At 54.8% G+C, this 57,671-nt stretch carries 50 protein-coding genes (1 of these 50 only partly in view); 13 read left to right on the forward strand and 37 right to left on the reverse strand.

Features of this window, described 5'->3' with window-relative positions; genetic code table 11:
• On the reverse strand, nucleotides 1–413 hold the beginning of the coding sequence (locus tag ACAF76_RS15825) for an NEW3 domain-containing protein (RefSeq protein ID WP_421616941.1). The gene continues 742 nt to the left of window position 1, outside the view; only the first 413 of its 1,155 coding nucleotides appear in the window; the start codon lies at nucleotides 411–413; its stop codon lies beyond the left edge, outside the window.
• A gap of 165 nt (nucleotides 414–578) precedes the next feature.
• On the opposite strand from ACAF76_RS15825, the gene ACAF76_RS15830 reads away from it, so the two are divergent.
• The 3 genes from ACAF76_RS15830 (at nucleotide 579) to ACAF76_RS15840 (ending at nucleotide 2,877) form a co-directional block, all read left to right on the forward strand.
• Nucleotides 579–1,172 carry an RNA polymerase sigma factor gene (locus tag ACAF76_RS15830; RefSeq protein ID WP_421616942.1) on the forward strand — a complete coding sequence of 198 codons (594 nt, stop codon included), beginning with the start codon at nucleotides 579–581 and terminating at the stop codon, nucleotides 1,170–1,172.
• Complete coding sequence (locus tag ACAF76_RS15835; RefSeq protein WP_421616943.1) at nucleotides 1,165–1,869, forward strand: anti-sigma factor domain-containing protein; 705 nt, start codon at nucleotides 1,165–1,167, stop codon at nucleotides 1,867–1,869. Before ACAF76_RS15830 ends, ACAF76_RS15835 begins: the two co-directional genes overlap by 8 nt.
• 96 nt (nucleotides 1,870–1,965) lie before the next feature.
• The gene (locus ACAF76_RS15840; protein ID WP_421616944.1) at nucleotides 1,966–2,877 is read left to right on the forward strand and encodes an SDR family oxidoreductase; all 912 of its coding nucleotides are present in this window, start codon (nucleotides 1,966–1,968) and stop codon (nucleotides 2,875–2,877) included.
• A gap of 96 nt (nucleotides 2,878–2,973) precedes the next feature.
• Here ACAF76_RS15840 and ACAF76_RS15845 read toward each other — a convergent pair whose 3' ends face one another.
• Nucleotides 2,974–5,562 (reverse strand): Ig-like domain-containing protein, encoded by a 2,589-nt coding sequence (locus ACAF76_RS15845; protein WP_421616945.1) that lies wholly within the window; start codon nucleotides 5,560–5,562, stop codon nucleotides 2,974–2,976.
• A gap of 204 nt (nucleotides 5,563–5,766) precedes the next feature.
• Between ACAF76_RS15845 and ACAF76_RS15850 the strand changes: the two genes are divergently transcribed.
• Nucleotides 5,767–6,372 carry a YdcF family protein gene (locus ACAF76_RS15850; RefSeq protein ID WP_421616946.1) on the forward strand — a complete coding sequence of 202 codons (606 nt, stop codon included), beginning with the start codon at nucleotides 5,767–5,769 and terminating at the stop codon, nucleotides 6,370–6,372.
• Here ACAF76_RS15850 and dnaI read toward each other — a convergent pair.
• From dnaI to nrdR, 3 genes are all read right to left on the reverse strand, one after another.
• Nucleotides 6,369–7,310 (reverse strand): primosomal protein DnaI, encoded by a 942-nt coding sequence (gene dnaI, locus ACAF76_RS15855; RefSeq protein WP_421616947.1) that lies wholly within the window; start codon nucleotides 7,308–7,310, stop codon nucleotides 6,369–6,371. The genes ACAF76_RS15850 and dnaI overlap by 4 nt on opposite strands.
• Before the next feature lie 5 nt (nucleotides 7,311–7,315).
• On the reverse strand, nucleotides 7,316–8,782 hold the full coding sequence (locus ACAF76_RS15860; RefSeq protein ID WP_421616948.1) for a replication initiation and membrane attachment family protein: 1,467 nt from the start codon (nucleotides 8,780–8,782) through the stop codon (nucleotides 7,316–7,318).
• A 135-nt stretch (nucleotides 8,783–8,917) separates the two neighbouring features.
• On the reverse strand, nucleotides 8,918–9,409 hold the full coding sequence (nrdR, locus tag ACAF76_RS15865) for a transcriptional regulator NrdR (protein ID WP_421616949.1): 492 nt from the start codon (nucleotides 9,407–9,409) through the stop codon (nucleotides 8,918–8,920).
• Nucleotides 9,410–9,544: 135 nt separating this feature from the next.
• Here nrdR and ACAF76_RS15870 point away from each other — a divergent pair, with 135 nt between their 5' ends.
• Complete coding sequence (locus tag ACAF76_RS15870; protein ID WP_421616950.1) at nucleotides 9,545–10,690, forward strand: HD-GYP domain-containing protein; 1,146 nt, start codon at nucleotides 9,545–9,547, stop codon at nucleotides 10,688–10,690.
• A 53-nt stretch (nucleotides 10,691–10,743) separates the two neighbouring features.
• Here the strand turns inward: ACAF76_RS15870 and ACAF76_RS15875 are convergent, their stop codons facing one another.
• The 6 genes from ACAF76_RS15875 to polA form a co-directional block, all read right to left on the reverse strand.
• Nucleotides 10,744–11,793, reverse strand: a complete 1,050-nt coding sequence (locus ACAF76_RS15875) for a glyceraldehyde-3-phosphate dehydrogenase (RefSeq protein ID WP_421616951.1) — start codon at nucleotides 11,791–11,793, stop codon at nucleotides 10,744–10,746.
• Nucleotides 11,794–11,974: 181 nt separating this feature from the next.
• On the reverse strand, nucleotides 11,975–12,466 hold the full coding sequence (locus ACAF76_RS15880; protein WP_421616952.1) for a small multi-drug export protein: 492 nt from the start codon (nucleotides 12,464–12,466) through the stop codon (nucleotides 11,975–11,977).
• 89 nt (nucleotides 12,467–12,555) lie between these two features.
• Complete coding sequence (locus ACAF76_RS15885) at nucleotides 12,556–13,119, reverse strand: lytic transglycosylase domain-containing protein (RefSeq protein ID WP_421616953.1); 564 nt, start codon at nucleotides 13,117–13,119, stop codon at nucleotides 12,556–12,558.
• The gene (gene coaE, locus ACAF76_RS15890; protein ID WP_421616954.1) at nucleotides 13,116–13,724 is read right to left on the reverse strand and encodes a dephospho-CoA kinase; all 609 of its coding nucleotides are present in this window, start codon (nucleotides 13,722–13,724) and stop codon (nucleotides 13,116–13,118) included. Before coaE ends, ACAF76_RS15885 begins: the two co-directional genes overlap by 4 nt.
• 19 nt (nucleotides 13,725–13,743) lie before the next feature.
• A complete protein-coding gene (gene mutM, locus ACAF76_RS15895; protein WP_421616955.1) occupies nucleotides 13,744–14,571 on the reverse strand; it encodes a DNA-formamidopyrimidine glycosylase in 828 nt (275 codons plus the stop codon).
• 48 nt (nucleotides 14,572–14,619) lie between these two features.
• Entirely contained in the window at nucleotides 14,620–17,271 is a 2,652-nt protein-coding gene (gene polA / locus ACAF76_RS15900) for a DNA polymerase I (protein WP_421616956.1), read from the reverse strand.
• A 148-nt stretch (nucleotides 17,272–17,419) separates the two neighbouring features.
• Between polA and ACAF76_RS15905 the strand changes: the two genes are divergently transcribed.
• On the forward strand, nucleotides 17,420–18,214 hold the full coding sequence (locus ACAF76_RS15905; protein ID WP_421616957.1) for a divergent polysaccharide deacetylase family protein: 795 nt from the start codon (nucleotides 17,420–17,422) through the stop codon (nucleotides 18,212–18,214).
• On the opposite strand, the gene ACAF76_RS15910 is transcribed toward ACAF76_RS15905, so the two are convergent.
• Nucleotides 18,185–18,931 carry an N-acetylmuramoyl-L-alanine amidase family protein gene (locus tag ACAF76_RS15910; protein ID WP_421616958.1) on the reverse strand — a complete coding sequence of 249 codons (747 nt, stop codon included), beginning with the start codon at nucleotides 18,929–18,931 and terminating at the stop codon, nucleotides 18,185–18,187. The two genes, ACAF76_RS15905 and ACAF76_RS15910, sit on opposite strands and share 30 nt — an antisense overlap.
• A gap of 120 nt (nucleotides 18,932–19,051) precedes the next feature.
• On the opposite strand from ACAF76_RS15910, the gene ACAF76_RS15915 reads away from it, so the two are divergent.
• Nucleotides 19,052–19,195 (forward strand): hypothetical protein, encoded by a 144-nt coding sequence (locus tag ACAF76_RS15915; protein ID WP_421616959.1) that lies wholly within the window; start codon nucleotides 19,052–19,054, stop codon nucleotides 19,193–19,195.
• Nucleotides 19,196–19,221: 26 nt separating this feature from the next.
• On the opposite strand, the gene ACAF76_RS15920 is transcribed toward ACAF76_RS15915, so the two are convergent.
• The 12 genes from ACAF76_RS15920 to citZ form a co-directional block, all read right to left on the reverse strand.
• Nucleotides 19,222–20,799: a DHA2 family efflux MFS transporter permease subunit gene (locus ACAF76_RS15920; RefSeq protein WP_421616960.1), complete on the reverse strand. Its 1,578-nt coding sequence runs from the start codon at nucleotides 20,797–20,799 to the stop codon at nucleotides 19,222–19,224.
• Nucleotides 20,800–20,812: 13 nt separating this feature from the next.
• A complete protein-coding gene (locus ACAF76_RS15925; protein WP_421616961.1) occupies nucleotides 20,813–22,036 on the reverse strand; it encodes an efflux RND transporter periplasmic adaptor subunit in 1,224 nt (407 codons plus the stop codon).
• A gap of 5 nt (nucleotides 22,037–22,041) precedes the next feature.
• On the reverse strand, nucleotides 22,042–22,701 hold the full coding sequence (locus tag ACAF76_RS15930) for an HlyD family secretion protein (protein WP_421616962.1): 660 nt from the start codon (nucleotides 22,699–22,701) through the stop codon (nucleotides 22,042–22,044).
• Nucleotides 22,698–23,141 (reverse strand): MarR family winged helix-turn-helix transcriptional regulator, encoded by a 444-nt coding sequence (locus tag ACAF76_RS15935; protein ID WP_421616963.1) that lies wholly within the window; start codon nucleotides 23,139–23,141, stop codon nucleotides 22,698–22,700. The genes ACAF76_RS15930 and ACAF76_RS15935 overlap by 4 nt, the downstream gene beginning before the upstream one ends.
• Nucleotides 23,142–23,311: 170 nt before the next feature.
• Nucleotides 23,312–24,757 carry an IS1182 family transposase gene (locus ACAF76_RS15940; protein ID WP_400162161.1) on the reverse strand — a complete coding sequence of 482 codons (1,446 nt, stop codon included), beginning with the start codon at nucleotides 24,755–24,757 and terminating at the stop codon, nucleotides 23,312–23,314.
• A 125-nt stretch (nucleotides 24,758–24,882) separates the two neighbouring features.
• Nucleotides 24,883–25,821, reverse strand: a complete 939-nt coding sequence (locus ACAF76_RS15945) for a VanW family protein (protein WP_400161846.1) — start codon at nucleotides 25,819–25,821, stop codon at nucleotides 24,883–24,885.
• 72 nt (nucleotides 25,822–25,893) lie between these two features.
• Nucleotides 25,894–26,550, reverse strand: coding sequence for a phosphate signaling complex protein PhoU (gene phoU, locus ACAF76_RS15950; protein WP_400161847.1), 657 nt, complete (start codon nucleotides 26,548–26,550; stop codon nucleotides 25,894–25,896).
• A gap of 87 nt (nucleotides 26,551–26,637) precedes the next feature.
• Nucleotides 26,638–28,401, reverse strand: coding sequence for a two-component system histidine kinase PnpS (gene pnpS, locus ACAF76_RS15955; protein ID WP_400161848.1), 1,764 nt, complete (start codon nucleotides 28,399–28,401; stop codon nucleotides 26,638–26,640).
• Nucleotides 28,402–28,421: 20 nt separating this feature from the next.
• Nucleotides 28,422–29,117, reverse strand: a complete 696-nt coding sequence (locus ACAF76_RS15960; RefSeq protein WP_400161849.1) for a response regulator — start codon at nucleotides 29,115–29,117, stop codon at nucleotides 28,422–28,424.
• 137 nt (nucleotides 29,118–29,254) lie between these two features.
• Nucleotides 29,255–30,193 (reverse strand): malate dehydrogenase, encoded by a 939-nt coding sequence (mdh, locus tag ACAF76_RS15965; RefSeq protein WP_400161851.1) that lies wholly within the window; start codon nucleotides 30,191–30,193, stop codon nucleotides 29,255–29,257.
• 62 nt (nucleotides 30,194–30,255) lie between these two features.
• Nucleotides 30,256–31,539 carry an NADP-dependent isocitrate dehydrogenase gene (gene icd, locus ACAF76_RS15970; protein ID WP_400161852.1) on the reverse strand — a complete coding sequence of 428 codons (1,284 nt, stop codon included), beginning with the start codon at nucleotides 31,537–31,539 and terminating at the stop codon, nucleotides 30,256–30,258.
• Between the two features lie 138 nt (nucleotides 31,540–31,677).
• Nucleotides 31,678–32,790, reverse strand: coding sequence for a citrate synthase (gene citZ / locus ACAF76_RS15975; protein WP_400161853.1), 1,113 nt, complete (start codon nucleotides 32,788–32,790; stop codon nucleotides 31,678–31,680).
• A 485-nt stretch (nucleotides 32,791–33,275) separates the two neighbouring features.
• On the opposite strand from citZ, the gene ytvI reads away from it, so the two are divergent.
• A complete protein-coding gene (ytvI, locus tag ACAF76_RS15980; RefSeq protein WP_400161854.1) occupies nucleotides 33,276–34,406 on the forward strand; it encodes a sporulation integral membrane protein YtvI in 1,131 nt (376 codons plus the stop codon).
• A gap of 85 nt (nucleotides 34,407–34,491) precedes the next feature.
• On the opposite strand, the gene ACAF76_RS15985 is transcribed toward ytvI, so the two are convergent.
• The 11 genes from ACAF76_RS15985 to ACAF76_RS16035 all read right to left on the reverse strand — a co-directional run bounded on the left by ACAF76_RS15985 (nucleotide 34,492) and on the right by ACAF76_RS16035 (nucleotide 48,910).
• Complete coding sequence (locus ACAF76_RS15985; RefSeq protein ID WP_400162074.1) at nucleotides 34,492–34,887, reverse strand: FxsA family protein; 396 nt, start codon at nucleotides 34,885–34,887, stop codon at nucleotides 34,492–34,494.
• Complete coding sequence (locus ACAF76_RS15990; protein WP_400161855.1) at nucleotides 34,887–35,324, reverse strand: acyl-CoA thioesterase; 438 nt, start codon at nucleotides 35,322–35,324, stop codon at nucleotides 34,887–34,889. Before ACAF76_RS15990 ends, ACAF76_RS15985 begins: the two co-directional genes overlap by 1 nt.
• 150 nt (nucleotides 35,325–35,474) lie before the next feature.
• The gene (gene nrdJ / locus ACAF76_RS15995) at nucleotides 35,475–37,736 is read right to left on the reverse strand and encodes a ribonucleoside-triphosphate reductase, adenosylcobalamin-dependent (protein ID WP_400161856.1); all 2,262 of its coding nucleotides are present in this window, start codon (nucleotides 37,734–37,736) and stop codon (nucleotides 35,475–35,477) included.
• A 353-nt stretch (nucleotides 37,737–38,089) separates the two neighbouring features.
• Nucleotides 38,090–39,844, reverse strand: a complete 1,755-nt coding sequence (pyk, locus tag ACAF76_RS16000; RefSeq protein ID WP_400161857.1) for a pyruvate kinase — start codon at nucleotides 39,842–39,844, stop codon at nucleotides 38,090–38,092.
• A 43-nt stretch (nucleotides 39,845–39,887) separates the two neighbouring features.
• Nucleotides 39,888–40,847 (reverse strand): 6-phosphofructokinase, encoded by a 960-nt coding sequence (gene pfkA, locus ACAF76_RS16005; RefSeq protein WP_400161858.1) that lies wholly within the window; start codon nucleotides 40,845–40,847, stop codon nucleotides 39,888–39,890.
• 216 nt (nucleotides 40,848–41,063) lie between these two features.
• Nucleotides 41,064–42,020 (reverse strand): acetyl-CoA carboxylase carboxyltransferase subunit alpha, encoded by a 957-nt coding sequence (locus ACAF76_RS16010; protein ID WP_400161859.1) that lies wholly within the window; start codon nucleotides 42,018–42,020, stop codon nucleotides 41,064–41,066.
• The gene (gene accD / locus ACAF76_RS16015) at nucleotides 41,987–42,931 is read right to left on the reverse strand and encodes an acetyl-CoA carboxylase, carboxyltransferase subunit beta (protein WP_400161860.1); all 945 of its coding nucleotides are present in this window, start codon (nucleotides 42,929–42,931) and stop codon (nucleotides 41,987–41,989) included. The genes ACAF76_RS16010 and accD overlap by 34 nt, the downstream gene beginning before the upstream one ends.
• 21 nt (nucleotides 42,932–42,952) lie before the next feature.
• Nucleotides 42,953–43,135 carry a glutamate decarboxylase gene (locus ACAF76_RS16020; RefSeq protein WP_400161861.1) on the reverse strand — a complete coding sequence of 61 codons (183 nt, stop codon included), beginning with the start codon at nucleotides 43,133–43,135 and terminating at the stop codon, nucleotides 42,953–42,955.
• A gap of 77 nt (nucleotides 43,136–43,212) precedes the next feature.
• Complete coding sequence (locus tag ACAF76_RS16025) at nucleotides 43,213–43,884, reverse strand: FadR/GntR family transcriptional regulator (protein WP_400161862.1); 672 nt, start codon at nucleotides 43,882–43,884, stop codon at nucleotides 43,213–43,215.
• 67 nt (nucleotides 43,885–43,951) lie between these two features.
• The gene (locus ACAF76_RS16030; RefSeq protein WP_400161863.1) at nucleotides 43,952–45,196 is read right to left on the reverse strand and encodes an NADP-dependent malic enzyme; all 1,245 of its coding nucleotides are present in this window, start codon (nucleotides 45,194–45,196) and stop codon (nucleotides 43,952–43,954) included.
• A 180-nt stretch (nucleotides 45,197–45,376) separates the two neighbouring features.
• Nucleotides 45,377–48,910 carry a DNA polymerase III subunit alpha gene (locus ACAF76_RS16035; protein ID WP_400161865.1) on the reverse strand — a complete coding sequence of 1,178 codons (3,534 nt, stop codon included), beginning with the start codon at nucleotides 48,908–48,910 and terminating at the stop codon, nucleotides 45,377–45,379.
• 184 nt (nucleotides 48,911–49,094) lie between these two features.
• On the opposite strand from ACAF76_RS16035, the gene ACAF76_RS16040 reads away from it, so the two are divergent.
• Nucleotides 49,095–49,406 (forward strand): YtpI family protein, encoded by a 312-nt coding sequence (locus ACAF76_RS16040; RefSeq protein ID WP_400162075.1) that lies wholly within the window; start codon nucleotides 49,095–49,097, stop codon nucleotides 49,404–49,406.
• 204 nt (nucleotides 49,407–49,610) lie between these two features.
• Here ACAF76_RS16040 and ACAF76_RS16045 read toward each other — a convergent pair whose 3' ends face one another.
• Both ACAF76_RS16045 and ACAF76_RS16050 read right to left on the reverse strand, forming a co-directional pair.
• Entirely contained in the window at nucleotides 49,611–50,921 is a 1,311-nt protein-coding gene (locus ACAF76_RS16045) for a DRTGG domain-containing protein (protein ID WP_400161866.1), read from the reverse strand.
• Nucleotides 50,922–51,132: 211 nt separating this feature from the next.
• Nucleotides 51,133–52,290, reverse strand: coding sequence for a DUF445 domain-containing protein (locus ACAF76_RS16050; RefSeq protein WP_400161867.1), 1,158 nt, complete (start codon nucleotides 52,288–52,290; stop codon nucleotides 51,133–51,135).
• Nucleotides 52,291–52,384: 94 nt separating this feature from the next.
• Here ACAF76_RS16050 and ACAF76_RS16055 point away from each other — a divergent pair, with 94 nt between their 5' ends.
• From ACAF76_RS16055 to ACAF76_RS16070, 4 genes are read left to right on the forward strand one after another with little or no spacing between them, the layout of a single operon-like run.
• Complete coding sequence (locus tag ACAF76_RS16055; protein ID WP_400161868.1) at nucleotides 52,385–53,803, forward strand: YheC/YheD family protein; 1,419 nt, start codon at nucleotides 52,385–52,387, stop codon at nucleotides 53,801–53,803.
• 7 nt (nucleotides 53,804–53,810) lie between these two features.
• Entirely contained in the window at nucleotides 53,811–54,902 is a 1,092-nt protein-coding gene (locus tag ACAF76_RS16060) for a YheC/YheD family protein (protein ID WP_400161869.1), read from the forward strand.
• Between the two features lie 2 nt (nucleotides 54,903–54,904).
• Entirely contained in the window at nucleotides 54,905–56,278 is a 1,374-nt protein-coding gene (locus ACAF76_RS16065) for a YheC/YheD family protein (protein WP_400161870.1), read from the forward strand.
• A gap of 40 nt (nucleotides 56,279–56,318) precedes the next feature.
• The gene (locus tag ACAF76_RS16070; RefSeq protein ID WP_400161871.1) at nucleotides 56,319–57,629 is read left to right on the forward strand and encodes a YheC/YheD family protein; all 1,311 of its coding nucleotides are present in this window, start codon (nucleotides 56,319–56,321) and stop codon (nucleotides 57,627–57,629) included.
• Nucleotides 57,630–57,671 lie beyond the last annotated feature (42 nt).

Below are 57,671 nucleotides of genomic sequence, written 5' to 3' on the forward strand. Positions count from 1 at the left end.
CCCTGTTCGGTCACCTCCACTGTCAACGGCAAGGTTGCTTTCCCATCCGCGACCAGTTGAAAGCGGTACGTGCCTTTGTCAATTTCCAGCGGCACTTCTACTTGCAGCGACATGCTTTGCGACTGGTCGGGACGGACCGCAATCTGCTGGATGCTCCAGCCGCCCGAGGTAAGCTGGTATTCCCATCCCTGCGGCAGCCCCCGCACAGACAGCGCTGCTTCCTGCACACTGCTCGTATTGTTGATCAAATCGACGCTGTAGTTGATCGACTCCCCTGGCGTTACCGAGATACTCGTGTAGGGAGTGTACAAGGTAACCTCCCCGGCTGCTTGTGACGGGGAGCTTCCCCATGCCATCATGGCCAACACAAACACAAGGACGAATGACACGTGTTTTCCCCAACTCTTCGACATCTCTTTCTTCCCCCTGTTTTTATCATCATTTTGACATTCATCAACAGTACGCACCGATTAGGCAAACGGATTTATCAAAAAGCAAAATTTTTTGTGCGGGTTCCAAATTGAAAGAAAATTTGCTAGTAATAGTAGCAGGAAGCACATCATCGGAGGTGGGAACCATTGGCCCATGGTGAGGTTGACGAACAGCGGCTGTTACGCGAAATCGCCAATCAATCGGTAACGGCCTTTGAACGGTTTTACGACCGCTACGCTTCTCTCGTCCTGCACATTGCCATGCGGATTGTGGACGATCAGATGGAAGCGGAGGATATTTGCCACGACGTATTTCTGGAGGTATGGAAAAAGGCGGAGCAATATGATCCCAAGCGTGGCAGCGTGGAGGCCTGGCTGGCAGTGAAGACGCGCACACGCTCGCTCGACTGGATGCGGCGAAAGCAGCGGTGGGTAATCACACCGGAAGAGCGCCCTCCCTTCGAAGCGATGGCAACTGCCCGCTCAACCGAAGACAGTGTCTTTTCCCGGCTGGAACGCGAGGCTTTGCGCAGCGCGATGCAAAACATCCCCGTCTCGCAAGCAAATGCCGTACACGGGATGTATTACGAGGAGCAGAGTCAGCGTGAACTCTCCGAGCAGATGAACCGCCCGCTCGGCACCGTCAAATCGTTGATTCGCTATGGACTTGCCAATATTCGCAAGCAGTTGAGCCACCTCGGCTGGATCGAACCGTCGGGAGGTGGCAAGAAGCATGAATAGAGAAAGCTGCACCTGGCGCGAAGAAAACATTGCAGACTTGGCAATGGGCAGACTGGCACATGAAGAGCGCCTGCGGCTGGAGCAGCATCTTCTCGCCTGCAGTCGATGCGCCAGCCTGTACCGCGAATGGTCAGAGGTGCTCTCTCCTGCCGACACACTGCCTTCTCCTCCGCCGGCGCTCAAACGGCGGCTCATGCGCAGCATTTCCGTTAGACGCAGCATCTCATCGCTTTACCGCTTGCGTCCGAGGCTTTTGGTATTGCGTGTGGGTGTTTTGGCACTCTGTCTGATCGGGTTGTTTGTTTTGCAAAGAGACAGCGTGTCGCCAGCTTCTGTACCGGAACATGAGATTTTTCCCGATGTCACGATGGTGATGGACCCCGAAACCGTCCTGCACGTCGTCCCTGGCGTTCCCAACAATGCCAAGTTCTACGTCTGGGTCAACGACAGTTCAAATGAAATGCTGATTCTCTCAAAAGATCTGGTGCCCTCAGACGAGATGGAATACAAGGTCTGGTTCATCACGCGAGGCAGGCGTTCGCATGTCGGGCTGCTGCACTGGCAAAACGGCATGGCGCATCTCTATTTCCAGGGCGGCGAGCTCGGACAGGTGGAGAACATCGCTGTCAGCATCGAACCGAAAGGCTCCTTTCTCCCCGCGACTGGCCCTGATGCCATCTTCGTCAATTTGCGCTGATCAACTTTCAGGCATGTCCTCCTTTCACTATGACACTAGGTGACATATTGACCTGTGTACAATATGGGCAGACGTAACAAAAGGAGGACAATGCCAATGAAACCACTGCAAGGAAAAGTAGCACTGGTAGCCGGTGCGACGCGCGGCGCCGGACGAGGCATCGCCATTGAACTGGGCGCTGCTGGCGCGACTGTATACTGTACGGGCCGGACCACGCGGACACAGCGCTCCGAGTACAATCGACCCGAGACGATTGAGGAGACAGCCGAGCTGGTACAGGCTGCCGGCGGTACCGCGATCCCCGTGCAGGTAGATCATCTCGTCCCGGAACAGGTGAAGGCGCTGGTGGCCCGGATTGAACAGGAGCAGGGGCGTCTCGACATCCTGGTTAACGACATTTGGGGCGCAGAGTATTTGGCACAGTGGAATATCCCGGTATGGGAACATTCCCTGGAAAAAGGCTTTCGCATGCTTCGTCTGGCGATCGACACGCATATTATCACCAGCCATTTCGCCCTGCCCCTGCTGATCCAGAACCGGAACGGACTGGTCGTGGAGGTGACCGACGGGACGCTTGCATACAATCAGGACAAGTACCGCCTGTCGCTTTTCTACGACCTGGCCAAGATGTCGGTGCTGCGCATGGCGAAGTCTTTGGCCCATGAACTGCTTCCCTACCACGGGACGGCGCTGGCGCTGACACCCGGCTGGATGCGATCGGAAATCATGCTGGAGCACTTCGGCATCACGGAGGAGAACTGGCGCGATGCAGCAGAAAAAGATCCTCATTTTCTGATCTCCGAAACTCCCCGCTACATCGGACGCGCTGTTGCGGCACTAGCCGCAGACACGAACAACGCCCGCTGGAGCGGACAGTCGCTCTCCAGCGGCGAAGTGGCGAAGCTGTACGGGTTCACCGATCTGGATGGCTCACAGCCGGATTGCTTTCGCTATTTGGTGGAGGTCGTCGAAGCCGGAAAACCGGCTGATGTTACGGGCTACCGCTGATCCGATACTGCTTGTGCCCATGCCCACCAGCAAAAAAGAAGCATCCCGGCGTAGCTTTCTGCCGGGATGCTTCTTTCATTGATTCAAACGTATGGCTTACCTCACCGTGACGACGATCGGCGTCTTTTTGCCACCGTACTGCACGTAAATCGTCGCTTTGCCGGAGCCGGTCGCCTTGATGACGCCGTCCTTGACATCAGCTACGAGCAGACGGGATGTAGTCCACAGTGCAGGCTTCGTTACATCTTCCTCAGAGCCGTCCATGTACGTAGCAATCGCTTTTACCTGGAGTGTCTCGCCTTTGTTCATCACGAGCTGCACGACATCTGTCTTCAGGTACTTGAGGGTGTCCACATCGACAGGGATGGAGACACTCCTGTTGCCGTAGCGGGCAGTTACCGTCGACTTGCCATAGGCGATCCCCGTAATCAGACCTTTGGATACATCGGCTGCCTTGTAGTTGCTCGTTCTCCAATCAGCCATCGAGGTCACATCGAGAGTTCTGCCGTCCGAGAATGTAGCGGTCAGCACGACTTGTACCGACTGCTTCGACTTCACGGAGACAAAGCGGCGGTCTGCTTCCAGCTTGGTCACAATGCCTACCTCGACGGGAATACTGATCGATTTGCCGCCGTACTTTGCAGTGATCGTCGCACGACCGCTGGATACGCCGGTTACTCTCCCGTCGACGACATCCGCGACCCGGACGGAGGAAGTGCTCCATACCGCACCGCTGGTCACACGGCTGGAATTGCCGGCAGAGTCAGTCGAAGTCAGGATGATATCCGCTGTTTCCCCTACGTTCAGTATGAGCATACGCGGTTCCACAGACAAGGTCTGCGCCTGATCCACTTCGACCGAGACCGTTACCGTCTTTCCTTCGAAGGTCGCACTGATGGTCGTCGTACCTGGTCCTACAGCCGTAATTTTGCCTTGGAACACCTCGGCAATTGCTGCGGATGAAGTCGTCCAGGCTGCTTGCGCGGTCACGTCCTTGCTCGTTCCATCCGGGTAAACGGCGGTCAGTTTGACGGTCTCCGAGCCATCTTTGCCCAGCACCACTTTCTTCTTGTCTACGGAAAGCGTCTGCATCACCCCGACCGAAACCTGAATCGAGAGGGTACGTGTACCCATCGTTGCAGTCACTGTCGTCGTACCTGTTCCGACACCGGTAATCAATCCCTGGCGCACGGTTGCGACGGAGTCATTGCCCGACGCCCACGTTACTTTGAAAGTCACGTCCTCAGTCCCGCCTTCCGGGAAAGAAGCCGTCACCTTCACTTGTTTGGTATCTCCTACCTGCAAGGCCACCGTAGTCGCATCTGCTGTAAAGCTCTGCGGCACGTCCACATCCACGGTGAGCGTAGCCGTCTTGCCGCCGTAGGAAGCGCTGATCTTCGCTGTCCCCGCCTTGTACGCGGAGATTACGCCGCTTTTTGCGAATACAACATCAGCATTGCTGGAAGACCAGCTTGCTTTTTCTGTAATGTTCTCCGTTGTCCCGTTGGCAAACGAAGCGCGTACAATGACATCCTTCGTCTCGCCGTTTTTCATCGTCAGGAAGGACGGCACGATGTCGAGTGCGCGCGGCACTTCCACGTCCACCATCACCTTTACCGACTTGTTGGCGTACGTGGCGGTAAGCACCGCTTCGCCCGAAGAGACAGCGTGAATTTTCCCATTGCTGTAGTAGGCTACATCTTCGTTGCTGGAAGACCACGTCGCCTTGTCGGTCACGTCTGTCGTGCCGTTGCCGTTGGCAAGCGTAGCGGTCAGCGTAATCGCTGTCTCACTGCCTGCCTTCAGGAAAATGTCCTGCTTGTCCACTTCCAGCTTCTGCGTGGTATCGACGTCGACCTGAATCGTTGCCGTTTTCGTTCCGTACGTGGCGGTAATGACTGCTGTTCCCGCTCCATACGCCGTAATCGTCCCCATCAAGGCATCGGCTACATCCGGGTTGCTGGAAGACCAGACGGCCTTGTCGGCGACGTCATCATTTTCCGAACCGTCCGGAAAAATCGCTTTCACTTCAACCTTTTCCTTTTCGCCCATCAACAGCGAGACCTTGCTTTTGCTCGGTACAAGCCGGTGTGCGATTTCCACGCTCAGCGGGACCGTGATCGTCTGGCTGCCGTACTTGGCAGTCACAGTTCCCGTCCCCGAGCTGACGCCTTTTACTTTTCCGTTGATCACGGTTGCGATCGAAGCGTTATCAATCAACCAGTCTGCCTTGCTCGTGACGATTTCGGTGCTGCTGTCATCGTACACAGCGGTCAGCTCTATCGTTTCCTCCTGGCCGATCTGGATCGTCAAGGACTGTGGCTCGGTCGTCAGGGCTTTTACTTTTTTCGAAACCGTGACATCCACAATCTCGGTTTTTCCCATATACGTAGCAGTCAACGTCGCTTTTCCTTCCGCCTTGGCGGCGACTACCCCAGCGGACACAGTAGCTACATCGGGATTGTTGCTTTGCCAATCCGTCTTAATCGTTACCGTTTCTGTAGAACCCGAGACGTACACAGCCGTCGCCGTCAGCGAAGCCGAATCTCCCGTCTCCAAGGATACCTGGTTTTTGGAAAGTACCAATCGGCTGATTTCGTTTGCAGCGAATCCGACTCCCGTGTTTACCAGCCCGCTTGCGAGCAAGACGGCCAGAAACATGAACATCGTTTTTCTCCAGAACATTGTTACCCTCCCTGCTAGTAGACTTCTCTCTACCTATATCGGTCTTTTTTCGACATTTCTTAATCAAATTTATTTCAAATTTTCCAGGGAGGAGGAATGTTCCCGACAATATTCGTAACTCTTCGCCACCCTGCTGCGTCAAACATTCTGGAAAGTACAACAAGAACAAGAAAGAGAGATGTCAGCAAAGGAGAAACTGCCCGAATGATGCACAAATCAAAGAAAAACTGGATGAGACGCATGTGGTTTCTTCTCGCAACCATATTCATCGCCGCAGCGGTATGGTTTGCCTGCCTGTGGCAAATGATCGATCGCACGGCCCAGGAAGCAGGCCCTCGCCACGCAGACGTGGGCATCGTACTCGGAGCTGCGGTCTGGGGAGAGCGGCCGAGTCCCAGTCTGCGCGAACGGCTGGACTGCGCGCTGCAAGCATACAGGGACGGCTATGTGCGCTATCTGCTGGTAACTGGCGGGACGGGCGAAGGCAAGACGCTGAGCGAGGCCGAGGTGATGCGCGCCTACCTCATCGAGCAGGACGTTCCCGAAGAAGCGATCCTGCTGGAGGACAAGGCGACGAGTACATACGAAAACCTCCTGTTTAGCCAGGAGGTCATGGACGAATACGATCTGGAAACGGCTTTGCTAATCAGTCACGACTTTCATTTGGTACGTGCGCTCTACATCGCAGAAGACCTGGAGATTCCAGCCTCTCCGCTCGGCACGAAATCGCAGGTCCTCTCCACAACGTACTACAAAGCGCGGGAAGTTCTCGCCCTGGCACACTGGCAGTTTACCCGCCTGTTTGCCTAGTCGCTGTTCACACGGTGGTTGTTGCGCAAAATCTCGTGTACCTCGACAAAGTGGCGGATGCGCTCCATGATCCGCGCCGCTTTTGTCCGCTCGATCCGGTTGCCGTTGGAAATGGACAGATGCTCCTCCAGCTCCTCCAGCGCGTAGTTGGACGTGAACAAAGTGGGCAGATGGTTGTTGACGCGCTGGTTGAGGATGACGCCCAAAATCTCATCGCGCACCCACGGCGTCAGGTTTTCCGCTCCGATGTCGTCGAGGATCAGCACGGGCACCTGCTTCAGCAGCTCCAGCTTGTCGACGTACGAGTGATCAGAGATGGAATCTTTCATTTCGCGGATAAAATCCGGCACGTAGACGATCAGCGATGAGACCCCTGCCTCTGCCAGCTCGCGGCCAATCGCTCCCATGATGTAGCTTTTGCCCACGCCGAATGGTCCGTGCAAATACAAGCCCTTGACCCGCTCGCCTGCACTGATTTTCTCGCAAAACTGCAACGCTGCACCGACTGCCGCCTGGTTCCCGCTGTCGATCACGAGACCCTCGAAGCTGGCCTTCATCGTCTCTTCGGAGATGTAGTAGCTGCGCATCAGGCGGCGGCGTTTGATCTCCTCTTCGCGGGACAACTGCTTGGAGCAGGGGGAAATGGCGCTGACAATCGTCGTGTTGACCAGGTCAAGCTGCGTGCGATGCCCTTTGACCAGGTTGGGGCACTCCTCCAGTCCCGGACAGCGCTCGCACCAGTACTGCTCCTTCACAGCCGTGTAGACGCTGGAGAGCGACCGCATGTAGTCGTCCCGGGTCAACTCCGGGTGTTGCTGGGAAAACGCCTGGAGGTAGGACGACGAGCGAAACATCTTGTCCAGCTGCTGCTCCGGTGTCAACAGCTGGCGTGGCGTGCGCTTTGACAGCTCCTGCATAAACTGTCCGATTGACTCCATTTACCTCACTCTCCCTTCTGTCTGTTGCGAAGTGTTGCCAGACGCTTTTGCAAATCGGGAAAATCCTGAATCGACTGCCCCTTCTTCGCTTCAGTCCCCTGCTTCTCCTGCGACATTTGCCATTCGACGGAAGCCGGCAGCTTGTCTTCGAGGACAGCCCTGCCGTTGCGGCGCACCGCTGAAGACGTCTCCTTTTTGGCCCGCGCCGGCTTTTCGCCTGGCTTGCCGCTCTGTTGGCTGCGCTGCTCGCCGCGCTCCACAATCAGCTTCACCGCTTCGTCCACGGTGCTGATCCGCTTCGCTTTCCAACTGTCGCGGATCGTCTCCATGTACGCCTTCGGCAGCTCCATCTGACTGCTCGCCAGCGTGTGCAGCAGCAGCGCATTTACGACTTCCACCTGCATGCCGTCGGTAAAGACCAGTGTCTCGGCCCGTTCCAAAAACACCTTGCTGATCCGGCCGCCGACGACCTTTTCCAGCAGAACGAGCGGCGACATCGTCCGGCAGGCACGCGCGAACGCTTCGCTGCCGGCCTGCGGCAGCCTGCCCACACCCCAGTCTTCCGCATCTGTACCAGCAGACGGTGCCGGGTCACGCATGAGCTTGTCGTCTGTGTAGCGCTGGATCAGACGCTTGCGCAGCACTTCGCCATCGAGGCTGCGGTCGGGCTTGTACAGCGTCCAGTCGCGCAGCTCCTGTCCGATTCCCCAGCTATCCAACTGATAAAAATGACAGAGCTGGTACAAAAATTCCATGCTGCTTCCGCTGAGCACTTTTTGCGGGTCCGCGTTGTCCGGCAGATAGAGGCGCAGCGAAGAAGCGCTGAGCATGTGATTGATTTGCGGCTCGAAATCCGACTTCAACTGCGCAGGCGGGAACGCCGTTTCCATCTGCGTCAAAAACTGCTCCCGCTCCGATCCCTTCTGCACTTCCAGCTCGGAAGGTTTCAGCGATTGAAACACTTCGTGAAAATCTTTGGTGATCGTCTCCACGATCGTGTATTCCTGCTCCAACTGTCTGCCTCTCGGGTCGGCATATTGCTGACGAAGCTGTTGGAAGCGAATATTTTCAATTTTGTTCAATAGCATCAGGGACAGGACGTAGTCGCCAAAAAACTCTCCCGGAGCCAGCGGCGGCTTTATCACATACTCGTAAAAATAATCGCGCTGCTGGTTTTCCCGGCGACGCACATCCAATAAGCCGATCGCCTCCAGCCGCTCGCGCGCGTCGAGCAGCTTGTCCAGCGACAGCGACGTGGCCAGCATCAGGCTGCGATGCGAGCTTTCCGCGGCAGCTCCGCTCCCCTGCCCTACCTCGTGGATCAACAGTTGATAGAGTGAGTATGCCTCCACCCCGATGATCGGCAGGTACAACTGCACGACATATCCTGTCTCGGCAAAGCTGATCGGTCTGATCATCCGCACCAGATAGCGATCCTTTGGAGTTAGTTCATTCCATACTAGACGGCGCATGTGATCGTTCCTTCCTGACAGTCTCGTTTTCCTATTATAGCACGGCTCCCCGCATGCCAAAGATGAAATCATCAGGAAAGCGCAAAAAGCCCCCTGCGTTGCCGCGAGAGCATGAAAATGTTGACAGTACCCGGCCTACTCTTCCCCTTTTGGAAAGGGGGTCTGGTCTTTGCGGGCTTGCGCGAGCAATTCTTCCAGCTCTTTCATAAACACCTTGATGTCCTTGAACTGGCGATAGACCGAAGCAAAGCGGACATACGCCACCTCGTCCACGTGATAGAGACGCTCCATCACTTTTTCCCCGACATCGTTGCTGGGAATCTCCGGCTGACCGCAGCTTCGCAGTTCTTTTTCAATCTCGCTTACCACATATTCCAATTCCTCGAGGGAAACCGGCCGTTTTTCACAGGCGCGCACGAGACCGCGCAGCACCTTTTCCCGGCTGAATTCTTCACGAGTACCATCTTTTTTTATGATGAGCAGAGGAGTTTCTTCCACCATTTCGAATGTTGTAAAACGACGCTCACACTGTTCACACTCGCGCCGCCGGCGAATCGACTTGTTATGGTTAAAAGGTCGCGAATCAAGGACTCTGGTCCCGTTGTATTCGCAAAATGGACAACGCATCGCGGATTCAGCTCCCCTATCGAACATACTTATTCCAAGTGTCCCTCAATTTCACACTGGAAGTCAAGTCAATCCTTGTACCTATTTCTATGAATCATACAATCAGGTAAAATGGAATAAGTTGGAGGGATTAATATGCGGCTAGTATCATTAAAACATGTTCAGCCAGGAATGAAGCTGGCGCGGACCGTTTTTACCGAAGACGGTAAAGTATTGCTGGGAGCAGGCATGGCGCTGACCGACCGGCTGATCCAGGGACTGGAACGATCCCATGTAGACGCGGTCTATATCGATGATCCTCGCACAGAAGACATCGTAGTGGAGGATGTGCTCCGGCAGGAAACCAGGAGAGTAGCGGTAGAAGCTATTGAAAAAACCGTCAAGCAAATCACCAACTCAAACAAGCTCGCACGGAAAATCTCCTTGAAAGAGATGGGTCTCCACTTTCAGCGGGCATTTAGCGCCATTCTGGAGGATTTGATGCACAACAAGTCAATGGTATCCCATTTGACGAACATCTCCTCCTATTCGCCCTCTCTCTACCACCACTCTGTCAACGTCGCGGTGCTCGCTACAGCGGTCGGGATGTCGCTCGGCTACAACCGCAACCAGTTGATGGATCTGGGGATCGGGGCGATGCTGCACGACATCGGCAAAATTACACTGCCGGAAGAACTGCTGCAGCAAACGACAGAGCGCTGGACGGAGGAGCAGCAGGAGATCGCCAAGCAGCATTGCCAAAACGGCTTTGATCTGCTCCGCAAGCAGCATGATATTTCCCTGTTGTCTGCACATGTCTGCCTGCAGCACCACGAGCGGCTGGATGGCAGCGGCTACCCGCAAGGACTGCGAGGCAAGCAAATACATGAATACGCCCAAATCGTGGGCATTTGCGATATTTTCGACACGCTCACGTCGCCGCAGCCCTGGCGCAAACGGTTCATGCCCCAGGATGCGCATGAATTTTTGCTCGGTTCCGGCGGTCATCTGTTCGAACATCATCTGATCAATGCCTTTATCAAGCATATTGCCATTTTTCCGATCGGCAGCAGCGTCATTTTGAATACAGGGGAATTGGGCGTCGTCAGCCGGGTCGATCCCGATTACAGCCACCGCCCCACCGTGCGGATCATCCGCGATGGACGCGGCAATGACGTGCATACACCGTACGACCTGGATTTGAAAACAGACATCAAGCTGTTTATCGTCGGGTTCGAGGATGAGAAGCTGTTCGAGCTGAGTACGCTGCAGGAGACTTCCGCGGCGAATGGTCAGCAATAGCAAAAAAGGTTCCCGTCTATGCCGCTAGGCTACGGGAACCTTTTTGGTTTGTATTATCGGGTAACACCTGCACTAACCGCTTCCTTTTCGCTTGCCCGGTTATGCAGTTCGGACACGTGGCGCACCAGATCGACGACCCGGCAGGAATAGCCCCACTCGTTGTCGTACCAGGCGATCACTTTTACCTGGTTTGTCCCCATTACCATCGTGGACAGTCCGTCGATGATCGCGGAGTTTTCATTGCCGTTGAAATCGCTGGAAACGAGCGGTTCGTCGCAAAATTCCAGATAGCCCTTCATGCTGCCCTCACTGGCCTCGCGCAATACGCGGTTGACTTCTTCTACCGTCGCTGGCTTTTTCGTGTTGATCACCAGGTCGACGACAGAGACGTTTGGCGTCGGTACGCGCAGCGAGAAGCCGTTGAGCTTTCCGTTCAATTCAGGCAGCACCTTGCCTACAGCGCGGGCAGCGCCTGTCGTCGTCGGAATGATCGATTCGCTCGCCGCACGGGCACGGCGCAGGTCCTTGTGCGGGTTGTCGATGTTGACCTGGTCGTTGGTGAACGAGTGAATCGTGGTCATCAGGCCTTGCTCAATGCCGAATTCCTCGTGCAAGACTTTGGCTACAGGAGCCAGACAGTTGGTCGTGCAGGAAGCGTTGGAGATGATGTGATGGTTGTCGTGGTCGTAGATGCTTTCGTTGACGCCCATCACGATCGTCGCGTCTTCCTCTTTTGCAGGCGCGGTGATAACGACTTTTTTGGCACCGCTCTGCAGGTGCTTTCCTGCCCCTTCACGACTGGTGAACTTGCCGGTCGCCTCTACGACGATCTCCACGCCCAGCTCTCCCCATGGCAGCTTGAGCGGATCGCGGTCGGACAAAACGAGGGTCGGCTTGCCGTCCACGATAATTTTGTTGTCTTGCACCTCTACTTTATTCTGCATACGTCCGTGAATCGTGTCGTATTTCAGTAAATGAGCCAGCGTCTCCGCGGGATAGCTCGCATTGATCGCAACAATTTCCATGTTGGGGTCCTGAATAGCGCGGCGAAAAACCATGCGCCCGATTCGGCCGAAACCATTGATACCAATTTTGATTGTCATATAGAAACCCCTTCCCCAATAAAGTTACGCTTATCTGCTATCTTTATTATAATAAGTATGACACAATTATCAATGTGTTTTACTAAAAAATTATAATTTGTACGATTAATCTCTTATTAATCGCGGATTGTGTCATCATCTTTTTGGGGGTATGTGCAACAAAAGGGGCTCTTGCAGACAGTTATTGGTACTGCTTCAGCAAATCACTCAGAAAGCCTTGCCGTTCCGCATCGAACTCAAACAGATTGATGCCAAAAGAAGTCAGGATTCCGGCCGCGACCGACCATGCGACCAGGCTGCCGATCATCCAGGCTGCCACTGATTGTTTGTTGCCGCCAAAGCTCATGCTGAGAAATGCCGCCAAGTGGCTTCCGACGAGAATCGGGCCCAAAATGGCCAAGCCTGGCAGTCCATACTTTTTCCAGATGCGTTCCGCCCGTTCCCCGCGCTTGTTGTTCGCTTTGCCGTTTTGCCTTTTTGCCAGCCAGCTTTTGATCTTGTCCATCAAGGCGATTACCAGCAAAACCGTAAGAATGTTGCCCAGCAAGCCAACGGCGACGGCAACCCATGTGTTCAACCCGGCCAATGCTGCGAGGGGGATGACCGCAACCACCTCAAAGAAAGGCGTCGCTGCCAAAACAAACACGATCAAATAGGCAATGATAAAACTCATTATGAGGTGTCCTCCTAGACGTCTGGTTTTTGAAAAGCCTGAAATGACCAGCTAGCAAAGAAAGCATCCGCCACTATGCGGACGCTTTCTCATTGCAACTCATGGTCGTATACATTTTGGTAACGATCGTGGTAGTACAGGACGCGCTCCACGTATTTTCGCGTCTCGGGAAACGGGATGTCCTCGATCGTTTCTCTCGTTCCGTTCCACTGATTGTCCCGAAGCCAGCTGCTGACTTTGCCCGGTCCCGCATTGTAAGCCGCGATCACTTTCACCATATCGCCGTCGTAGCGAGCCATCAAATAGTTGAGATACCACGTCCCGATCGAGATGTTCGTCACCGGATCGTACAAATATTCCGTGTGCGGAACTTGCAAGCCTGCCTGGGAGACGATCCACTCCGCCGTATCCGGCATCACCTGCATCAGCCCGATCGCCCCTTTGCTCGATACACGATCAGGCACGAAGCTGCTCTCGGAACGAACGACAGCGAGGATCAGATACGGGTCCACCTGAAATTGCTGGGAGGCCGCCAGAATTTCACTGCGGTACTTGATCGGATACATCCACTTCCAGACAAACGAAGTATTGAGGAGCAGGAAGAGGCAGGTCAAGACGATTAGGATCAAGACACCTCTCCTTTTTCCCTTCATGTTCCCAACTCCGCGCGCAGTTTGGCCAACATGTCCTCCACCTGCTTCTCTGTTTCTTCCCGGGTCCGGGAATTGTCGATCAAAAAGTCAGCCTCCTGCTTTTTCTGGTCGATCGGAAATTGTGCACGCAGCCGCTTTACTGCCTGCTCTTCTTCCAGTTCGTCCCGCTCCATCATCCGCGCCAACTGCATGTCGGGCGGAGCGTAGACGACGGCAATCTTTTCCACCATGTACTGCAGTTTGCTCTCAAACAGCAGCGGAATATCCATAAATACGATTGGCGCGCCGTTCTGTTCGGCTGCCTTGGCTTCTTCCAGCATCACGCGCCGCACCTCGGGGTGGACGATGGCGTTCAGCTTTTGTCGCTGCGACTCGTCCGAAAAGACGATCTCCCCCAGGCGTTTGCGATCCAGCGTCTCGTCAGGCTGCAAGACCTCGCGACCGAAGTGTTGCACGATCGCTGCGTACGCCGGCTTCCCCGGCTCCACGACTTCGCGGGCAATCTGGTCTGCGTCGATGACCGGAATCCCCCGCTCCCGGAGCATGCCGGTTACGGTGCTTTTTCCTGTCGCGATTCCGCCTGTCAGTCCAATGATCATTTCCATCCTCCCCCCTTTTACATGGTCACTTCTTTTGGCACTTCGGGCAAATATGCGTGCCTCTGCCCCCGACTACCAGCCGGACGATTGGCGTCCCGCACTTGACACAAGGCTCGTCTTTTCGACCGTAGACCAAAAGAGACTGCTGGAACATGCCCATTTCACCCTGCCCGTTGACGTATGACTTGATCGAGCTGCCTCCCTGCTCCACAGCCTCGCGCAAGGTAGCGACAATGCTCTCGTGCAGCTTGTTCACTTTTTGGCTGCTGAGACTGCCTGCAGGTCGCTCGGGATGAATGCCTGCCTTAAAGAGGGATTCGTCCACATAAATATTCCCCAGTCCGACGATACATTCCTGATTTAGGAGCAGCGGCTTGACTTTCGTTGGACGGCCTTTCAGCAGCGTGCGCAGCACCGCAGGCGTAAAGCCTTCATCCAGCGGTTCTACACCCAGCTTGGCCAACGGACCGGTCGTGTTTTCCAACCCGCGTGTATATACATCCATCGTACCAAACTGTCGTACGTCACGATAGCGAAGCTCCGTACCATCCGTAAAGTGGAAGATCACATGGGTATGCTTCTCCACCGGATCACCCGCCGCGTACAAGCCGTACCGCCCTTCCATTCGCAGGTGGGAGATCAGCACGTCTTGATCGAGGATGAACAGGATGAATTTGGCCCGGCGCTGGACCGCCTGGATCGTCTGACCAGCCAGCCGCAGCTTGAAACTCTCGACGTCATCGGGTGTGCGCACGATTCGCGGCAGCGTTACCGTGACGCGTTCGATCGTCTTGCCCTGCACCAGCGTCTGCAAGGTGCGGACGACCGTTTCCACCTCTGGCAATTCCGGCATAAGTCTCCTCCTCTCGCTGTCTTCTCCTTTTTGTATGGGGCGTCGTCTCTACTTGGCGTCGTACCAGCTTCTGCCGTAGTTGACGTCCGCCTTGAGCGGGACGTTCAGCTCCAGCGCGTTTTCCATCACTTCCGGGACGAGCTTCTGCATCGTCTCCAGCTCGTCCTCCGGCACCTCGAACACGAGCTCGTCGTGCACCTGCAAAAGCATCCGGCTGCGCAAGCCTTTGTCTTTCAGCGTCTCTTTCATGCGGATCATCGCCAGCTTGATGACGTCCGCGGCAGTCCCCTGAATCGGGGTATTCATTGCCGTCCGCTCGGCAAACGAGCGCAGGTTGAAGTTGCTGCTGCGAATGTCTGGCAGGTAGCGGCGGCGGTGCAGCAGGGTGGTAACGTAGCCGTCCTGCTTGGCTTGCTTGACGATCTCCTCCATCCAGTTTTTCACGCCGGAGAAGACCTGAAAATACCGCTCGATAAAGTCGCCTGCTTCCTTGCGGGTGATGTTCAGGTTTTGCGAAAGCCCGTAGTCGCTGATCCCGTAGACGATGCCGAAATTGACCGCCTTGGCCTGGCGGCGCATCAGCGAAGTCACTTCGTCCTCGCTCACGCCAAAGACATCCATCGCCGTGCGGGTATGAATATCCATTCCTTTGCGGAAGGCATCGATCAGGTTTTCGTCGCCGGAAATATGGGCCAAAATCCGCAGTTCAATCTGCGAGTAGTCCGCCGCCAGCATGTACCAGCCTTCCTCGGAAGGAATAAACGCCTCCCTGATCTTGCGCCCCTCTTCCATGCGAATCGGGATGTTTTGCAGATTCGGCTCTGTGCTGGACAGACGGCCAGTGGCGGTCGTCGCCTGGTTGAACAAGGTGTGCACCTTGCCGGTATTCGTGTGAATTTCCTTGGTCAAGCCTTCGATATAGGTGGAGCGCAGCTTGCCCAGTTGCCGGAAGGTAAGGATCGCTTCGATAATCGGGTGATAGGGCGCCAGTTTTTCCAGCACATCGGCACTGGTGGACGGTCCCGTCTTCGTCTTTTTCAGCACGGGCAAAGAGAGCTTGTCAAAGAGAATTTCGCCCAGTTGCTTGGGAGAGTTGATGTTAAACGATGTTCCGGCCAGTTCGTAAATCTCCTTGGTCAGCTCTTCCAGCTTGCGATCCAGCTCTTCACCCATCTGCTCCAGACGTGCGCTGTTTACCTTCACGCCCTGTCTTTCCATCTCGGCCAGCACCAGGCTGAGCGGGCCTTCCAGATCGTAGAGCAGCTTTGTCAGCTGGTTTTCCTCCAACTGCGTCCGCAAGACAGGCACAGCCTCCCAGATTGCCACAGCCTTGCGCGCCACATGCTCGCTTAACACATCTGTCTCGGGAACGAGCCGCTTTGCCCCCTTGCCGTACAGCTCCTCGTCGGCGTGTACGCGCACCTGTGCGTACTGCTGGGCGATGCTGTCGACTGTGGGGTTGCTTTCCGTCGCATTGAGCAAATACGATGCCAGGTAGACGTCGAAGTTGATCCCGGCGATCTGCAGCTCGTGCCAGCTCAGGCCGACCGTATCTCGCTTGCCGTCAAATGTCCACTTCTCCTTCGTCTCATCTGCCAGCCATTCGCGAAATGCCGGCCATTGCGAAGCGACGTCCCACGGTACGTACAGCGAGACATCCGCATCAGCCAGACCGAAGCCCAGTATCGGTGCGTGGTGGTAGTTGTCGCCGTCCATTTCCACGTAGATCGCCATCGGGGAAACGAGCTTGTCGGCGTAGCGCTCGGCAGTCTCGGCACGGACGATTTCATAGGCAAACGGCTTTGCTTCAGCGCTTTCCTCGCCCGCGTCCTTGGCAGACGTTCCTTTCACTTTCCCGAGAAGCGACTTGAATTCCATCTTTTTAAAGTACTCCGTTACTGCCGTCCCGTCATATCCCGCATAGGCGGTTTCTTCCACGTCCAGTTCGACAGGGGCATCCCGCATGATCGTGGCCAGTGCCTTGCTCAGCTTCGCCTTGTCCTGGTTTTCCCGAATGTTTTCCTGCAGCTTTTTGCCGCTGATCTGGTCGACATGTTCCAGGACGCTTTCCACCGAACCGTATTCGTGCAGCAGTTTCAATGCAGTCTTTTCTCCGACACCGGGTACGCCCGGGATGTTGTCGGAAGTGTCGCCCATCAACCCTTTCAGGTCAATGATTTGCAACGGCAAAAGACCGTACTTGTCCGTTATCTCCTGCGGCGTGTACAGTTCGATCTCGCTGACTCCTTTGCGTGTCAAAGCGACAGACACATGCTCCGACACGAGCTGCAGCATGTCCTTGTCTCCGGTAATCACCGTCGTTTTCCACTTTTGTTCGTCCGCTTTCTTCGTCAGCGTACCGATGATGTCGTCCGCTTCGTAGCCATCCAGTTCAAATCGCTTGATCGAAAAAGCGTCCAACAGCTCCCGAATGAGCGGAAACTGCTCCGACAGCTCCGGTGGCGTCTTTTTCCGTCCACCTTTGTACTCGGCGAACTCGCTGTGGCGAAACACGACTTTGCCAGCATCGAACGCCACCATCAGATGCGTGGGTTTCATTTCTTCCAAAACTTTCAACAACATGGTCGTGAAGCCTAATACGGCATTCGTATGCAGTCCCGCCGAAGTGGACAGCAGCGGAAGCGCGTAAAAGGCGCGGTTGGCGACGCTGTTTCCATCAATCAACACAAAATGGCCCACGGATCCATACTCCTCTCGTTACAAAACGTACTAGCTTTCATCGTACCATAGGGGAAAGAGGTAAGCCAAGTAATCAGCCCGGAAGGCGGGTAAAGATTTCCCCCCTTGAACAAACTAGAAAACAAAAATGACAAGGCAGGCGAAATTCATGTACAGGAAAAAAACAGCCTCGATTCTGCTGTCTGCTGTTCTCCTCATGTGTACAGGCACTGTCCACGCCGCTGTTCAGGCAGAGCCTTCACCCGCACCTGCGCCAGTCCCCGAAAAGAAGGTGGCCTTTATCATTGACGATCTCGGGAACAACATGAAGGGGACGGATGACATCCTCTCCCTGAACGTACCGTTGACCGTGGCTGTCATGCCGTTTTTGCCCAGCACCAAGCGGGACGCGGAACTGGCGTTCAAAAACGGGCACGAAGTCTTCGTCCACATGCCGATGGAGCCATTGAAGGGCAATGCCTCCTGGCTCGGCCCCGGAGCGATCACCAGCGACCTGAGCGACGAGGAGATCAGGGAGCGCGTCAACAAGGCGATTGACGACGTACCGCATGCCGTCGGGATGAACAACCACATGGGCTCCAAGGTAACGGCAGACGAACGGATCATGCGCGTCATCATGGAAGTCGTCAAACAACGCGGATTGATTTATCTGGACAGCAAGACCAACTACAAGAGCGTCGCTGCCAAAGTAGCCCGGGAAATGGGAGTGCCGTACGCCGTCAACCAACTGTTCCTCGATGACGTCCATACAGCCGCGCACATCACAAAACAGATGGAAAAGGTGTGCTTTCAGCTTCGTGAACGCAAAATCTGTGTCGCCATCGGCCACGTCGGTTCGGCAGGCAAGAAAACAGCCTCCATCCTGCGCCAGTACATCCCGCGCATACAGAAGGAGGCCGAATTCGTGACTGTCTCAAAACTGATCCAAATACCGTTCGAGTAATCTGCGCCGCATGCTTTCCTCTACCGTTTCCAGGTCCTCTGCCTCCTGCAATTCTCCGATCAAGGTCACATATTCGCTCACCGCATCCCGGATAGCGTGAGCGATTTTTTTCTGTTCCTCGGGATCGGTCAGCATGGCCCGGTCCTTGCTGTTGCTGATAAACCCCATCTCTACGATGACAGAAGGGCAGTAGTTGTGCCGCAGCATGTAGTAGGTCCCGCCCTTGACCGGCTTTTTTTTCGTGCCGGCGTTGCGGTTGAGCGCGTTTTGCAGCAGGTGCGCCAGCATGAAGCTTTGCTCGTTGCTTTGATACAGCACGATCGGCCCGCGCTTCCGGGGATCGGCGGACCAGTTGACGTGCAGGCTGAGCATGATCTGCGGGTCGATCAGCTTGACCAGCCCCCTGCGCTGGGCGAGGTCGCGCAAGTGCCGGGAGCGATTGTTCAGCCAGCGATTGTCGTCGCTTAGCGCTACATCCTCGTTGCGGTTCATCGCCACCTCGTACCCCGCTTCGGTCAGCTGCTGGTACAACTGTCTGGCTACTTGCAGATTGATGTCTTTTTCGTACAAGTCGCCATATGTCGTGCCTGAATCAACACCTCCGTGTCCGACATCGATGAGAATGTGAAACGACGTGAGCGGCAACGCCTCGCTCCGGCTGGGAAGAACGACCAAAAGAACAGTCAACAAGGTTACAAGCAAGAGTCTGTTTCGCATGATTGTAGGATTTCCAGATCGTATAAAAACATCTCTGTCCCCTGCATATTCACTAACATTGAGAATTGCCGGGCAAGGCTGTAGAATGGTAGTCAATGGAAGCAAAAGGAGCGGGTTTGCGTGAACCAACCACCACAAGGACGGAAAAGCCTGCGCGAGTACGTAAAGGGACTGAGCGTCTGGGCCAAGATCGGCTGGACGATCGTCCTCGGGTACATCGTCGGACGGATCATCTACTTGCTGTACCGCATGACCGTTATGTAGCGTACAAAAAAGACAGCAGCCCATCATCAGGCTGCTGTCTTTTGTTGTTCCTGAACCGCCAGCTTGGACGGCTTCGTCTGTTCATGCAAGAAATACAAAAGGAAGATCGAGACCACAATCGGAATCACAGTTATGACAAAGGTGTCGGCAATCCCGCGAACGAGCGCTTCCTTCGCCATCATTCCGTACAGGAGACTGCTCGCTCCTGCCGTCGCTGTCGCGCTGTCCACTCCTGCCTGTGTGTACAGACCCGTCAGGCTGCTCAACAGCGACGTGGCGACATCCGGATTGAGGTTATCGGAGATCGAGGACATGTGAAAGTTTTGCCGATTTTGCATTACAACTGTCAGCAATGCGATCGAGAAAGAGCTCATCACCTGCCGCAGCACGTTGGAGAGCGGCGAAGCATCGCCTACACTATGCCGCGGCACCGCGTTCATTCCCGCCGTCGACAAGGTCATCATGCACAGCCCGATCCCCAGACCGCGAATCGTCAGCACCGTGTCCAGCCAGCGGTGCATCGTGTCAGCCTCCAGATTGTGCAGCTCGTAGGTGGTGACACTCATCACGATCAGGCCAACCAGGCCGATCGGTCCGACTCCGTATTTGTCCATCAGCTTTCCGCTGACCGGCATCATCAACGCCATCGCAATCGACTGGGGCATCAGCAAAATCCCGGATTCCATCGCCGTCAAGCCCTGGATATTCTGCAAGTAGATCGGCATCAGGAAGACGCCGCCCATCATCCCCATCATAACAAAGCCCGAGGTGAAAATGCTGATGCTAAAGGCGGGGATCTTCAACAGACGCAGGTCCAAAAGCGGCTGCTCTTTTCCGAGCTCCACCCAGACGAAGAGGACGAGCGACATGATCCCGACAAAAAACAGGCTGACGATGAAAAACGAATCCCATCCTTCGGTCTGCCCTTTGCTGAAAGCCAACAACAATGCGCCAAACCCGACAATCGAGAGAAATGCACCCAAAAAGTCGAATTTCAGATCGGGCTTGGTCGGCGTTTCCTCCAGCAGAAACGCGCTGATTACAACCGCAAACACACCGACGGGAACACCGATCAAAAACAGAAACTGCCAACTGAAAAACTCGATCAAGTATCCACCCAAGGTAGGACCCAATGCAGGAGCCGTCATCGAGGCAATCCCGAAAATCCCCAGCGCCATCCCGATTTTTTCACGAGGTACGATCATGTAGATCATCGACATGCCGATGGGCATAATCATCCCGCCGCTGACTCCCTGCAGCACGCGAAACGCGATCAGTACGGAATCGCTCCAGGCAATGGCGCAAAGCACAGAAGAAAAGGTAAACGCCGCAAGCGAGAGGACGAATATTCGCTTCGACCCGTACTTTGCTGACAGCGCCCCGCTCATCGGGATCATAATCGCATTTGCCAGCATGTAGCCCGTCAACACCCACTGCATGGTATCCGTCGTCGATCCGAAGATGTTGACCATGGCTGGCAAGGCGACAGTAATCAGACTGTTATTGAGAATAGCAACGAACGTCCCTGAGAGAATCGCAAGCAGCGGGAGCCAGATGTTCCCGGACCTGCTTTTTTCTTCATGTAGTGCCGTCGCTTCTGCCATGTCATCACCCCCGCTAGTTTGCGATCACCCTGCTGCCTTCGGAAAGCTGATCGGTCGGATTGATGACGAGCTGGTCGTTTTCGCTGACGCCCGCTGTTACCGTGGCCCAGTCGCTCTCCATCTGGCTGACAGATACTTCAGCTTCGTGAACCACATTTCCGTCCACAGTGTAAATGTATTGCTTGCCATCCTTTGTGACGATCGCCGCAGATGGCACCTTGACGCCTTCATTAGCATCGCCTTGCAGGGACACCTCCGCGACCATACCGGCACGCAGGCTGCCATCTTCGTTATCCAGCCTGATCTTGACCGGGAAGGAGCTCGTGTTAGGATCGGAGACAGGGGAGACGAACTCGACCTCTCCTTTCCACGTCCTGCCGCCCGCGCTGGCTACCCGTACATCGACGACGGTGCCTGGCGAAAACTGGTTGATCTGTCCTTCGGGCACGCTCGCCTCTACCTTTACCTGGTCCATTTTCACCAGAACCATCAGCGGCGCTCCCGCGGCAGCGAGCTCTCCCGGGTCTGCGTTGCGCTTGGCGACGACGCCGGAGATCGGCGCCGTAATGACCGTGTTGGCGTAGCCGTTTTTAGCCATATCCAAAGTCGCGTTCAAGCGGCTGACTTCCGCTTCCAGAGCCGCCACCGAATCCGCTGTCGGTCCTTCCTTCGCCAGGTCGTACTGCGCCCGCGCCTGGTTCAGTCCCGTCCTCGCTTTTTCCAGCTCCAATTGGGTTCGTTCCAGCTCGGCCTGTGACAACGCTCCCGAGTCAAACAACGCCTTCATGCGATTGTAGTTGTTTTGCGCTACCTGATAGCTAGCCTCTGCCTGCTCTACGGTACCGGCAAGCTGTTCCAACTGTTGCGTGCGCGTACCTGCCTTGGCCTCGCGCAGCCTTGCCTGCGCCCCGGCAATGGCAGCCTCGGCCTGGTTGATCTGATCCTGATAATCGCTCGCTTCCAGCGTCACCAGGACATCCCCCTGATTGACCGCGGCGCCTTCCTGTACAGCTACAGAAGCAATTCGGCCTGATACCTTGGGCACCACCTGAATTTCTTCTGCCGCCGTGATCTTGCCCGTTACGGTCAGACCTGTCTGAATCGAGGCGATCTTCCATGTTTTGACGACAGGCACATTCTCAGTTGAAGGGGAGGATGACTCGCTACAGGCTGCCGTAATCAACGATGCCGCTGCGATGGCTACACCAAGTGCTCTCCACTTTGCTGTTTTATGCATCCTTATTAACTCTCCTTCACGTGCACTTTAATCTGGGCATTCAAACCGGCTGACAAGGATACGCCAGCGAGGTCGTCAATAGCCACTTTGATTGGAATGCGTTGGGTTACTTTTGTAAAATTCCCACTCGTGTTTACAGCGGGCATCAGGGAAAAGGTTGAGTTGGTCGCCTGGCCGATTTCCATGAGATGACCACTCAGCTTCTTGTCCGGGTACGCATCCACATAAATGTCGACGGGCTGCCCTACTCTCACGCGGCCGATTTCCGTCTCTTCCAGATTGGCGGATACATACAGGCTGCTTTCATCGATGACGAGCGCTACCGTCTGTCCTGTGGATACGATTTCGCCGACCTTGGCCTGGGTTTTGATCACCGTGCCGCTGATCGGCGAGCGCAGCAAGCTGTTCTCCAGCATATTGGTTGCCAGGTTCGCCGGGTCCTGCTGGCCTACTACCTGGTCTGCCATCACTCGGTCGCCTTCCTTGATCGTCAAGTCAGTCAGCTTGCCGACCATCTTGGGCATGATGCGGTAAATTTCTCCTGCAATGCGTGCGTCTTCCGTGGCCACATAATGTTGACCTTGGTACCAGTAGTAGTACCCGATGCCCCCACCGCCAGCGACAAACAGGAGCAAAATGACATACAAGACAAGTTTTCGTTTCATCTTTTCTCCTCTGCCTTCTCTTTCTCTTCCATTTTTGTGACCAACAGCTCCAAAGATTGAATGATGCCATCCAGTTCAACGTCAGTAAAACCATCTACACTGCGCTGATACCATTCTCCTGAAATAAGATCCACCTTTGCCAACAAACCCGCGACATTCTCTGTCTTGCGAATCCAGACTACCCGACGGTCTTTCTCGTCGCGCACGCGCTCCACCAGCTTTTCTCGCTCCAGGCGGTCGATAATCCCGGAAACGGTGCTGTACGACAACTGCACGGCTTTACTGATCTGTCCGATCGTTTTCGGCTCGTCTTTGATCTGCGAGATCACCATTAATTGAGGTATCGTCACGCCGTACTTTTTTAGTTCATCCCGAAAAAGATCGACCATCGTTTTGTTGATTCGCTTTAGCAAATCGCGGATGTACAAAGGTTTGTTCATCGTACTCTCCTTCCCTCGTCAAATATTTCGTGTCCGAAATTTTATCAACACGAAATACTATACGCCGATTTGTTCAGGTTGACAACATTATTATGGGTTGCGCATATGCGAAAGTCGCCATCTGCAAGCAGCTCGCTCGTATGCAAAAAGCACCTGGATATCCAGGTGCTTCAGATTGCAGACAAACTCCCTCGCTGAACGAACAGCAGAGGGAGTTTGTTTAATAATTTGATGAAAATACCGAAGGTGTTTTGATCGTTCACCTTTTGGCGACCTGATTTCCATAGCCAGGTCGCCATTTTTTTCAAGTTCATGGCAGCGAAAACAAGCATCGCCTGCATCGTGACCTTCTCCAGTCCTCGTAAGGTCGTCCAACGCATGCCATGCTTTTCCTTCATATCAGCGAATACACGTTCAATCGTTTCTTTCCGTTTGCTATAGATTTGTTTGTTTTCCTCGGTATGCCGGAGGTGGTCTACCTCTTCGAGGTAATCAGCCCAGATGTGGCGACTCACTCTCTTTGTGTAGTCTTTACTTTCCGTGCATTGTTTCAAGAACGGACAACTTCGGCAAACTTGAGAATTTGATCGATAGATACGGTACCCATCCTTGTTTGTTGTCTCATATGTTAAGATTTGCTCGTTCGGGCAGATGTAGCAGTCGAAATATTCATCATACACATATTCGTGCTTTTTAAAAAAACCTTCTTTGGTGCGTGGTCTTGTGTAGGGCATAACGGGGCGAATCTGGTCATCAAGGAGTGTTTTACTGATGTAAGGCGTCTTGTATCCCGAGTCCACTGCCACAGCTTGAGGCTGTGCAAACGTCTTTCGCACTTGATTCAAAACATCCTCAAAAACCTGACTGTCATGCACATTGCCTGGCGTTACCTTGGCACCAAGCACAAATCCATTTCGATCACATGCTGTATGAAAACTATAAGCAAATACACGTTCCTTTTCCCCTTTTACAAACAATCCGCAATCCGGGTCAGTTGTGCTGACTTTCACCTCCTTCTTCGAAGTTTCTGTCTTTTTTTCAAGGGGCTTCTTTCCATGTGCAATACGATCCTGATTGATTTCTTCGTCCAGCAGCTCTTGATATTTCTTCGCTTGTTCTTCAACGATTTCTTTCACGTATTTATGCTTATTCGCACTGGCTTTTACATGCGTAGCATCAATGAAAAGCACATCAGGCTTCACGAATCCATGATGAACCGCCTCCTCCAATATTCGAAGGAAGATCGACTCGAAGAGTTGAGTATCCCGAAAACGGCGAACATAGTTCTTGCCTAGGGTCGTGAAATGGGGAATGGGCTGACTGAAATCATAGCCAATAAACCACCGATAGGCAACATTGGTTTCGATCTCTTTAATCGTTTGTCGCATGGAACGAATTCCAAAAATATATTGGATGAAAGCAATTTTAACTAAGACTACAGGGTCAACACTGGGTCTGCCATTGTCATGACAGTAGAGGCTTTCCACCAAGTCATAGATGAACGAAAAGTCGATTGCATTTTCAATTTTTCTTACGAGATGATCTTCTGGCACCAACTCATCTAGCGAGAATGCAGATATCTGATAACGCCCTTCGGCCTCTTGCTTATTAAGCATAATGCCACCTCTAAAAAATAACTTTTGAAAACGTAACATGTTCTATATTCAACAAAAAAGCCTGCAGACCCTGTTCCTTACGGAACTTTGTCTACAGGCTGAAGCACCTGGATATCCAGGTGCTTCTAGTCAATCGTAAGGGATGATTCATCCAAAATCGGTGCCGGTCCTTCCTCGGGAGTCTGGTTGCGGACGCTCGGCACGTGGCGCGGCTCGTACTCAATCTCCGGGAAGGAATGGATCGATACATACATACTGCCGCCGCCAGAGCCCGCTCTGACCAGGATCGGGTAGGCGTACTTGTTCTGAAAAACAAAGTCCGGTCCGTACCAGCTCACCGTGGCATCCCGTCCGGGTGGTACGTAGGCGACGTTCCTGCTGTGTGAATAGCGTTCGATAATGTGCAAGCCCGCCTTGTCGACAGCGTTGTACAGGGTGGACGATACCTGGCATATCCCACCGCCGATCCCTTCGGACAATTCGCCGCGGACGATAATCGGCGCATCGAGATAACCCTTTGCCCGCGTACGTTTTCCGACAACCTTGTTGAAGGAGAATACTTCCCCCGGCAAGACGATGTAGTTGTTGATTGCCGTGGATGCCAGCTTGATATTATGGGAGCGATTTTTGTTGCCACTATTATAGTAGGTGATATAAAAACCGATTGTCTTCTTTCGCACTTGTTCGAGCAGGGTGCGATCCACCTTGGGATGCACAGCCTGCAAGCGCACTTCAAGCTTGTTCGAGCCTTTTCCGTAAAAAAAGTCGTACACCTCTCTGGCAAAATGCCTTCGGTCCAGGGCACGTCCCATTTTTTCCGGCAGGATGGCTCCGCCGGGACTGATCTGGGCGTTGATGGGCGGCTGGTACACCTGTTGGGCTACTTGCTCGATTAGCTGTTCCAAACGATCCGGATCAACCAGCGGCACGCCGGAGAAGGGCAGTGTGTAGTCTTCCCGATCCATGATCGCAAAGACTTGGTCTTGCAGTTCTATTTGCAGCAGCTCAAGCGGCTCTAACGGAGCGACGAATAGAAACAGGGCAAGAGTAAAAACAGAACCCATCCGGCCGCTCACCTCCTTACAGTAGTATGAGCAGTCGGACGGGTTTCATTCGATTCGTGAATAGGCGGACGCCTATTTGTTGAGGTCTGTCATTTTTCCGGTCGTCATGTAAATGATCCATTCGCAAATGTTGGTTGCATGGTCAGCAATGCGCTCCAAATACTGCGCGACCAGCAACAGATGCGTACATTGGGAAACGGAGTTGCTGTTCTTGTTCATCACTTCCAGCAGGTCTTTGAAAATGGTGGAGTACAGCTTGTCGATCACATCGTCCTTCAGTGCGATTTGTTCCGCAGCTTCCTTGTCACGGGCGATATAGGCGTTGAGCGACTCGCGCACCATCTCCTTGACGTGGTCCGCCATCTGTGGAATGTCGATCAACGGTTTGACGTACTCCTCGTTCATCAGGCGGCGCGTCGTTTTGGAAATCGATACAGCGTGGTCTCCCATCCGCTCCAGGTCGGTGACCAGCTTGAGCATCGTGCCAAGACGGCGCAAATCATTGCCGACAGGCTGTTGCAGCGCGATGACGCGAAAGCAGCCGCTCTCAATCTCGTGTTCCAATTCGTTAATGAGCCTGTCGTTCTCGATAACCTCTTCAGCCAGTTGTACATTTCGTTCTACCAGGCTCTTGATTGATTTGTGTATCGCTTCTTCAACGAGCGTCCCCATCGTCATCATTTTGCGATGAAGGACGTCCATTTGCTCTTCAAAAGCGTGACGTGTCATCCCCGTTCATCCTCTCAAATCAATTTTCCACCATCGTACCTACAAATTGTAAAGCAGAGGTAAAGAAACGATTGCGTTTCGGTAAAGTTAGTCGTATGGAAGAATTACGGTAAATGTCGTCCCTTCTCCTTCCACACTGGCTACGTGAATATGCCCGTTCAAATTCTCCACCAGGTGCTTGACGATGGCCAGCCCCAGACCGGTCCCGCCTGAGTCACGGCTGCGCGCCTTGTCCACGCGGTAAAACCGTTCAAAGATGCGGGGGATGTCCTGCTCCGGTATGCCGATTCCCGTATCAATTACTTTGAGTTTCAGGCGCTTCTGCTCTACTTCTGTCTCAATCGCGATCTTTCCTTGTTCCGGCGTGTAAGCGACAGCGTTGGACAGCAGATTCAGCAAAATTTGCTGCAGGCAGTCTTTATCCGTCGTCGTCCAGATTTCCGGTTGCGCTGCTGGCAGGCGGATGGTCAGGCTTTTGCGCTGGGCCTGTTCCTGGATCAGTGCGACGGTAGCGGAAATGAGCTCCTGGACGTGGACTTTTTCCAGGTGAAGCTGAATCCGTTTTTGCTCGATTTTCGAGAGATCGAGAATATCGCGGATCATCCGGTAGAGCCGTTCGCTCTCGTCGGAGATGATCTGCAAAAAGTTGCGGCACGTATCCTGGTCCTGCATGGCGCCATCCAAAAGCGTCTCCGTAAAGCCTTTGATCGAGGTGATCGGCGTACGCAGCTCATGGGAGACATTGGCCACGAAATCGCTGCGCATTTTCTCCAGGCGGCGGATTTCCGTAATGTCGTGCAGCACGACGACGACCCCTCTCGACTCCCCTTTGAAGTTGATGTACGGAGCGAAGTTGACGTCGAGAATACGCTCTTGCGGGTAGTAGATGTGGATCTCTTGCCGGAACTTCTCGCCCCTGTCGAGACAGCGGTCGATGTACTGGCTCAATCCGAAGCTTTTTCCCGCTTCGATATGCAGCTTGCCGACCACATCGCTGCCCGAGGAACCGAGCAGCTTTTCTGCCGCCGGGTTGACCAGCATGATACGGCGATGTTCCGAGATAAAGATGACGCCGCTCGTCATGTTGTTGAGCACCCCGGAGAGACGCTGCTGGTTTTCTGAGATTTCGTACATTTGTTGTTCCAGGCTGGACGCCATAAAGTTGATCGCACCGGCAAGCTGGCCGATTTCGTCAGTCGCCTTGATCCGTACCCTGTCTTCAAACTGGCGCTGCGTAATATTGCGCGCCACCCGGGTGATCTCCTCGATCGGTCGGGTGATCGAAAACGAAATGCGGGAGACGACGAGAGAACCGACGACAAGCGTCACGAGCAGCCCTGTCAACAAGCTGTACCACATGTTGTGGACCGTGTCCGTAATATCTTTCATCGACATCGCCGAGCGCACAGCGCCGACCGTTTTCGTTCCATCCATGACGGGGACGGCGACGTAGATCATCTCTTCGCCGATCGTCTCGCTGTAGCGTCGGGCTGTTCCCGTCGTGCCGCTCAGCGCCTGTTGGAACTCCGGCCGATCCATGTGGTTCTCCATTCGCTGCGGAGTCGAGTAATTGTCGTACAGCACCTCTCCGCTGCTGTTCATCACCGTCACCCGCACATCCGGGCTGGGCGCGATCGTCTCGACCTGCTCCTGCAATGTCCCTTGATCCGAGTATACGCTGGGATACTGAACTACTTTCGCGATCAGCTTGGATTCCCGGTACAAAAGTTCGTGCAGTGTCTGGAGGTAGGAATTCTCCAATACCTTTGCAAAATAGAGGCCCATCACCATCAAAACAAGCGAGATCAGACCTAGTATCGTCAAGGTGAGTTTCATCCGAAAACGCGTCACATGTCAGGCCTCCTGTTCTGTTACCCTTCCAGTTTGTACCCCAGACCGCGAACCGTCTTGATGTAGCGCGGATTTTTCGTGTCATCCTCCAGTTTTTCCCGAAGATGGCTGACATGCACGTCGACAATCCGCGAATCTCCGATAAAGTCGTAGTTCCAGACGGCATTGAGCAGTTGATCGCGCGTCAGGACCCTTCCCTGGTGATTAGCCAGGTAATGGAGCAATTCAAACTCCTTTGGTGTCAGTTCAATCTTGTCCTCGTTGCGGTACACTTCGTACTTCTCGGGGTAGATGCGAATCTCACCGAGGGTAATCACGGCATGCTCCGGAGAGTCACCAACCTCAGGGGTGATCTGGTAGCGGCGCAAAATCGCCTTGACCCGGGCCACGACCTCGCGCGGGCTGAACGGCTTGGTCAGGTAGTCGTCCGCTCCCAGCTCCAATCCGAGAATTTTATCCAGCTCATCATCCTTTGCTGTCAGCATCAGGATCGGGATATTGTTGCGTTCCTGGCGAAGCGTCTTGCATACATCCATGCCGTCCATTTTTGGCAGCATCAAGTCAAGTATAAGAAAATCAGGCTGCTCGCTCTTCACCATTTCCAGCGCTTGCTTGCCGTCAAAAGCTGTCGCAACCTGAAAACCGGACTTTTCCAAATTGAATTGCAGCAGCTTGACAATGGAAACTTCATCGTCCACAACCAGTATCTTTATCATCTCGTATTTTCCCCCCAAAGTCGCCATTGTTACATTCTCAGTCTGCCAAATCGGCTCTATAAAAGACAAGTAATTTTTTTGTAAAGACAAAGGCGCCCCTCCGAAATGGAGAGGCGCCTTTGGGTTGGCTTGCCGATTTATTTCAGTACGGACAGTACGTTGCGTACTGCTTCAGCAGACTTGTCGAGAGCTGCCTTTTCCTCAGCAGTCAGTTCCAACTCGATGACCTTCTCGATACCGTTGCCGCCGAGCAAAGTTGGTACGCCCAGGTAGATGTCCTGGTAACCGTACTCGCCTTGCAGCAGGGCGATGGAAGGAAGAATACGTTTCTTGTCTTTGAGAATCGCTTCTGCCATTTGCACGAGGGAAGCGGCAGGCGCGTAGTAAGCGGAACCGTTGCCCAGCAGGTTGACGATTTCTCCGCCGCCTTTGCGGGTACGCTCCACGATGGCATCCAGACGCTCTTTCGGAATCAATGTTTCCAACGGGATGCCGCCAGCGTAGGAGTAGCGGACCAATGGAACCATCTCATCGCCATGTCCGCCCAGTACAAAGCCGGTGACGTCTTCTACCGACACGTTCAGCTCCATCGCTACGAAGGTGCGGAAACGAGCGGTGTCGAGCACGCCGGATTGGCCAATGACGCGCTCCTTCGGAAAGCCGGAAGTCTTGAAGAAGGTGTACGTCATCGCGTCTACCGGGTTGGACAGGACGATTACAGTCGAGTTTGGCGCATAGGTTTTCACCTGTTCCGCTACGGAGCGCATGATGCCTGCATTGGTGTTGACCAGGTCGTCGCGGGACATGCCCGGCTTGCGGGCAATCCCTGCGGTGATGATGACCAGATCGGCGTCTTTGATGTCGGCGTAGTCTGCCGTACCGGTGATGTTGGCGTCAAAGCCGAGTACAGGCGATGATTCCATCATGTCCAAGGCTTTCCCTTTGGTCGGGTTCTCCAACTGTGGAATATCCACCAGCACGATGTCTCCCAGTTCTTTTTGACCGAGGATAAAGGCAGTGGTAGCTCCGGTGAAGCCGCTGCCGACGACAGCGATTTTTTTGCGTTGGAATGCCATCTTTACGTTCCCTCCTATATGCATGTGTAAGAAAGGTACATCACAGTATGGCCTAACGGGTCTTACATATTTTTGATCAGTTCATCCGCGAACTCGGAGCACTTCAGCTCTTTCGCGCCTTCCATCAGGCGAGCGAAGTCGTACGTTACTGTTTTCGCAGAGATCGTTTTTTCCATGGAGTTGATGATCAGGTCAGCCGCTTCGTTCCAGCCCAGGTGACGCAGCAGCATTTCGCCGGACAAAATGACGGACGAAGGGTTTACTTTGTCCAGACCTGCGTATTTCGGAGCTGTACCGTGTGTCGCTTCGAAGATCGCATGACCAGTCAGGTAGTTGATGTTTGCTCCCGGAGCGATTCCGATGCCGCCTACTTGTGCAGCCAGCGCGTCGGATACGTAGTCACCGTTCAGGTTCAGGGTAGCTACGACATCGTACTCAGCAGGACGAGTCAGGATTTGTTGCAGGAAGGCGTCAGCAATCACGTCTTTGACGATGATTTTGCCTGCTGCTTCTGCTTCTTTTTGTGCTTTGTCCGCGTCGCCGCCTTCCGCTTTGATGCGGTCGTATTGTGCCCAAGTGAACACTTTGTCGCCGAATTCCGCTTCAGCTACTGCATAACCCCAGTTTTTGAACGCGCCTTCGGTGAATTTCATAATGTTGCCTTTGTGTACCAGCGTTACGGATTTGCGTTTGTTGTCGAGTGCGTAGTTGATCGCTGCGCGAACCAGACGCTCGGTACCTTCTTTGGATACAGGCTTGATACCGATACCGGATGTTTCCGGGAAGCGGATTTTCTTCACGCCCATTTCTTTTTGCAGGAATTCGATTACTTTTTTCACTTCCGGAGTGCCTTCTGCCCATTCTACGCCAGCGTAGATGTCTTCAGTGTTTTCGCGGAAGATGACCATGTCAGTCAGCTCAGGATGCTTCACCGGGGAAGGAACGCCGTCGAAGTATTGGACAGGACGCACGCATGCATACAGGTCCAGCTCTTGGCGAAGCGCTACGTTGATGGAGCGGATTCCGCCGCCAACAGGTGTGGTCAGAGGTCCTTTGATCGCGATCAGGTATTCGCGGACAGCAGTCAGAGTGTCCTCAGGGAGCCATTCGCCAAACTGGTTGAATGCTTTTTCACCTGCAAATACTTCGAACCACGCGATTTTTTTCTCGCCTTTGTACGCTTTTTCTACAGCCGCATCGAGGACGCGGACAGAAGCGTTCCAGATATCAGGACCTGTACCGTCACCTTCGATGAAAGGCACGATCGGGTTGTTTGGCACTACCAGTTTTCCGTTGTCTACTGTGATTTTTTCGCCGTTTGTCGGCAGCGACAGGTTTTTGAACACGTAAAATCCCTCCAAAATATGTGAAATGGTGAAGAATCGAAGTAAGACGCAGCAGAACTACCACTTGCGGGTGGTAGTTCAGTTTGTTTCGCCAGGACTGCCGCGCAAGACGTCTGTCAAAACCGCGGCAACTGCCCTCTAGCGACGGTCGATCGGTACGTAATGCTGGTTGACAGGACCTGTGTAATCAGCGCGCGGGCGGATCAGGCGGTTGTTTTCATACTGCTCCATGATGTGCCCCGTCCATCCGGACATGCGGCTGATGGCAAAGATCGGTGTAAACAGGTCGATCTCCAGTCCCAGCGAGATGTAAACGGACGCAGAGTAAAAGTCCACGTTTGGCTTCAGACCTTTTTCACTGCTGACCATATCGTCGATCTTGACGGACATTTCGTACAGCTCAGGACGACCAATTTGCGCAGTCAGTTCCTTGGACATCTGTTTCAGCCATTTCGCGCGAGGATCTCCATCCTTGTAGACGCGGTGACCGAAGCCCATGATTTTTTCCTTGTTGTCCAGCTTCTTGCGGACGTAGCTTTCCACGTTGTCCATGGAACCGATTTCAGTCAGCATTTTGGCAACCGCTTCGTTTGCGCCACCATGCAGTGGACCTTTCAGCGTGCCGATTGCGGACACGATTCCGGAGTAGATATCAGTCAGGGTCGCTACCGTTACACGTGCAGCAAAGGTGGATGCGTTCAACTCGTGGTCTGCGTGCAGGATCAGCGCGACGTTGAATGCTTTTACGGCTGTTTCGGTCGGCTCTTCACCTGTCAGCATGTACAGGAAGTTTTGGGCAATGCTATAGTCCGTTTTCGGAGCTACCGGTTCGAGTCCTTTACGCATGCGGGCAAAAGCAGCGACCAGTGTCGGCGTTTGCGCCATCAGACGGATCGACTTGCGGTAGTTAGCCTCCGGTGTCATCTCTTGGGCTTCCTTGTCGTAGAGCGCTAACGAAGAGACAGCTGTACGCAAAGCCGCCATAGGGTGTACACCTTGCGGATAGTTGCGGATGCTCTCCAGTACCTCTGCCGGTACCGCAGCATTTGCACCCAATTGCTTGTTCAACTCTTCCAGCTGATCGCGCTTCGGTAACGCTCCATGCCAGAGCAGGTAGATTACTTCTTCGAAGCTTGCATACTCTGCCAGTTCATCGATGTTAATTCCCCCGTAACAGAGAACACCATCAACGATCGAACAGATGGATGATTCAGCGGCAACAATTCCTTCCAGTCCACGGGTAGCTGTCATAGAATTCCCTCTCCTTTTCCATTCGAGTAGTAGTGCTTCCCAGTCCTCGCTTGTCCCCTGATGACCGGCTAAACGAAAGAACTGATGGCTATGATGACGTATTTATGAAGTTGTAAGCAGGGGTTCTTTCACCCACCACTCATGTCTGGGAATGTACTCCATGCAAAATCCCTACCTGATTCCCTCAGATGCGACAGGGGCTAGAGAAGAGAATACCGAATGGCACCGTTCCACTTCGCATGGCGAGTTAAAAGAATCCACCTTAATTCGACCCAATTATAAAAGATTATTGCGACTTTGTGAATAAGGTAAGCGAAAAAATGTTTCGAAGGGTGAAACGGAGTTTTGTTTTTTTGTGAAATCTGCCTCGAAAAGTACCGCAATGACAGCACGGTACTGTTGGACCTTGCTCCGCCCATTCCGCATGCTGCATAATAGAGGTACAATCCATCATCTGGCAGCATTCGCGGAAAGGAGAGCGTTTGTTGAATCGCGAAAACTGGGTCGACCGCCTGTTTCAGATCATTCGTTTTCTCGTGATTTGCTTGATTGTCTACGCTGTGTATGTACTCGTTACATTCGGAACACCCTTACTTTACCCATTTTTGATTGCCTTACTCATCGCGCTTTTGATTAATCGGCCTGTCAACTTTATGACGACCAAATTCCGCTTTCCCCGCTGGCTGTCCGTTACTGTCGCCCTGCTGCTGTTGATCCTGCTGGCAAGTGCTGCGATCGGCCTGACCGTCACACAGATCGTGATGGAAATCAACGAACTGTCCAGGCTTCTGCCCGGCTTCGTCAACGAGCTGTCCCACTATTTGCAGACGACGATTTCGCAGGAGTTCTTGACGGGGCTGTACCAGCAGCTCCAGTGGCTGTACACGCAGTTGGGGCCCGATTTCGAGCAACGTGTGGACCGTCTGCTGGCCGACGGCATTTCCACGATTACGCAAGCGGGACAAAACCTGATTATCGGCTTTTTGGACGGCCTCAGACGATTTTTGCTGTCGTTGCCCAGCCTGGCCACGGTTGCCGTCATCTCGCTGATCGGCGCATTTTTCATCTCGAAAGATTTTTACGTCTGGAAAATCCGCTTGCGCCGGGTTCTGCCGAAGGTCGTCAACTCGCGGATGGACCAGATCGTCGCAGATTTGCGCTCCGCTCTTTTCGGCTTCCTCAAGGCCCAAATTACATTGATCTCGCTGACGGCGGCAATCGTCATCATCGGCTTGCTCATTCTCGACGTCAATTACGCGATCACGATCGGCCTGATTACCGGTCTGGTCGACCTGCTTCCCTATTTGGGGACAGGAACGGTGTTTGTTCCCTGGATCATCTACCTGTTCTTCAAAGGGAATTACAGCCTGGTCATCGGCTTGTCCATCCTCTACGGCGTCGTCCTCGTCTTCCGGCAAATCATCGAGCCGAAAGTCGTGGCGGAAAACGTCGGGCTGGACCCGCTGCTCACCCTCGTCGCGCTGTTTGTCGGCTTGCAGTTGTTCGGCTTCATCGGCTTGATCATCGGTCCGGTGTCGCTGGTGCTGATCAACGCACTGGTCAAGTCAAACGTCTTCTCCGACCTGTGGCGCTACATAAAATTCGGCAAGATTTAGGCTCTCCCGATACGCAAAAACCGCTTGCACCGGATCGTGGCGCAAGCGGTTTTTTCATGGTGGAATGGTCGAGTGGCATGCCTATCTATCTGCGGAAAATGAGGTGAATCCGCCCTGTCGCGATCAGCCTCCACAGCCACAGCTTCAAGAGGTGGCGAACGATCATCCGCGTGTAGGGGATGAGCAGCAAAAAGCCGATCGTATCGCTGAAAAAACCGGGGGACAGCAGCAGGACGCCGCCCACCAAGACCAGTGCGCCGTCGATGAGCGACTCGGTCGGCATCTGGCCGCGGGAGAGCTGCAACTGGACCAGCCGGAACACCTGCAAGCCTTGCCGCTTGGCCAGCCATGCACCCAAAAAACCGGTCAGGATCACCAGGCCCACCGTAGGCCAGCCGCCAATCAGCTTGCCGACCGTGATGATCCCCCACAGTTCTATCGCAGGCACGACAATAAACAGAACCAGCAGGATGCGAAACATCATCGCGCACCTTCTCCCTGCTGCTGCAGCTCCAGCCATTGATACAACTCGGGTTCCACGCGGTTAAGGCGGATCGGCCGCAAGCTCGTGGAGGTAAAGACGTGCATCGTCTTTCCGGTCACCAGCAGCTCTTCGTCCGGCATCCGGTAAATTTCGTAGGCAAAGGTCAGACGCACAGGTGTAATTTCTTCGACGATTGTGCGCACTTCCAGAAGATCGTCATAACGCGCCGGTTTTTTATAGGAAACGACGGCATCGGTAAGCGGCAGAAGCACCCCTTTTTCTTCCAGTTGCCGATAGGAGAGCGCAGCGCTGCGGATCAGCTCGGTACGCCCCATCTCAAACCAGTTCAAGTAGTTGGCATGATACACCACACCCATTTGGTCGGTCTCGCCGTAACGGACGCGAAAGGAGTGGGAATGAATAATCGGACTCACGTACATCGCCCCTTTCTCATACCTTCATTCTACCATAGCAGTGAAATTCTATGATGAGAAAACGCAGCAAAAAGGCACCGCGTTCTCGGTACACAACAAAATAGAGCAGGCTGCACCAGGCAGTCCTGCTCTTTTTCTTCATTCGGCTTGTTAGCGAATCGGGCACGCTCCGCCTTCGCATGCTTCCGCAGTCGACAAATCTGCATCCGCACCGGTCTCAAAGCGTTGCAGAATCGCCGGATCAAACGGCTTCATGGAGGCTTTCAGGCGCTCGTACTCTTCCTTTGTGCACTCCTCGTACGGAGCCAGCTGGTAGTTTCCACCGTCCAGCTGCAGGAAGGAGACGCCGACGAAATTATCCCAGTTTCCGTAGACGATTTCCTCGACTTCGCCCCACTCTTCCTTGCGCACGGTAATCGTGTTGGACGAGTTGTGCTCGGTGTACTCCTTCTGGAAGCGGAAGTACGTATCGAATTGGCGCTTTGCGCTCACTTCGTTTTTCGTTTCCTGCGCACCAGAGGCGACAGGGAAATCGATTACCAGCGTACGGGCATTGGCCATCCGCTCTTCATACGTCTCGCCTGGCGTACCCACCTCTGGATTGATCGTCCAGCCCAATTGCTGTACTGCTTTCGCCAACGGATCTTCGGCATTGATCCGAATACGGCGGATATAGTACGGCGAATGGGACCAGTGCAAGCCGCTGGAGACTCCACCCGCCACCTGGGAGAGTGTACCCTCAGGCTTCACGGTCGTGACCAGCAGCGGAGAGTTGACGCGCAGTTCATACGCGTAGCGATCCGCTTCATCACGCGCTGCGTCGCCCAGCATGCGCAGCAGTTCCAGCTCCTGCTCCTCGGTGTAGCCGAGCGTAGCCAGCGCGTCCTTTACCCCTGTCAACGACGTACCCAGCAGTCTGTCGCGCTGCTGCACGACGTCCCAGTGCGGCAGCTCCAGCGTCACCAGCGTCATGCGCAAGCCTGCGCGCGCCGATTTGCGCTGTGCTTCCAGCAGCCCTTCGAGATCGAGGTAGTGGGAACCGTCCGGGTTTTGCTTGACGAAGCCGACGAGGTTGACTGTCGTCAAGTTGCAGACACCGTAGGAATCGAGCAAAATTTCCGCGCACGGATTCAGCCCTTCGGCGTTCGGGCGACGCCGGTTTGCCTCTTCCAGGTTGACGAAGCCAGGCTCGCCTTCCAGTTGCATCAGCGTGAAGACGAGATGCAAAAATTCGCGGGACGGCTTGCTTTGGAACGCGATCGAGTTGTTGGACATTCTGCGGTGGTCCAGCCCAAAGCGGCCATCACCGACTTTTTGAATGCTGTCAAACCAGCTCGGCTTGTGCGCACCCAACAGTTCTCCCACTCTGCGATGGTGAGCGAGCTGCTCTTCTGTCCAGAACCCGTTGATGCCGTACTTGGCGAGCATGCACTCGTAATCGTCATGGTCAAACAGGAAGATTTCCGCTGTCCGGCGCACGCCGCCTACGACCACGTTGGCTCCGATCAGGTTGCCGATGTCCAGAATGTGAATCGGACGAACCTTGCCGTATCCTTTTTCATCTGCCTGAATCGGCGCAAGCTCGGGATCAATTTTGTTTTTCAGCACCTTGTCGATGCCTTCGAACATTTCGCGAAGCGGCTCATGCCCGCTTGCCGTTCCGCCAAAGCGCTTCAGCCGCTCCCCTTTTGGACGGACGCTGTTGTAGGAAATTTTGACCGTATGGATATGCTCGTACTCTTTTTCCGTCAGGATTTGCAGGTACAGGCGCAGCGATTCGACCCAGCCTTCCTTGCTGTCCCCGACGTAAATTTTGGCGAAGCCGTTTTCCAGTACGTTCAGCTCCGAACGCTCGAGGCGCTGGTGCTTCGGCAACGGATTGTACTCGGATGAGAGCAGGGTGACATTCGTGCGGATCGGAGTCAGGCCAGCCGCCATTTCCTTTGTGCACTTGAAGCCGACACCCGTACCGACCAACAGCAAATAGAACAGATCGCCCAGATCGTTCCAGGACTTGATGTTCAAAAAAGAGCAGTTGAAGTTGGCCAGCGGGTACAAATCGGCTACGCCATTTTCCGCACCGCCAACCCACAGCGTGCGTCCAGAAAGAAACTGGCGAAGGTTGAACATGTTGTCAAACAAGCCTTCCGCCTCTTTTTCCAGCTTCTGAACATCGATGTCCAGGCCGATCTTTTGCAGGTGCTGATAGGCGAGCTTGATATTGTAATCCACCGAGCGACGGCAGGTCTCTTTCCAGGTTTCCCTTCTTCCTTTTTCCGGGATAAAACGAGAATAAGTACGGTAGTAAACAAATTGCCCAAGCGGGTTCATATGTGCTGGAAAATCAGGATACTGCGCTAAAAATTCATCCCTCAAAAAGTGGGTCCTCGTAATCGACTCAGTGGCTAGCATATCGTTTCCTCCTTCAAATCTATACTTCCTAGTTAACTCTTTTTCTTGGAAAAACTCAATAGTTTTCTCAATATGTAGTAAGCAATAATTTTCGACAATACTATATCTAGTGTTTTACAAAAATAATGCTTGACAACAAAACAGGTATTTTTAACTAGTTTACCCTGCCTTCGCAGACGATGAGATACAGCCGATCGCCGGGTGAAACCCGTTCTTTTTCACGGCAAAAAAACGGCGAAAAATCGGGCGTCGGTCACCGCGCGCAGAAGACAACATGATACCATTGAAAGAGAAAAAGGGCGACATTTTGTCGCCCTCCTGTTTTTTCCAGATGGAAAATTGATTCTTTTTTCCTAGAGCACTCGGGCATGTCCGGAATAAATATGCCCCCGCTCGGAATCTACTGTCACTACCATGCCGTCCTTCAAGATCTCGGTCGCCAGGGGTACTCCGAGGATGACCGGGACGTTCAGGTTCAAGCCGACAATCGCCGCATGGGAGGTCAAGCCGCCTTCCTCGGTGATGACAGCGCCCGCCTTCTTGAAGGCTTCGACCATCTCGGCATCCGTGCCGATCATAACCAGGATGGAGCCTTCTTCGGTCTTGGCCAGCGCTTCCGCTGCCGAACGGGCGATGACGACTTTGCCCGATACGACCTTGCGCAAAATCCCCTGTCCCTTGGCGACAATATCGCCGATCACGTGAATTTTCATCAGGTTGGTCGTGCCTACTTCGCGCACCGGCACGCCCGCCGTGATCACGACCAGGTCTCCGTGGCGGACGAAGCCGCTGCGCAGCGCCTCCTGCACGGACATCTCCAGCATCTCATCGGTCGTGTTGGCCATGACGCCGTGGACGGGATAGACCCCGTTGACCAGCGACAGACGGCGAATCACATGGGCATGCGGAGTGACAGCCACGATTGGCGCCTTGGGACGGAATTTGGACACCATCCGCGCCGTATGTCCGCTTTCCGTCGCCGTAATGATCGCTGCCGCATTCAGGTCGAGAGCGGCATTGGAGACTGCCTGGGAGATCGCATCGGTAATCGTCACCTGCTTGAGCATGGCCTGGGTGTTGAGGATTTCCCGGTAGTTCAGCTCCTGCTCCGCACGTACGGCGATGCGGTCCATCGTCTGCACCGACTCGAGCGGATATTTCCCGGCTGCCGTCTCTCCCGACAGCATGATCGCATCGGTCCCGTCAAAAATCGCATTGGCTACATCGCTCGCCTCCGCACGCGTCGGACGCGGATTGCGCTGCATCGAATCGAGCATTTGTGTCGCGGTAATAACCGGCTTGGCTCGCTCGTTGCACTTTTTGATCAACTGTTTCTGGACGAGCGGCACTTCCTCCGCAGGGATTTCCACGCCAAGGTCGCCGCGCGCTACCATCAGCCCATCGCACACATCGAGAATTTCATCTACATTGTCTACGCCTTCCTGGTTTTCGATTTTGGCAATGATGTCGATGCTGGCGTTGTTTTGCTCCAGAATCTGCCTGATTTCCAGGATGTCGGATGCCTTGCGGACAAACGAGGCAGCGATGAAGTCGACGCCTTGCTGGATGCCGAAGACGATGTCCTGCGCGTCTTTTTCCGTAATTCCCGGCAGGTTGATTTTGACGCCGGGCACATTGACGCCCTTCTTGCTTTTCAGCGTGCCGCCGTTGCGGATCAGACAGACGATGTCGTTGCCTTTTACTTCCTCCACGCTCAGCCCGATCAGGCCATCGTCAATCAGGATGGTATCGCCCGGCTTCACGTCCTCGGTCAATTGTCCGTACGTGATCGAGACGCGCTCGGCGGTACCGGCCACTTCCTCTGTGGTCAGAATGATCCGCTCGCCTTCCACCAGCTCGACGGCGTCAACAGACAGCGTGCCGGTGCGAATTTCCGGTCCTTTGGTGTCGAGCAAAATCGCGACGGGCTTGCCAGTCTCTTCTGCTGCCTGGCGGATATTGGCGATGCGGGCGGCGTGTTCCTCGTGGGAACCGTGGGAAAAGTTGAGTCGGGCGACGTTCATTCCGGCGAAGATCAGCTTTTTCAGCATCTCCACCGATTCACTTGCGGGACCAATGGTACATACGATTTTTGACTTTCTCAACATGTGTGTAAGCCTCCTCTAATACTCCCTGCGGCAGTACGCCTGTTTATATCGACAACGTGCGGGCCAGATGGTAGACGGACAAATCCAGCTTGTGCTTTTTTGCCAGCGCCTCTGCAAAATCGACGTCGACGATGACGTTGTTCTGGATTCCCACCATTCTGTCACGCTTGCCTTCCAACAAAAGATCGACGGCTGCTGCCCCCATCCGGCTGGCCAGCATCCGGTCCATCGCAGTCGGCGAACCGCCTCTCTGGATGTGTCCCAATACGGTCACTCTCGTCTCCCAGCCGGTAGCCTTGGTGATCGCTTCGGCAAAGGAGGAGGCGCTGCCCACTCCTTCTGCGACGATGATGATCGAGTGCTTTTTGCCGCGCTTTTGTCCGGCGTGAAGACGCTCTACAATATCCTCAAGGTCATGGTCTTCCTCGGGAATGATAATCGACTCCGCCCCGGCGGCCAGCCCTGCCCACAACGCGAGGTCGCCGGCATCGCGTCCCATCACCTCGATAATGTAGGTGCGCTCATGCGAAGTCGCTGTGTCGCGGATCTTGTCAATCGCTTCCACAATCGTATTCAAGGCAGTGTCAAAGCCAATCGTAAAGTCGGTGCAGGGGATGTCGTTGTCGATCGTGCCCGGCACGCCAATCGTCGGAAAGCCTTTTTCGGTCAGCTTCTGGGCGCCGCGGAACGAGCCGTCTCCGCCAATTACGATCAAGCCTTCGATGTCGTGCTTGCGCAATTGCTCCACCGCTTTTTGCTGCCCTTCGTCCGTCTTGAATGCTTCACTGCGCGCAGAGTACAAAATCGTACCGCCACGGTGAATGATGTCCCCTACAGAGCCGAGGGTCATCTCTTCGATGTGGCCGTTCATCAGACCTTCGTATCCGTGGTACACCCCGTACATTTGCACACCGTGATAGGCTGCCCGGCGAACGGCTGCACGGACGGCCGCATTCATGCCCGGTGCGTCGCCTCCGCTTGTCAGTACAGCGATCTTTTGCATGTGCACCCACTCCTTATCCTGATTAGCATGTCTTTCAACCGGAAACAGTATGTGTCATACCTGCAACAAAACACGCTGTATCATTCCAAAAACCATATCTGTTATACAATTTCACAGGTATGTGCCATACTTTTCGAAAGATCAGACAACTCGCTTATCCGAATCTGATTGTAGCAGATAATCCTTGCAGATAAAAGGAAAAAACGCCCCCTGCAATTACAAGGAGGCGAATTCACCAATCTTCTTGAATCTCTCGTAACGGTCCTGTACCAATTGTTCAGGAGTCAAATGCGAGAGCTGTTGCAATTGTTCAACGATCACCCGTTTGACGTCGCTCGCCTGTTTTGCCAGGTCGCGGTGTGCACCGCCAAACGGTTCCGGGATAATACCGTCGATGACTTGCAGAGAGAGCAAGTCCGGAGCAGTGATTTTCATCGATTCGGCAGCCTTCATGCCCAGTCCCGCGTCACGCCAGAGAATCGCCGCAGCGCTCTCCGGGGCGATGACGGAGTAGTAGGAGTTCTCCAGCATCCAGACGCGGTTGCCCACGCCAATCGCCAAAGCGCCGCCGCTTCCGCCTTCGCCGATGACGATGCAGATGATCGGCACGCCAAAAGTGGCCATTTCCCGCAAGTTGCGCGCAATTGCTTCACTCTGCCCGCGTTCCTCTGCCGCCTTGCCGGGATATGCGCCCGCTGTATTGATAAAGCAAATGATCGGTCTGCCGAACTTGTTTGCCTGCTCCATGATGCGCAGCGCTTTGCGGTACCCTTCCGGATGCGCCATCCCGAAGTTGCGCTTGATGTTGTCTTTTGTGTCCTTCCCTTTCTGGTGGCCGACGATCGTTACCGGACGGCCATCCAGCTTGGCGATACCGCCCACGATGGCCTGATCATCGCCGAAGACCCGATCCCCGTGAACCTCGATAAAATCGGTGAACAACAGCTTTATGTAGTCAAGCGTCGTCGGCCGCTCCGGATGCCTTGCCAACTGCACGCGCTGCCACGGCGTCAGGTTTCCGTAGATTTCCTCTGCCAGATCCTTGGCCTTTTGCTCCAGCCGCTTTACTTCCTCGGACACATCGATTCCTTTTTCTTCAGTAAAGCGACGCAGTTCCTTGATTTTATCGCGCAGTTCTACTAAAGGCTTTTCAAAGGGGAGCTCTCCAGCCATGCTTCCACTCCTTCCTGCGTCGTGTGCATCTCGACCAGCTTCGCCAGCGTCGTACGCATTTCCTTGCGGTGTACGACCATGTCAAGCTGACCGTGTTGCAGCAAGAATTCTGCTGTCTGAAAATCTTTCGGCAGCTCCTGGCGAATCGTCTGTTCGATGACCCTGCGCCCGGCAAATCCGATCATCGCGCCCGGCTCGGCGATATTGTAATCCCCGAGAGAGGAAAAGCTCGCCGACACGCCGCCAAACGTCGGGTTGGTCAAGACCGAGATGAACAGCAGACGCTCCTTGTCCAGTCTGGACAAAGCCGCGCTCGTCTTGGCCATCTGCATCAGGCTGAGTACGCCTTCCTGCATGCGCGCACCGCCGGAAGCCGAAAACAGGATAAACGGCAGACGTCTCTCAATCGCCCGCTCGATCGCCCGGGTGATTTTTTCCCCGACGACAGACCCCATGCTCGCCATCCGGAAACGGGAGTCCATTACCCCGATGACGACCCTGTTTCCTTCCAGCAGTCCCTCGCCTGTGACCACTGCCTCGTTCAGGTTGGTCGCAGCCATGTCCTTCTCCAGCTTTTCCAGGTATCCCGGAAACCCGAGCGGATTGGAGGTAATCAGGTTGGCGTCAAACTCTTCCAGCAACGCGCCGTCATCCAGCAAAGCAGCCAGACGCTCCGGGGCGGTCATGGAAAAATGGTACTGGCAGCCCTTGCAGACGCGCAGGTTTTTTTCCAGATCCTTGGAGTAGTGGATCGTCCCGCAGTGCGGGCATTTATTCATCAGTCCCTCGGGAACTTCCTTTTCGCGGACACCCGCTTCCTTTGCATCATTTGCGGAAGCGGGATCGCGTGAGACCGATACCGAGGGGACGGTAGCAAATTTGCGTTTTTTTCCAAACAGGTCTTTGAGCACCGTTGCACCCCACCTTTCTCTTCAGTGAAGGATCGTGCCAAAAATTTCCTGGACTTCAGGAACTTCGCTTTCCGGGACGAGAATCTCGAATTGCTTGGATACTTTCCCTTCGCGAACCTTGACCAGAAATCCTTCCTCCGTCAATCGTTGCTGAATCCGATCAGCTATTTTTGCGCTGGGGGCGATGTAGATGACCGTCCACATGCTGGCTTCCTCCTTCATCACCAATACAGGTCTGCATCATCATATCACAGCGCCCGCGCACGCCGCAAATACAGGGATCACAGCTTGCTATTGTCCAAATGTTGCTTCATCTTCTCTACTGCGACCGAAACTTCACCGGCACGGATTGCCTCCATGATCTCCCGATGTTCCTGCACCGCTGCCCTGGCTCTGCCCTCGCGAGACAGCGACTCGACGCGCACGCTGTTGCTGTACTCGACAAGCGGCGCCCAGATGCGGTGCAGAATCGAATTGCGGCTGGATCGGCAAATTACGCGGTGAAACTGGTAATCTTCTTCTGCGGGTACTTCTCCGCGCTCCACACGCTCTTCCGCGATCTTGAGAATGCGCTCCATTTCCTCAAAGTGCTTATCCGTCGCCCGCCGACAGGCCAGCCGCACGGCATCGAGTTCGAGAATTTTGCGCATTTCCACGAGGTCTTTCTTCGACTTCCCGTCCTGGAGGATAAAAAACCCGAGAATGTCGATGAAGCGGTTGTGGCGGTAGTGCTTCAGAAACGTCCCTTCTCCCCGCCGCGTTTCGATCAGCCCGAGAAGTTCCAATGCCCGCAATGCCTCGCGAACAGAAGAACGGCCTGCCCCCAGTTGCTCCGACAGCTCCCGCTCGGAGGGGAGCTTGTCGCCGGGACGCAGGTTGCGCTCTTGGACAATCTGATGGATTTGCAGGAGAATTCCTTCGTATACCTTTCGCTCTTGGGAAGCGTCGAGCACGCTTTCTCCTCCTTTGGCGCCTGCCGAAAACCCCGATCCCGCTTTCGCCAGGCGAATCATCCGTCTATTATACTTGCTGGTAGGAAATCGCCGCCAGCTTTTCTGTTCTCGCTTTTACTTCTTCCGGGTCGACCGTGATGCGGGCGACACCGCTCTCCATTGCCGCTTTTGCCACTGCCGCGGCGACGCTTGGAGCGACGCGTGGATCGAATGGAGCGGGAATGACCTTTTCACTGGACAGCTCTTCCGGTGCGATCAAATCTGCGATCGCGTATACAGCAGCCAGTTTCATTTCTTCGTTGATCGTGGTCGCGCGCGTGTCCAACGCTCCGCGGAAAATGCCCGGGAAGGCAAGTACGTTGTTGACCTGGTTCGGGAAGTCGGAACGTCCGGTACCCATGACAGCCGCTCCGGCAGCCTTGGCTTCTTCCGGCATGATCTCCGGAACCGGGTTGGCCATCGCGAAGATGATCGCATCGCGGTTCATGGAGCGAACCATGTCCGCTGTGACAGCTCCTGCTACGGAAACGCCGATGAATACGTCTGCACCTTTCATCGCGTCGGCCAGGTTGCCTTCGATCTTGCTGCGGTTGGTGATTTTCGCCATCTCTTCTTTTACAGCGTTCATTCCGAACGGACGGCCTTCATAGACAATGCCTTTGGTGTCGCACATGATCACGTCTTTGACGCCCATGGACAAGAGCAGCTTGATGATGGCGATACCGGCAGCGCCAGCGCCGTTGGTCACCACGCGAATGTCTTCCAGCTTTTTGCCGACGACGCGCAGGGCGTTGATCAGACCAGCTGCAGTAACGATCGCGGTACCGTGCTGATCGTCGTGGAACACCGGGATGTTCGTTTCTTTTTTCAGGCGCTCCTCGATTTCGAAGCAGGCAGGAGCTGCGATGTCTTCCAGGTTGACGCCGCCAAATGTCGGCTCCAGAAGTTTGACTGTTTCCACGATTTTATCCACGTCATTGGTGTTCAGGCAAATCGGGAAAGCGTCTACGCCAGCAAACGATTTGAACAGTACCGCTTTGCCTTCCATAACTGGCATCGCCGCTTCCGGTCCGATGTTGCCCAGGCCGAGAACTGCCGTTCCGTCCGTTACAACAGCAACCAGGTTGCCTTTCATCGTATACTCGTACACTTTGGATGTGTCGTCAAAAATGTCCTTGCACGGTTCTGCTACACCAGGAGAATAAGCCAGACTAAGGTCGCGCGCATCGCGAACCGGCACTTTCGTCACTGCCTCCAGCTTTCCTTTATTCTTTCTGTGAAGTTCCAACGCTTCCTCTCTGAGATTGGACACAATAACCACTCCATTCACGTTTGATCTTTTTCTATTGCAGTCTTGCCCATTTCACAAACTTCAATCGTTTTTTATGGTGCCTCGGCAGTGGTCTGACCACTGGTTCGATTATGTTCCCATTATAACAAAACGCGTTATCCTGTAAACCCGCCGAAAACGGCAAAAAAGGGAGGACAACGATCATCCTCCCTTGTTTATAGGCAATTCTTTCCGAATTACGCTGTCAGGCCCCACAATTTCTCGCGCTTGCTCCAAAAATGAACGGTCGGCATCCACGAGAATCGAGTCCGGCAGGCGAATTGACTGCTTTCTTCCCTCATAGTACAAAATGACGGGAATCGTTCCCTTTTTTCTGACAAATAACTGCTGAAGCTGCTGCAATGTCGAATCCTGCTCCTGGGCAGCCGTAATTTTGACAAAAATGACAGGCTCCGTGGCTGGCGGCGGCGGCTCGGGTGCCGACTTTGGCGCCGGGGCTGGCTCGGGCGTTCGCGCTGGCTCCTGCACCGCCTTTTGGGAGGCCGCCGGGTGCTGTGGCGGCGGCGTTTGCGGCAAGGCAGCCGCATCCCAGATACGACCGGGCAGCAGCTTGACGGCATCGTCCTGCTGATCGATGCGCGCTTCGACCACGAGGATGCGTTCCCGCTCCAAAAGCTCGGCATGCTTGGCGAACACCTGCGGAAAAACGACCAGCTCCACCTGCGCCGTCTTGTCCTCCAGCGTGACGAATGCCATCGGATCTCCCTTTTTCGTCTGAATCCGCCGGATATGCGTGACCATGCCGCACACCTTCACCGTCTTGTCCCGCGGGTATTCATCCAGTGCGGCAAGCGGTGTCAGCTCTGCCCGACTAGTCAGGTGGGCGTACTGGTCGAGCGGATGGCCGGAGAGGTAGACTCCGAGCAGGTCGCGCTCTTCCTGCAGCTTCTGGCTGTGAGAAAACGGCGGAACTTCGGGATAATCAGCGGGCTGGCGTACGCTCGCCGCCTCATCGGCGCCAGCGAAGAGATTGAGCTGGTCCGCATCCCGCTCGATCCGTTTGCCTGTAGCCTTGCCGATCGCCTCGTCGAGCAAAAGCAGCAACTGGCTGCGATGCCCCGGCAGGGAATCGAGCGCTCCGCACAAGATCAGCGACTCGGCTACGCGGCGGTTGACCAGGCGCGAATCGACGCGTGCGGAAAAGTCAAACACATCGCGGTACGGCCTGCGCTGCCGCTCCCTGACGATCGACTCGATCGCGCTGTACCCGACATTTTTCACCGCTGCCAGACCGAAGCGGATAGCGTCCTGTTCCACTGTAAAAAACGCTTCGCTCTTGTTGACGTCCGGGGGCAGCACGGTGAGCTTCATCCGTCGCGCTTCCTCGGTGTATTCGGCAATTCGCGTCTGGCTGCCGATCGACAGCGAAAGCAGGGCCGCCATAAACGCGAGCGGGTAGTTCGCTTTCAGGTAGGCCATCTGATAGGCGATCACCGCGTAGGCGACGGAATGTGCCTTGTTGAACCCGTAGTCGGCAAAACGGACGATCAGGTCGTACATTTCGTTGCCCAGCTCTGCCCCGTACCCTTGTCTGATGCAGCCGGCGACGAACTTTTCGCGCTGTTCGGCCAGCAACTCCCGCTTCTTTTTCCCCACGGCCCGCCGCAAGATGTCGGCTTCGCCCAGGCTAAAGCCGGCCAGCGTGGAGGAAATTTGCATGATTTGTTCCTGGTAGATCATAAAGCCGTGCGTTTCCCGAAGAATCGGCTCGAGCACCGGATGGGCAAACTTCACCTCGCTATGTCCATGCTTGGCCGCGATGTACTGCGGAATGATCTCCATCGGTCCCGGGCGGTACAGGGCGAGGACGGCGATGATGTCTTCCAGGCTGCCTGGCTTGAGATCGCGCAGGACGTTGCGCATCCCTGCCGACTCAAGCTGGAACACGCCAGTCGTATCCCCTAGAGAGAGCATGTGAAAGGTTTTGGCGTCGTCCGTCGGGATGCTTTCCAGGTCGAGTGCGACGCCCTGCTGCCGCAAATGGCGCAGCGTCTCCTGAATGATCGTCAGGTTGCGCAAGCCGAGAAAGTCCATTTTCAGCAGTCCGACGTCTTCCAGCACTTCCATCGGGTACTGCGTGAGCGCAAGCCCCTCGTGCCCGGTCTGCAATGGTACGTAGCGGGTGAGCGGCTCGCGCGAGATGACGACACCTGCGGCGTGCGTCGAAGCGTGGCGAGGCAGTCCTTCCACGCCCTTGGCCGCTTCGATCAACTGTCCCGCCTGCTTGTTTTCGGCGCACAGCTTGCCGATGTCGGGATTGAGCTGCATCGCCTTGTCGATCGTCATGCCGGGCGACTGCGGGATCATTTTCGCCACCCGGTCGATCAGGCCCAGCGACAGCCCGAGCGCCCGTCCGACATCGCGCACGGCTGCACGCGCAGCCATCGTTCCGAAGGTGATGATCTGGGCTACCCGGTCGTGTCCGTACTTGTCTGCGACGTAATGGATGACTTCATCCCTGCGTTCTACGGAAAAATCGATGTCGATGTCGGGCATCGTGACCCGCTCGGGGTTGAGGAAGCGTTCGAACAGGAGCTGATGGCGCAGCGGATCGACATTGGTGATGTTCAGTACATACGCCACCAGGCTCCCCGCCGCAGAGCCGCGTCCCGGTCCGGTCGGAATCCCTTGCTCGTGGGCGTAGCGCATGAAGTCCCAGACGATCAGGAAATAATGGGTAAATCCTGTGCGCGTAATGATCGACAGCTCGTGATCCAGCCTCTCTCTCGCCTGCGGCGTAATCTCGCCATAGCGGGCTAGGCAGCCTTGTTCGCACAGCTCACGCAGGAACTGAGCCGGATCTTTGCCTGACTCCAGGGGGAATTCCGGCAAAATATGCTGCCCAAACGACAGCTCCACCCGACAGCGCGCGGCGATCTGTGCCGTGTTGGCCAAGGCTTGCGGCACATGGGCAAACATCTGCGCCATCTCCGCCCCGCTCTTCAGGTAAAACTGGTCGGTCTCGTAGCGGCGGCGGCCTTCCTCGCCGACTGTCTTGCCTTCCCCGATCGCAAGCAAAATGTCGTGGACGGCATGGTCCTCCCGCTCGACGTAATGCACGTTGTTGGTCACGACGAGCGGAAGCCCCGTATCCTCGGCGAGCTTGACGAGCAGGGCGTTCAGCCTGCGCTCATTCTCCAGCCCGTGATCGGCCAGTTCCAGGTAAAAATGCTCCGGTCCGAATGTACGGCTATACCAGAGAGCCGCTTCTCTTGCCGCGGCTGTCTCGCCTGCCAGCAGCAGACGGGCCACCTCTCCCTCCCGACAGGCAGAAAGCGCAATCAGCCCCTGGGCATGACGTGCCAGGACTTCCTTGTTCAGGCGGGGCAGGATGTAGTTGCCCTCGGTGTTGGCGATCGTGGCCAACTGCAGCAGATTGCCGTACCCCTGCTCGTTTTCCGCCAGCAGCACAAGGTGAAAGGGAGGGGCGGCATTGCGCACCCGATCCTGCAGGTTGCCTTCAATCAGGTAGACTTCCATGCCGAGAATCGGTTTGATCCCCGCCTGCCGGCACGCCTTGTAAAAAGGAATCGCTCCGTACATGTTGGCGTGGTCGGTAATCGCCAGGGCAGACATGCCCAGCTCGGCAGCGCGAGCCACCAGTTTGTCGATGCGGGCGGCGCCGTCCAGCAAGCTGTATTCTGTATGTATGTGCAGGTGGACAAAGGAATCCATCGCGTACCCTACCCCTTTTTATGATAAATGTTAGGCGAACGTACTTTTGCTCTCTATCTATTATAGCGGAAACGAAGCGAGAAGAGGAGGAATCGAGTGCAAACATTTGTTCCTACATGAATTTGCCAACCTCTCGCGCTTCTGCTAGGATAAAGCGAGAAGGCTAGAGAGGATGAATTTTTCCATGTGGTACGCGTTTTTCCTGACAGGAGTTATCGCTACGCTGGTGAGCAGCGTTTATTACAGCATTACGGCACGCAGAAGAGGAATCCATCCGCTGGAATCCCGGATGATCCTGGGCAAGATGAATGTTTCGCTGGGCATTCTCGTCACCCTGCTCGGCGTCAACCAGTTCACCTTTGAACCGCTTGACGCAATCCGTATCATCATCGCCCTGCTGCTGGTCTTTGTCGGTGCCGTGAACCTGTTTCTCGGCTCGCGCAACTTTTTTCGCTACCGCAGCCTGTGGCGCGCAGAGCTGCAAAAAGAAAGCTAGTACACTCCGGGGACATTTTTCCTTTATTGCCAACCGTTTAGGCTAGCTTACCTTTTTTTCATTGCGCTATAATCAGTTTGTGTGACATCCTAATGCTTCAGACAACCCGAGTGCAGTGCCGACGGTTGTCTTTTTTTTGCATAAAAAAGGCCAACGGGCGCGGGGATAACCCTTCTGCCAGTTGGCCTTTATTTCTCGTATCGTCTATCTTTCGATGATTTGGGCAGCAACCATCGCCTGGCCCACCAACTGATCGCCATGGTAGACGGAAACCTCGACCTTGCCGAAGCGGCGGCTGATGTCGAGCAGGCGCGGCTTCACCTGCACCTGGCTTTCCATCTGGACCGGCTTGAGGAAGTAGACAGTGACGTTTTCCGGCACCATGTCGCCGCGACGATGCTGGCGCAGCAAGTTACAGGCCGCCTCGACCATCACCGTGGTCATTATTCCGCTCGCGATCGTCCCCAGGTGGTTGGTCATCTGCGGAGACACATCTCCGGTATATACGAGCTCATCCCCCTGCCGCTCTTCCCGGAAGTGGGACATGATCAGGTTCGGGAACGTCTCGCTCATCTGCGGCTGCTTGGCCGTGAACTGTAGCGCCTTCAACACGTCGTTGCGGGTAAGCACCCCGATCAGCTTCCGGTAGTTGTCCACCACCGGCAAAAGCTCGATGCCCTCCCACACCATCATATGGGCCGAAGAGGCGACCGAGACGCGCGGCGATGTCGTAATCGGGTTTTTCGTCATCACCTTGTCGATCGTAGCCGTCTCGTCGTGGCCGATAATGTCCTTGGAGGTGACGATGCCGATCAGCCTCATCTGCTCATCGACGACAGGAAAGCGCGTATCCTGGTACAACTCGGTATACTGATGCCATTTTGCCACGCTGTCGGAAGGCAACAGCACTGGCGTCTCCGCCAACGGCTTCAACACATCCTCGACCATCATAATCTCTTTTTTGATCAGACGGTCGTAAATCGCGCGGTTGATCATCGACGCGACCGTAAACGAGTCGTAGCTGGACGAGATGATCGGCAGCGCCAGCCGGTCTGCAAGCTGCTTGATCTCCTCGCTGGTGTCAAAGCCACCGGTAATCAGTACCGCAGCTCCTTGCTGCAACGCGATCTTGTGCGCCTGGATGCGGTTCCCCACAATCAACAGACTGCCTGCATCGATATAGCGCATCATCGCTTCCAGTTGCATCGCACCGATGACGAATTTGTTCAGTGTTTTATGTAATCCTTCCCGTCCGCCCAAGACATGGCCGTCGACGATGTTGACGACCTCGGCGAACGTAAGCCGCTCAATATTCTCCTTTTGCTTCTTCTCGATCCGGACCGTCCCTACGCGTTCAATGGTGCTGACGTACCCTTGCGTCTCCGCTTCCTTGATCGCGCGGTAAGCGGTCCCCTCGCTTACCTCAAGATCCTTGGCGATTTGTCGCACGGAAATTTTTGAGCCGATCGGAAGGCGATTAATATGTTGCAAGATTTGTTCATGTTTTGTTGCCATTTCCGCTTCCATCCCCCTCCTGTTCTTTCATCCGCGTGCGCAGCTTCTTCGAACAATATACCCGAAGGCGCGGCAAAAAAAAAGGGTAGCTTTTGAAAGCTACTCCGCAAAGAAATATATCATTAAGGGGGTTTTCATCGTGATTTCATCATACCCACAAAATATTACAGGATTATTACAGCACAATTACAATTTCGTTTCAGATTGGTAATCAACCCAGCCACATCGACAACAGCCCCTGGACGAGACCGATCATGCCGCCCAACACAAAGCCCAAAATCGTAATCATGCGAAACTCCTTGCCGGAGATGCCCAGCACCATTTGCTCGATGCGTTCGATCGGAAATCCCTCTACCTGCCGCGTCACGATCTCGCTCACCGGAAGGCTGCTGAATACTCGCTCTGCATTGCGCTCTACGGTGTCGAGCAGCCAGCGCGCCAGTCGCGGGATCGCCTCGTTGAGCAGCGGCTCCCTGATCGGCTGTGTCAGCTTGGACAGCGGCTCGTCAAGCAGGCGCAGGCTCTGGTCCTCCAGCTTGGCAAACAGGGCGTCCGTCCACTCCTCTACCTGCTCCGCGCCGATCCAGGCCACGACCTCCCCCACCCGCTTGTCCAGCAGCTTGTCGATCTCCTGCCGGATGAACTGCTCCAGCCTGCCGTGCAGTTCCTTGCCTTGCAGCAGCTCGTCGAGATGCGGAAGCAGCTTGCCGATCACTTTGTCGTCGCCCAGAAACATGCCGACGAACCCGCCGAACATGCCACCGCCGCCGCCCAAAAGAGAGCGGACCATCGTCTGCAACGTCTGGTGCCCCTGCGGCGAGTGCAGATAGTCCCGCACCCGCGTCAGCAGCAGTTCGCTGAAGGCACCGGATGACGCCTCCAGCCGCTGCACCCCCGAATCCGAAAGAAGCTCGCGGAGCTGCTTATCTTCATGCCGAGCCAGTAAGCGCTGGACAAACGAATGCCAGTGCCGGGCAACCGGTGCGCGCAGCGATTCGCTCCAACGCCCGTTTTCATCGAGCACCTGCGGCACTGCGGCACGTACCAACTGGCGCAGCGTGCGCTCCTCTGCCATCCATTTGCCGGACACATCCTGCAGCCAGTAGACGAGCGTCTTTTCCATGTCCCCCTGGGTAATGGCCCGTTTTACTCCTTCCGCGGTCAAAAGGTGCTCGGCGACCAATCGGCCCATTTGTCGTGCGATCTCATCCCGCCTGGAGGGAATCAATCCCGGCGTAAAAGGGACGCGCCAATTGCCGATATACCAAGGGCGAAGCGGCCGGAAAAGCATGCGAATCGCGACGTGATTGGTAAACCCGCCTATCAGTGAACCAATCGCAATGTTTAGCAGTATCAACCAACTGTTCATAAATTCTAATAACCTCTCTTTTCTTCAAGGCACCAAACCTTATTCGACCTCATACCATAAGACTAACTTCACGCCTGATGGGAAGGGGATCATCATGTCATACTTGCCAACTGTCGTATACCCACACGAGCCAAAATCAGGAGTAGACCTCTACCTGCCCCAGAGGTACATGCGCAAATGGAGTCTCACCCCGTCCACGATATGCGTCCAATTTGGCAGCAGCATCGTTCACGCCCGTGTCAGTGGTTCCGAGCGAACTAGCCAGACCCTGGTCAGCCGGAATCTGGCCCAGTCGCTCCATTTGCCCGTGGGAATGCCTCTTTTCGCAAGGTATCAGCCCAGCCAGCAAACCCTTGTTTTTGGACCGTATCTGGGTATCCTGGTCTCCGGCTACAATGCCAAAAACTCATTCTCGCCGTTCGGTCCGACTACCTCTTTTTTTAATGAGGTTGCAGACATCTACCGCAAACGGGGCGGTGTCATCAGTGTCTTCCGGCCGCAGGATGTCGACTGGGAGGCGCGGACTGTCCGCGGGCTGATCCGCAGAGCTGGCGCTTGGAGAAAAACGGTCCTGTCGCTTCCCCAATGTGTGTACAACCGGGTAGTTTCCCGCCAGTGGGAACGAAGCGAAGCGATGACAACCTGGGTACAGCGATGCAAGGATGCGTCCATCCCCTTCTTCAATGAAAACTTTTTGAACAAATGGCACGTACATTCCGCTTTGGAAAAGCAGGAATCAGCCATTCCTTACCTTCCGCGGATGGTATCTTACCAAGGCGAAGAACAACTGCAGGAAATGTTCTCCCACTTTCACACTGTTTATTTCAAACCGGCCAACGGGAGCATGGGTCGCGGCATCGTTCGCCTGCGGCGCACGCAAAGCGGCTATCAAGCTGTCAGTCCCGGGGGCGTAAACAAACATTTTTCCAATCTCGCCGGGCTGCACCGGTATTTGCACAAATTGAGACACGGCAAATCGTATTTGCTCCAGCAAGGCTTGCGTCTGATCGGCGTAAACGGCCGTCCGACAGATTTTCGCGTACTCGTCCAAAAGAACAACACAGGTCAATGGGCCGTAACTTCCATGATCGCCCGTCTCGGACAAAACCGCATCGTCTCCAACGTCTCTCGCGGCGGTTCGATGGTAAGCGCACTGCGCGCCTTGCACATTTGCGGCCCGTGGCACGGCGGTGCCCGACCTACGCCCCAGAAGCTGAAAAACGTAGCCTTGAAGCTGGCCGACCTGCTGGAAAAAGCGCTACCTGGTCATTATGCCGAATTGGGTGTCGATTTGGGAGTGGATGTAAACGGCAGGATCTGGCTGCTGGAAGTAAACAGCAAACCGTCCAAGACAACGAGCGCCCGGCCCTTGCCCGAAGGAGTAGAAGAGCCGCCGAAAAGGGCCCGTCCTTCCGTGCTGCGGATGTATGACTACGTCTCCCACTTGTGCGGGTTTCCCCGCAAATCCAAATCAAACTCAAAACGATCAGGCAAGAAATCTGGACGAAGGTGACAGACACATGCCAGCAAAGCAACACAGCCTCGGGATTATGACCCGATGCCAAGGAGCCTATTTCGTTGACAAAGGGTTCTACCGTAAACTGACGATGTACGGGCGGAAAAAAGGGCTGCGCGTCTTCGTCTTTTCGCCGCGCAATGTCAATTTCGACGCTCGCACGGTAAGAGGATTCGAATATCGGCAGGGCACTTGGGAAAGCCGGGTCTTTCCACTGCCCGACTTGATTTATGACCGCTGCTTTGTCGGTCCGTCATACCGCCACTATAAACCATTTGTAGAAAGGTTGCAAAATGACCCCGCCATCACGTTTTTGGGTCACGGTCTGTCCGGCAAATGGCAGGTACACAAGATGCTGATCCAATCTCCAAAACTCGCTCCCTATCTTCCTCGGACGGAACTTTTTTCGCTATCGACCCTGCGGGAAACCTTGCGCACGCACGGTGCCGCTGTCATCAAACCGATTGCCGGTACACACGGGATTGGCGTTACCCGCATCAAGGCAATGAACGACAGGTACGAGATTGCCGGACGCAACCGCAAGAACCAGCCGTTTCGCCGATTGGTCAAAGGGCAGGCAGGGCTTGCCACTTTTTTGCGCTCTTTCACTACCGGACGAAAATTCCTTGTCCAACCGTACCTGAACCTGCATACACCGGCGGGAGTCCCCTTCGATGTGCGCGTACTGGTCCAGAAAAACGGCGATGGCGCATGGGAGACGACTGGCGCTGCAGTCCGAGTCGGCGACAAGCGAAGCATTACATCCAACCTGCACGGCGGAGGCAAGGCAGTCCCTCTGTCGCCATTTCTCTCCCGCCATTTTTCACCAGAGATCAAAAGTCGCATTGAGCAGCAAGTATCGTTACTGGCGAATGAACTGCCCGTCTTTCTCGAACAGTCGCACGGCAGGCTGGTCGAGTTGGGAATTGACCTCGGAATCGATACCGATGGCAATGTATGGGTCATTGAAGTCAACAGCAGACCGGGCCGAACTGTCTTCCGCAAGATCGGCGATCCACAGGCTCGCCTGCATTCGATCACCCAGCCGGTTCGTTACGCCCACTATCTCATGCAAGCGCGTGTAGGAGGTTACTAAGCATGGAAACGATTCGAGTGCGATTACGCTTTCTTTCTCATCCCCATGTCTGCGGGATCGTCCTGCCGGCTCAACTATTCCAGAAACTGGATCTTCGACCGCGCCAGAGGATCACCGTCATGCTGGGAAAAAAAGAAATCGTCGCCACAGTCTTGCAGGATCAACGCAATCCTGACAGCAACATCGTCAAAGTGACCAGTTTGATGCGTACAGAACTGGGGATCCCGCACGGCGGACTGATCAGCCTCAAGCGAGAGGGGGATGCGCTTCGCATCGGTCCATCCATCGGAATCGTCACAACTGGCCTGCGCAGAGACCCGCGCATGCCAATTGGTCAGCGAACTTCGTTTTTTCATAAACTGTTGCAGGCACAGGAAGGAAAAGGCGTCTTTTACTTTATCTTCTCCCCCCACGATGTCGACTGGAACAACCACCGGGTAAACGCCTGGTTTTTGCGCCGCACCAAAAGCGGAGGTTACGTATGGCGCAGGCTGACCACCGCCATCCCGGACGTCGTGTACGACAGGATCCCTTCCCGCTCGGCCGAAAAGCATGAAGCGGTCAAGGCGTTTAAATACAAGCTGGCCAACTATCCGCATATCCCTGTGTTCAACCAAGGCTTTTTCAACAAATGGCGCATTCATCAACTGCTGTACCCCAACCCCGAAGTCAACCAGCACATACCGGAAACGTACACCTCTCCAAATTTGCAAACCTTGCGCAATCTGCTGCGAAAGTACCCGATCGTCTACCTGAAGCCGAAAAACGGCAGCCTGGGATACGGCATCATCAAAGTGACCCGTCAGGCCAAAGGATACGATGTCTCCTACCATACGGGCAGCGGCAATGTGAAACGCTTCTTCTCCAAGCTGTCCTCGCTCTATCAGCACGTGTTCCGGACACGCCGAATCAGCTCGTACCTCGCCCAGCAAGGCATTCCCTTGCTGACGTTCCATGGACGGCCCTTCGATTTTCGCGTCCACTTGCATAAAAACCAGCTCAATGAGTGGGTCGTCTCGTGCACCGCGGCCAAAGTGGCCGGTTCCGGAAGCGTCACGACGCACGTTCGCACAGGGGGAACCGTGATTCCCGGCGATGATCTGCTGCGCCACCTGTTCGGCAAACAGCACGCCATGGTGATGGATCGCGTCAAGGAAGCCTCCATCCGCCTGGCGTCGGCCATCGAACAAGCCAAAGCGATGGAGTTGGGCGAGCTGGGGCTGGACATTGGCATTGATACCAGAGGACATGTCTGGATGTTTGAAGCCAACTCCAAACCGGGCCGTTCGATCTTTAAGCACGCCCGTCTCAAGCAGGCAGACAAGGAATCGCGCAAGCTCCTTGTCGACTACAGTTGTTATCTGGCCAACTTTTAGCTGTCCCCGTCATCCTGTTACGTAGGAAGGAGGAACACCCATGCCTCAAATGCACTCCAGTTGGTTGACCGTCCTCCCTAGCGGCAGATGGTACTTGCAGATTTCTCGGCAAACGACGGGAAAACGCAGGCGCAAACCGCTGACTGCCAGAGTCGGCCCTTTTTCCTCGAAGAAAAAACTGTACATCGGCCTTCCTTCCCAGCAACCAGGCCGTATTCGCACCCGCGTCAACTGGAAGTTCGTCAACGATACGCTGCGGCTCGGCCCGTTGATCGGCATTTTGACTGTGGGCGAAGGGGCCGCATTTACCGGGAATCGGGAAAACTTCCGCGACATTTTTCTCTCAGGAAAAAAGCTGGGGGCATTGGTCTACGTCTTTACTCCCCAGGGCATCAACTGGGAGAAAAAAAAGATTCGCGGCTACGTGTACAATGAACGGGAAAATCACTGGCAGGAGTTGATCCTCCCCTTTCCCCATGTCATTTACAACCGCATTCCGACCCGCAAGGCCGAGCAACGTCCCGAGGTGAAGAGAACACTACGGCGCATCCATGAATTGCCTAATGTGACGTTCTTCAACCGCTGCTTCTTCGACAAGCAGGAGCTGTTTGCGATGCTGGGCGAGCACACGGAAGTCCGCCCCTACTTGCCGGATACGAAGAAGCTGGATACATTGGCGCGCTTTCGCAGTTTCTGCTCCGAACACAGCTACGTCTATTTGAAACCCGTTCGCGGCAAGGCCGGGGAAGGAATTATGCGCATCGACTTTACAAACAACCGCTGGCGGCTGCAACGGCTCAAGGAGCAAAAGGCGATCACCAACCGCTTTACCAGTCTGGAGGAAATGTGGAAGCACGTGCATCGCTTGACGCGCAAACAGCGCTACATCATGCAGCAAGGGATCAGGCGGGCACGCTACCAGGGAAAACCGTTCGACGTCCGGGTGCTGGTCCAGAAAAACGGCGTCGGCGAATGGGGCGTGACGGGAATCGGCATCCGCAGGGCGGGCAGGCAAAGCATTACCACGCATGTACCGCGTGGCGGCTCGATCCATTCCGCCACAAGCGTCTTCTCCGTCCTCTTCCCCAACAACCCCGCCCAGGTTGAAGCCCAGATCCGCCAGACAGCATTGACGATCGCCCGGGCCTTGCAGGAAAACATTGAGGATCTGGCAGAGATGTCGATGGATCTCGGCCTGACAGCGACGGGGGAAATCTGGTTTTTCGAAGCCAATGCGAAACCGGAAAAGTTCGACGAACCGGGAATTCGCAGCCGCTCGCTGTCCAATCTCATTCACTACGCCCAGTACGTCTCCCATCTGCAAAAGGAGCGGGAGACAGCAGTCGGCTGACATTGGCGTTATGGCATATGGCAAGCACGGGAAACAGGCTGT

Origin of the sequence: Brevibacillus sp. TJ4 (assembly GCF_044627595.2) — a bacterium.
Taxonomy (GTDB): domain Bacteria; phylum Bacillota; class Bacilli; order Brevibacillales; family Brevibacillaceae; genus Brevibacillus.

Excerpts from the sequence above, each read along its gene's own strand:
- ACAF76_RS15840 (WP_421616944.1), top strand. The coding sequence starts at position 1,966 with ATGAAACCACTGCAAGGAAAAGTAGCACTGGTAGCCGGTGCGACGCGC.
- mutM (WP_421616955.1), bottom strand. The coding sequence starts at position 14,571 with ATGCCGGAATTGCCAGAGGTGGAAACGGTCGTCCGCACCTTGCAGACG.
- ACAF76_RS15930 (WP_421616962.1), bottom strand. The coding sequence starts at position 22,701 with ATGAAACGAAAACTTGTCTTGTATGTCATTTTGCTCCTGTTTGTCGCT.
- ACAF76_RS15985 (WP_400162074.1), bottom strand. The coding sequence starts at position 34,887 with ATGTTTCGCATCCTGCTGGTTCTGTTTATTGTCGTGCCTGCGATAGAA.
- dnaI (WP_421616947.1), bottom strand. The coding sequence starts at position 7,310 with ATGGAGTCAATCGGACAGTTTATGCAGGAGCTGTCAAAGCGCACGCCA.
- ACAF76_RS15880 (WP_421616952.1), bottom strand. The coding sequence starts at position 12,466 with ATGAGTTTTATCATTGCCTATTTGATCGTGTTTGTTTTGGCAGCGACG.
- ACAF76_RS16035 (WP_400161865.1), bottom strand. The coding sequence starts at position 48,910 with ATGGATTCCTTTGTCCACCTGCACATACATACAGAATACAGCTTGCTG.
- ACAF76_RS15875 (WP_421616951.1), bottom strand. The coding sequence starts at position 11,793 with ATGACAATCAAAATTGGTATCAATGGTTTCGGCCGAATCGGGCGCATG.
- ACAF76_RS15850 (WP_421616946.1), top strand. The coding sequence starts at position 5,767 with ATGATGCACAAATCAAAGAAAAACTGGATGAGACGCATGTGGTTTCTT.
- ACAF76_RS15945 (WP_400161846.1), bottom strand. The coding sequence starts at position 25,821 with ATGGGTTCTGTTTTTACTCTTGCCCTGTTTCTATTCGTCGCTCCGTTA.
- ACAF76_RS15845 (WP_421616945.1), bottom strand. The coding sequence starts at position 5,562 with ATGTTCTGGAGAAAAACGATGTTCATGTTTCTGGCCGTCTTGCTCGCA.
- coaE (WP_421616954.1), bottom strand. The coding sequence starts at position 13,724 with ATGGAAATGATCATTGGACTGACAGGCGGAATCGCGACAGGAAAAAGC.
- pyk (WP_400161857.1), bottom strand. The coding sequence starts at position 39,844 with ATGTTGAGAAAGTCAAAAATCGTATGTACCATTGGTCCCGCAAGTGAA.
- ACAF76_RS16070 (WP_400161871.1), top strand. The coding sequence starts at position 56,319 with ATGCCTCAAATGCACTCCAGTTGGTTGACCGTCCTCCCTAGCGGCAGA.
- ACAF76_RS15870 (WP_421616950.1), top strand. The coding sequence starts at position 9,545 with ATGCGGCTAGTATCATTAAAACATGTTCAGCCAGGAATGAAGCTGGCG.
- ACAF76_RS16060 (WP_400161869.1), top strand. The coding sequence starts at position 53,811 with ATGCCAGCAAAGCAACACAGCCTCGGGATTATGACCCGATGCCAAGGA.
- nrdJ (WP_400161856.1), bottom strand. The coding sequence starts at position 37,736 with ATGCTAGCCACTGAGTCGATTACGAGGACCCACTTTTTGAGGGATGAA.
- ACAF76_RS15835 (WP_421616943.1), top strand. The coding sequence starts at position 1,165 with ATGAATAGAGAAAGCTGCACCTGGCGCGAAGAAAACATTGCAGACTTG.
- ACAF76_RS16040 (WP_400162075.1), top strand. The coding sequence starts at position 49,095 with ATGTGGTACGCGTTTTTCCTGACAGGAGTTATCGCTACGCTGGTGAGC.
- citZ (WP_400161853.1), bottom strand. The coding sequence starts at position 32,790 with ATGACAGCTACCCGTGGACTGGAAGGAATTGTTGCCGCTGAATCATCC.
- ACAF76_RS16055 (WP_400161868.1), top strand. The coding sequence starts at position 52,385 with ATGTCATACTTGCCAACTGTCGTATACCCACACGAGCCAAAATCAGGA.
- ACAF76_RS16020 (WP_400161861.1), bottom strand. The coding sequence starts at position 43,135 with ATGTGGACGGTCATCTACATCGCCCCCAGCGCAAAAATAGCTGATCGG.
- ACAF76_RS16065 (WP_400161870.1), top strand. The coding sequence starts at position 54,905 with ATGGAAACGATTCGAGTGCGATTACGCTTTCTTTCTCATCCCCATGTC.
- ACAF76_RS16010 (WP_400161859.1), bottom strand. The coding sequence starts at position 42,020 with ATGGCTGGAGAGCTCCCCTTTGAAAAGCCTTTAGTAGAACTGCGCGAT.
- mdh (WP_400161851.1), bottom strand. The coding sequence starts at position 30,193 with ATGGCATTCCAACGCAAAAAAATCGCTGTCGTCGGCAGCGGCTTCACC.
- ACAF76_RS15860 (WP_421616948.1), bottom strand. The coding sequence starts at position 8,782 with ATGCGCCGTCTAGTATGGAATGAACTAACTCCAAAGGATCGCTATCTG.
- ACAF76_RS15960 (WP_400161849.1), bottom strand. The coding sequence starts at position 29,117 with ATGATAAAGATACTGGTTGTGGACGATGAAGTTTCCATTGTCAAGCTG.
- phoU (WP_400161847.1), bottom strand. The coding sequence starts at position 26,550 with ATGACACGTCACGCTTTTGAAGAGCAAATGGACGTCCTTCATCGCAAA.
- ACAF76_RS15910 (WP_421616958.1), bottom strand. The coding sequence starts at position 18,931 with ATGCGAAACAGACTCTTGCTTGTAACCTTGTTGACTGTTCTTTTGGTC.
- ACAF76_RS15935 (WP_421616963.1), bottom strand. The coding sequence starts at position 23,141 with ATGAACAAACCTTTGTACATCCGCGATTTGCTAAAGCGAATCAACAAA.
- ACAF76_RS15885 (WP_421616953.1), bottom strand. The coding sequence starts at position 13,119 with ATGAAGGGAAAAAGGAGAGGTGTCTTGATCCTAATCGTCTTGACCTGC.
- nrdR (WP_421616949.1), bottom strand. The coding sequence starts at position 9,409 with ATGCGTTGTCCATTTTGCGAATACAACGGGACCAGAGTCCTTGATTCG.
- ACAF76_RS15905 (WP_421616957.1), top strand. The coding sequence starts at position 17,420 with ATGTACAGGAAAAAAACAGCCTCGATTCTGCTGTCTGCTGTTCTCCTC.
- ACAF76_RS16050 (WP_400161867.1), bottom strand. The coding sequence starts at position 52,290 with ATGAACAGTTGGTTGATACTGCTAAACATTGCGATTGGTTCACTGATA.
- ACAF76_RS15925 (WP_421616961.1), bottom strand. The coding sequence starts at position 22,036 with ATGCATAAAACAGCAAAGTGGAGAGCACTTGGTGTAGCCATCGCAGCG.
- pfkA (WP_400161858.1), bottom strand. The coding sequence starts at position 40,847 with ATGCAAAAGATCGCTGTACTGACAAGCGGAGGCGACGCACCGGGCATG.
- ACAF76_RS15940 (WP_400162161.1), bottom strand. The coding sequence starts at position 24,757 with ATGCTTAATAAGCAAGAGGCCGAAGGGCGTTATCAGATATCTGCATTC.
- ACAF76_RS16045 (WP_400161866.1), bottom strand. The coding sequence starts at position 50,921 with ATGGCAACAAAACATGAACAAATCTTGCAACATATTAATCGCCTTCCG.
- ACAF76_RS15920 (WP_421616960.1), bottom strand. The coding sequence starts at position 20,799 with ATGGCAGAAGCGACGGCACTACATGAAGAAAAAAGCAGGTCCGGGAAC.